The organism is Streptomyces bugieae (assembly GCF_036352915.1).
In the GTDB taxonomy this organism is placed as follows: domain Bacteria; phylum Actinomycetota; class Actinomycetes; order Streptomycetales; family Streptomycetaceae; genus Streptomyces; species Streptomyces endophytica.
Genome location: NZ_JAZBJP010000001.1, coordinates 789154 through 845379 on the forward strand (window position 1 = coordinate 789154; position 56226 = coordinate 845379).

A 56226-nucleotide genomic window follows, 5' to 3' on the forward strand; every position below is an offset into this window, starting at 1 on the left:
TTCCTGACGGCCGGCCACTGCACGCACGCGGTGCCGAGCTGGTCCGTCGCCCAGGAGGGCCCCCCGATCGCGATGTCGGAGGCGGGGAGCTTCCCCGGTGACGATTTCGGGATCGCGCGGTACACCGCAGCGGACATGGCGCACCCGAGCGAGGTGGACCTCTTCGGCGGAGCGCAGCACATCGTCCGGGCCGCCGACCCGATCGTGGGCCAGAAGGTGCGGCGCAGCGGCAGCACGAGCCATGTGCACGACGGGGAGGTCACCGCGCTCAATGTGACGGCCAACTACCAGGAGGGGGTCGTCGAGGGACTGATCCAGACCTCGGTCTGCGCGGAAGCCGGCGACAGCGGCGGTCCGCTCTTCGAGGGGGACAGCGCGCTCGGCCTGACCTCCGGCGGCCGCGGCACCTGCGCCGCGGGTGGGGTGAGCCTCTACCAGCCGGTGACCGAGGCCCTGCAGAAGACCGGGGCGCGGATCGGCTGACGCGGCGTCGTCCCGGCGGCCGGGCGGCCGCCGGGACGAAGGTGCCGGGCCGGATCTCCGGGTGGCGGTTCAGATCCTCGCCGGCGGGCGGTTCCGGTGCCGGTGGGCGGCGGTGGCTTCCGCGAAGGCCCGGGCGAAGGCGTCACCGTTCACGGCGGCGGTCACCACGCCCTGGTCGCTCACCGGTTCCGCACCACCGGAGACGGTGCGCACCTGGTCGGGGAGCAGCTTCTTCAGCACCTCGATGCCGGAGCCGAGGGCGCCGATGGGCTTGCCGTGCCGGTAGGCGTCGAGCACGAAGCGGCGGGCGGCGGCGTCGGCCGCGGTGTCGCCGGCCCCGAGGCCGCCGTCGGGGAGCACCACGGCGTCGTAGAGCACGGAGGCCACGGTGGGCAGCGCCCGGTCCGCCGAGAGGCTGCCGGAGGCGCCGGAGACCTCACCGTCCTGGGGTGCCAGGGCCTCGACGAAGGCGCCCTCCTCCCCCAACGTCTGCTTCAGACCGCTGACTTGCTGTGCGTCCACGCCGTCCTTGACCAGGACCGCGATCTGCCGGCTGCGGATGGAGCCGTCGCCCTTGAGGTTCTCGAAGCTCAGCGCGGGGGACGGGGTGGGGCGCGGGGTGCCGGTGGACTCCGGGGCGGGGACGCCGATGCCCTCGGCGACCTTGACGGCCAGGGAGTGGTCGATGTGCGCCAGCTCGCCGATCGTGCGCTCGCGGACCTGCTTGGCGTTGACCTTGCCCAGTTCGAAGCGGAACGCGTCGATGATGTGCTGCTGTTCCCAGTCGGCCATGCTGTGCCAGAACAGCGCCGCCTGGGTGTAGTGGTCGGTGAAACTCGGGCTCCGCTTACGGATCTTCTGGCCGTCGACCCGCTCCGTCAGGTGCCGGAAGGCGGATTCGTCGGCGCCGGCGAGGGCCGGGCAGCCGCCGCCGAGGGAGTTCGGCGAGTAGCTGGTGCCCTGGTGGATCCGGCTCTGGTGGTAGCCGTCGCGCTGGTTGTTGCGTACCGCGGCGAGGGGCCGGTTGACCGGCAGCTGGGGGAAGTTGGGCCCGCCCAGCCGGATCAGCTGGGTGTCGAGGTACGAGAAGTTCCGGGCCTGGAGCAGCGGGTCGTTGGTGAAGTCGATGCCGGGCACGACGTTCGCGGTGTGGAAGGCGACCTGCTCGGTCTCCGCGAAGAAGTTGTCCGGGTTGCGGTTGAGCACCATCCGGCCGATGGGCCGCACCGGCACCAGCTCTTCGGGGATGATTTTGGTGGCGTCGAGGAGGTCGAAGTCGAAGGAGTGCTCGTCCTCCTCCGGTACGAGCTGGACGCCGAGTTCGTATTCCGGGTATTCCCCGGCCTCGATCATGTCCCAGAGGTCGCGGCGGTTGTAGTCCGGGTCGCGGCCCATCGTTTCCTGCGCCTCGTCCCACACGAGCGAGTGCACCCCGAGCTTGGGCTTCCAGTGGAACTTCACGAACGTGCCCTTGCCGGCCGCGGTCACGAAACGGAAGGTGTGCACGCCGAAGCCCTGCATCATCCGGTAACTGCGCGGAATGGCCCGGTCCGACATCAGCCACATCATCATGTGGAGGGTTTCGGGCTGGAGCGAGACGAAGTCCCAGAGGGTGTCGTGCGCGGAGGCCCCGGTGGGAATCTCGTTGTGCGGCTCCATCTTCACCGCGTGCACGAAATCCGGGAATTTGATGCCGTCCTGGATGAAGAAGACCGGCATGTTGTTGCCGACCAGGTCGTAATTGCCTTCCGAGGTGTAGAACTTGGTGGCGAAACCGCGGACGTCCCGCACGGTGTCCGCCGAACCGCGCGGGCCCTGGACCGTGGAGAACCGCACGAACACCGGTGTCTGCACGCCCGGGTCCTGCAGGAAGGCGGCCCGGGTGAACTCCGCGCAGGACTCGTACGGTTGGAAGTAGCCGTAGGCGCCGGCGCCGCGGGCGTGCACCACCCGCTCCGGGATCCGCTCGTGGTCGAAGCGGGTGAGTTTCTCCCGGAAGTGGAAGTCCTCCATCAGCGTCGGGCCGCGTTCCCCGGCCTGCAGCGAATCGTCGGTGTGGTCGACGGTCACGCCCTGGTCGGTGGTCAGCGGGCCGGCGGCAGGATCGTCCGCGAAATGCGCGCGGCGCTGCTCCTGTTTCTCGTCCGCCACCTCAGGCTGCCCTTCCGGCCTGGGCGAATTCGGTGACGAAGGTGGCACAGAAGGCCTTCAGGTCGGCCGGCTTCCGGCTGGTGATCAGCGTGTTGGGGCCGGCCGTACAGACCTTGACCTTTTCGTCCACCCAGGTGCCGCCGGCATTGCGGATGTCGGTCTGCAGACTGGGCCAGGACGTCAGCGTGCGTCCCCGCACGACATCGGCCTCGACCAGCGTCCAGGGTGCGTGGCAGATGGCCGCCACCGGCCGGCCCCGGTCGAAGAAGCTCTTCACGAAGGCGACCGCGTTCTTGTCCATCCGCAGCACATCGGGATTGGCGACGCCACCGGGCAGGATCAGGCCGCCGTAATCCGCAACGTCGGCCGCGTCCACCGTCCGGTCCACCGGAAAGGTGTCGGCCTTGTCCAGGTGGTTGTACGCCTGGATCCGGCCGGACTTGGTGGACACCAGATGCGGAATGTCACCCGAATCGATGACCGCCTGCCAGGGGCCGGTCAGTTCGACCTGCTCCACACCCTCGGGCGCTACCAGGAAAGCAATCTGCATGAGCCGTGGTTCCTTTCTGCTGCGGTGCTGAGGCCGCTGCCGTACGTGCAGTCGCGCTGGTCGTCGGCGCAAGGCGCGGGGCGGCGGACGCCGGGGTCGCGCGCAGGACGAATTCCCGGTGCGCCGGGCCGCTCATGCCGGATCCGCGGCGATTAAGCCGGATGCGTCCCGCGGTAACCGAACGGCTCGCGGCCACCGCACGGCCACTGTGCCCGGTCCCTGAGCCGGGTGCCCTGGGCGCGGCCGGTGAAACGGGGCGGCGCGGGCCAGCGGCCGCCGCCCGGCGCACATGCGCACCGCAACGCCTCCGGGTAGCGTCGGAGGGGCGACGCGCACGGGCCGCCCCGCGAGGTGGCCGGGTCCCGCCGCGTCCGCACGCACGCCACAGGAAGGGCTCTGCGGCGCCGCGGCGAAAGGCGCCGGGAGCCCGCGTCATCACGGGCAACGGGCTCGACGAAAGGGCTCCTCATGCGGGTGTTGCCGGCCGCTCCCTCGATCGAGGGGCTCACCGCCGTGGTCACCGGCGGCTCGCGCGGACTGGGTCTGCTCATGGCCCGTCAGCTGCTGCGCCGGGACTGCGACGTCGTGCTGCTGGCACGGGACGCGGCCGAGCTGGACCGGGCGGTCGCCAAGCTCGGCCGGCCGGGCGGCGGCGCGGTGCGCGGCGTGGTGTGCGACGTGCGCGACGGGCCCGCGGTCCAGCAGCGGTTGGCGGAGATCGCGCGGGACAACGGCCGGCTGGACATCGTCATCGCCAATGCCGGCATCATCCAGGTCGGCCCGGCCGAAGCCCTCGGCGTGGAAGGGTTCCGGGACGCCCTGGACTCCATCTTCCACGGCGCCCTCAACACCGCGTTCGCCGCCCTGCCGCACCTGCGGCGCAGTCCGGCGGGCGGCCGGCTGGCGCTCGTCGGGTCGGTGGGCGGCCTGCTGGCGGTGCCGCACCTGCTGCCGTACTCGTGCGCCAAGTCGGCGGTCGCCGCGCTGGCCGAGGGGCTGCACGCGGAGGAGGCCGCGTACGGGGTCACCGTCACCGGGGTGCATCCCGGGCTGATGCGGACCGGCTCGCATCTGCACGCGCGGTTCGGCGGCGATCGGCGCCGGGAGTACGCCTGGTTCCAGGCGCTGGCCGGCGCGCCCGTCCTGTCGATGAACGCCGAGCGGGCGGCGGAGCGCATCGTCTCCGCGGTGCAGCGGCGGCGGCCCCGGATCGTGCTCACCCCGGTGGCCAAACTGGGTGTGGTGGCGCACGGCGTGGCACCGGTGCTCACCACCCGGCTGGTGTCGGCGGTGGGCCGGGTGCTGCCCCGCGACGGCGGCCCCGGTACGGCGGAGGGCTACCGGGTCGAGGCGGAGGAGCAGCCGCCCGCCCGCCGGTTCCGCCGGGTGCTGGGTGTGCTCAACGAGCGGGCGGCCGGCCGCTTCAACCAGCGGGGCTGAAGGCCCACCCCGCAGTGGGGAGCCCCCGCTAGGTGTGCGGCTCGCCGTGGCCCTTGCCCTCGTGCGGCTTGAGCTTCTCCATGGCCTGCCTGGCCTTGCGCCGGGCCATCTCGGTGAGCTTCATGGGCCGGCTCCGGCCGGTCGACGACGGGGCCTCGCCGGGCTCGGGGGGCGGTTTCAGGGGGCCGGCCGCGGGCGGCGGGTTGCTCGGCTTGTCCTGGGGTTCCTCGGGGCTTCCGGCATGGTCCATCTCGGGCTCCCTTTCCTCTGCTCCCCCGAGCCGTAGGGGTGCCCCCGAGCAGGCCGCGCCCCTCCTCCTACTTCACCGCGAAGGCCCCCCGCCCGCGACTCGGGGCGGCGCGCCCCGGGCCCGGGGCGGCCGCCCCGGGTCAGCGCGGCGGCAGGTGCCGGGCGAAGAACGTGCGGACCAGGCCGCGCACGGCGGGGATCGACCGCGCCGGATCCAGCGCGCCGACCAGCGCGTTCCGGTCCCGGGCGGTCATCAGGCCGGCGGTCTGCAACTGCGGTGCGAAGGCGGCGTAGTCGGTGAACACGGCGTGCGTGGTGTGCCGGATCTGCCGCCGGAGGGCGTGGCCGTGCGAGCGGGCGAGGAGGGCGGACCAGGACCGGTCCAGCTGCTGCCGGCCGGGGAACCCGTCGGTGCCCACGAGGAGCAGCGGCCGGTCCACGCCGTCGCAGGCCACCGGGAACAGCGGTCCGGCCCGTCCGGGCCGCCGGGAGGGGTGGTCCAGATAGCCCTCCAGGTTGACCGCGGCGCGCAGGCAGCGGTCGTCGTGGAGGGCCTCGGCGGCGGTGGTGCCGCCGGCCGAGTGGCCGTAGATGCCCACCCGCCGGAGGTCCAGCGCGCGGCCGAGGCCGTCGGGCAGCGGGCGGCCGGCCGCGTCGGGGTTCCGGCCGGCGGCCAGCTCCGCCAGCTGCGCGAGGACGAACCGGGTGTCTGCCAGCCTGGTGTCGATCATGGTGCGGAAGAGGTCCGGGTCCGTACGGGGATCGCCCCGCAGCACGGTGGTGCGGATCGGGCTCGGGCGTTGCGGCGTGGTGACCGGGAACTCGACCTCGCTGGCGTCGCCGGGGTGGTCGATGCTCACCACCACCCAGCCGTGGCTCGCCAGTTCTTCGGCGAGCCCGGTACCCAGCGTGCGCGGGTCGCCGCCACCGGGGGTGTGGAGCAGCACCGGACGGCGCACGGGCTGCGCGGGCGCTCCGGTGTACGCATGGGTCCGGGTGGCCGCCCAGTCGACCCCGGACAACGGCAGGCCGGGGTGGAAGTGCGGGTCGAGGCCCGCGAAGACCTTCGCCGCGCCGGGGGTCATCTGCGGCGCGACGGGGTGGCCGTGCCCGGTCCGGGCCGGATAGCGGACCGTGATCATGAGTTCCCTGCGGGTGAGCCGGTGGTCCCACGGGTCGTGCCGGGAGGCGTCGACCAGATAGAGGGTGGTGACCCCGAGCGGGTGCGGGCCGGTCGGCGCCGGCAGCCGCGGTACGAAGGCCGGGCCGCGGTCCGGGTGCCGTCCCGCGGGCCGGGCCCGGGCGGTGCCGCAGCCGGTGAACAGCAGGGCGGCGCCCAGCGCGGCCGACACGGCGACCGTCCGCCGGCCCGGCCCTTGCGGCCGGCCGTCCCCGCCCCCTGCCCCGTTGCGTACGCTCACGATGAACTCCCCTTCCGGGCGCCTGCGCCGCGGCCTCGTGCCGTGGCGCGCCCTCGCATGCTGGCGTGCGGCGGGGAGCACCGGCCATGGTTGAGGGCCTGGCCGAAAGGATGGCGTCACGAGGGGGATGGTGTGATCCGGATTCGTTTCACGGCCGCCGATGTCGCCCGGGTCCGCTTCGCCTCCCGGGCGGCGCCGCTGCTGGAGCTCAACACGGCGCTGATGATGATGGGCCGCCGCGACGACGGGGTGCTGTTCGGCCGGTGGCGGCAGCGGGTCCTGCGGTCGCTGCCGGCCGCCGTGGAGCCCTTGGCGGACGTGGTCCCGGCGGGCCGGGCGCCGGTGTTCCTCGACGTCTTCGACGACTCCCTCCAGGAGGGCCTGGTGACCGTCCGGTCGGCCCGCCCCGAGGTGGTGCGCGCCGAGATGGAGCGGGTGTACGCCACGGTGCCCGGGCCGCCCCCGCCGTGGATCCGCGGGCTGCACCAGGGGGACGCGGAGGCCTGGCGGGTGGTCGGCCGGGCGCAGCACGCGGCCTTCGAGACGCTGCTGCGGCCCGTCTGGTCCCTGGTGCAGGACCTGCACCAGGCGGAGTTCACCCGGCATGCGCTGACCGTGGCCGAACACGGGGTGGGCGCGGCGCTCGACGGGCTCGTCCCCGGGGCCCGGCTGTCCGGGGACGTCTGGGAATGCCCGGCGCCCTTCACGCGGGACGTCGCGCTGAACGGGCGCGGGATGGTGCTGCTGCCCACCTTCCACTGGACCGGCCCGCCGCTGCTGGCCGATCTGCCCGGGCGTCCGCTGTACGTGACCTATCCGGCGGGCCCGGGGGTGCCGCTGGTGCCGCCCGGGGCGGACGACGGGACGGAGGCGCTGGCCGGGGTGCTGGGCCGGACCCGGGCCGCGATGCTGCGGGTGCTGGCCCGCGAGCACACCACCGGTGACCTCGCCCGGCGGCTGGGCATCAGCAACGCCACCGCCTCGGCCCACGCCGCCGCGCTGCGCGGGGCCGGGCTGATCACCACGGTGCGCGCGGGCCGGGCGGTGCTGCACCGGCGCACCGCGCTGGGCGGTCTGCTGGTGCGGCGGCGGGAGCAGTCGCACCGCGGGGGTTTCTCGGTCCAGGGGGCCGAGGGGCAGGGGGACGGCACGACCGGCCCCCGGCCGCCGGCTGGTTGACGGTCCGTCAGGCGATCTCCGTGTCGGCGGCACGGTGCGCGAGCAGCCCGCGGTAGACGGTCTCGGTGGCCGCCGCGACGGTGTCCCAGCCGTAACGGGCGAGGACCCGGCGGCGGCCCGCGGCGCCGCAGGCGGCCCGGTGTTCGGGGTCGGCGAGGAGTTCGCCGACGGCGCGGGCGAGTGCGCCCGGGTCGCCGGGCGGGACCAGCCGTCCCGAGACGGTGTCGACGACGGTGTCCCGCTGGCCGCCGACCGCGGTGGCGACCACCGGGGTGCCGCAGGCCATGGCCTCCAGGGGCACGATCCCGAACGGTTCGTAGTCCGCCGGGCACAGCACCACGTCGGCGGCGCGCAGCAGCGGCGGGACGTCCTCGCACGGCACTCCGCCGGTGAAGCGGATCCGGTCCGCCACCCCGGCCGCCCGGGCGAGCGCGCGCAGCCGCCGGACCTCGGGGTCCCGGTCCAGCTCGGCGGCGGGCGGCCCGCCGGCGATGACGAGGTGGGCGTCGGGCAGCCGGGACAGCGCGGAGACGGACAGCGCGACTCCCTTACGGGGCACCAGTCTGCCGAGTTGCAGCAGCAGATGGCGTACCGGGCCGCGGTCGGCGACCAGCCCGTGCGGGGTGAACACGGCGGCGTCCACCCCGCACGGCACCACGCTGACCTTGCGGGACGGGATGCCCATCCGGGTCAGTTCGGTGACCTCGTCGCGGCAGGTGGCGATCACCTGGTCGCAGCCGTCGCCGACCTCGGTCTCGGCGGGGACGCGGCCGGCCGGGCTGGTGTCCTCGTCCTTCCGGTGACGCCGCTTGACGGTGCCCAGCGCGTGGTACGTGTGGGCCAGCGGCAGGTCCAGCTTCCGGGTGGCCTTCAGGGCGGCGAGCCCGGACATCCAGTAGTGCGAGTGCACGACGTCCGGCGGCCCCGGTGCCCAGTCCTCGGCCAGCAGCCGGCCGAACTCCGGCATGAACGGCAGGAGTTGGTCCTTGGGCACATAACACGGCGGGCCCGCGGCGAGGTGCCGGACGGTCACCCCCGGCCGCAGCACGACCTGGTCGGGCGGGTCGGGCGCGTCCCTGCGGGTGTACACGGTGACCCGGTGGCCGCGGTCGGCGAGCGCGCCGGCCAGCCGCGTCACGTGGACGTTCTGGCCGCCGGCGTCCACACCCCCGAGGACCGCGAGCGGACTGGCGTGCTCGGAGACCAGCGCGATGGACAGGTGGGGGGCGGTGCCGCGGGTGGTCATGCGAGTACCTCCGTGATGAGGCCTTCCCAGTCGTGGAGAAAGCGCTTGAGCCCGTATCGGCCGAGCGCGGCCTGCCGGGCCCGGGCGCCGTCCTCGGCGGCGGCTTCCGGTTCGGCCAGGTAGCCGCGGACGGCGCGGGCGAGGATCTCGGGCCGGTTGGAGAGCGTGCCGGCGCCGGCGGGTACCGCCTCGACGGCCTCGGTCGTCGCCAGCGACACCACCGGCATCCCCAGGTGCATGGCCTCCAGCAGGGCCAGGCCGAGCGAGGTCCAGCGCACGGGGTGCAGGTACACCCGCCGCTCGGCCATCGCGGTGTGCAGCTCGGCCTGCGGGAGGTCGACCGTGCGGCAGGTGTCCGGGGCGAGGCCGAGATGGCCGGCGAGTCCCTCGGTGCGCACGCCGAAGACGTCGAGCGGGGCCGCCGCGGCCAGTGCCGGCAGCAGGTCGGTGCCGACGGTCCGGCCGCGGCGGACCGGCTCGTTGACGACGACGGCGGCGCGCGGGAGCCGGCCGGTGTAGCGGTGGCCGGGGTCGACGATGCCGTGCTCGATCACGGCGGTGCGGGTCCGGCCGCTGTCCCAGAACAGCCGGTTGAAGTGGGTGACGTGCACCAGCAGCAGGTCGTCGCGGTCGGCGTACGGGTGCCGGGTGCGCGGTACGTCGCCGTCGGGGGTGTTGTGCTCCACGTAGACGGCGGGCAGGTCGCGGCCCGGGCGGCGGCCGCCGAGCCAGGACTCGGCGAGTTCCGCCTCGTGCGGCCGCTGCAGGACGACCAGGTCGACGGGGGTCTCCCGGAGCTGTGCGGGCGTCTTCTCCCGCACCGAACCGGGCCAGGGGAAGGTACGGGCCCGGCCCCGCCCGTCGGGTCCGCGGTCGGGGGTGACCGGCACCAGGTAGGTGTGCGGGCCCTGGACGAACGCGGTGGTCCAGGAGCCGTGCACGTGCCACAGCAGGATGTTCATACCGGCGCCCCTCGCTCGTCGTCGGTCGGTGTCCGTGGCGCGACGGCCCCCTGGGCCCGGCCACGGGTGAGCGGGCCGCGAGCCGCCCCGGACTCCGGTGCGGACGCGGCGGGGTACGGTCCGTCGGCGCGGGGCCGGGGACCGCCGGTCCGTGCCGGGGCGTCCACGGTCACACCCGTTCCGGGGCCGGGCGGGGCCGGACGTCGGGCGCGGGACGGGCGCCGCCCCAGGGGTCCACCGGAGCGGTGGCGTGGTGGCGGAGCAGGCCGCACAGCCAGTGGGCGGTGGCGGCGGGCGGGATCAGGACGCTGGTCAGCGCCACGGTCCGGGTCTCCTCCCGGGTACGCGGCCCCGGCGCGATCCTGGCCCAGGCGAACTCGGCGGTCCCGGCGAGCCACAGGGCGGCCAGCACCGAGGCGGCGCGCCGTTCGCCGGCCGCGCCGCACAGCAGCGCGCCGGCGGCCGCCGCGGTCACCGCGAGGTGTCCGGGGAACCGGCCGCGCGGGGTCCGGGCGCGGTGCCACCAGCCCCGGCCGTGCCGACGGGTCATCAGGACGTCGTCGGCGTGGCCGGCCTGGAGGCGTACCGAGACCCAGCGGTCGGCGGGGCGGACCGGGTGGGTGGTGCTGCGGCGGCCCTCGGCCAGCGTCCAGCCGGTGGTCAGCACCCGCAGGGCCAGGTCGGCGTCCTCCCGGGAGGCGCTCCGGAAGCGTTCGTCGAAGCCCCCGACGCAATCCAGGGCGGCCCGGCGGTAGGCCATGTCGGCGGTGCTCCAGCGGGAGGTGGCCAGTGCCGCGGTGTGGCGTTCCCAGTCGGTGGGTTCGCGTCCGGCGGGCAGCGGCACGTCGATCCGGGCCGAGACGCCGGCGGTGCGCGGGGTGGCGGCGGCGAGGTCGGCGGCCAGTTCCCTCGCCCAGGCGGGTCCGGGGAGCACGTCGTCGTCGAGGAAGACGATCCAGGGGGTGCCGCCGCCCGCCCGCCAGCCGGTGTTGCGGGCGGCGGCCGGGCCCCGGGCGTGGCCGGGCACGGTCACGGTGCGCTCGCGCAGCGCCCCGGGGATGTCGGCGGGCAGCGGTGTGCCGTCGCCCAAGGGACGGTCGTCGACGAGGATCACGCGGCGCGGCAGGGGGCCGTCGGCGGCGGCGAGCGCGGCCAGGCAGGCGGTCAGGCCGGGCCGGCCGAGCGTGGGGATCACGACGGTGTAGTCGGTGGACCGGTCGGCCGGGGCGGTCATCGGGCCGCCTCCGCTGCGTACGGGGCGCGCGGCCCGGCGGCGGAGAAGTTCCGGCGGCGGGCCGCGGACCGGGCGAGGAAGCCGGGTGCCTCGCGGGCGTGGCTCAGGATTCCGAGGATGCGCATCACGATTCGCGGGCCTTCCTTCGTCCGGGGGCGGCGGTTCGGTGTTCGGTGCTCCGGCGGGGTCAGGACGCCTGCCGCTCCCGGAACCACGCGATGGTGCGGGCCAGGCCGTCCCGTGGCGGAACCCGCGGCTCCCACTGGAGTTTGCCGCGGGCCAGGGTGATGTCCGGGCAGCCCACCGCCGGGTCGTCGGTCGGCCGGTCGATGAACCGGACGGAGGACCGCGAATCGGTCAACTGGATGATGAGCCGGGCGAGTTCGAGCACGCTGATCTCGGCCGGGCCGCCCAGGTTCACCGGGCCGCACAGGTCGGAGGCGGCGGCCGCGAGGATGCCGCGCACCATGTCGTCGACGTAGCACAGCGAGCGGGTCTGGCAGCCGTCGCCGGTGACGGTGAGCGGATCGCCGGCCAGTGCCTGGCGGATGAAGGTGGGCACCGCGCGTCCGTCGTGGCCGCGCATGCGGGGGCCGTAGGTGGTGAAGAGCCGGACGATGCCGGTGTCGGTGCCGTGCGCCCCGGCCTCGGCGGTGGTGAGCGCCTCGCCGAAGCGCTTGGCCTCGTCGTGGACGCTGCGCGGGCCGACGGGGTTGACGTGCCCCCAGTAGTCCTCGCTCTGCGGGGTGCTGCTGCGGATCGCCGTAGACCTCGGAGGTGGACGCGAGCACGAAGCGGGCGCCGCTCGACCGGGCCAGGGCGAGCATGTTACGGGTGCCCAGGCTGCCGGTCTCCAGGGTGTGCAGCGGGAGTTTGAGGTAATCGGCGGGCGACGCCGGAGAGGCGAAGTGCAGCACCAGATCGGGCTCCGCGTCGAGCCGCAGCGGCTCGGTGACGTTCGCCTCGACGACCGTGAACGCGGGGTGGTCACGCACGGCCGATATGTTCTCCGGCCGTCCGGTGCTGAAATCGTCGACGCAGATGACGGCGGTTCCCCGCGCCACCAATTCCGTGCAGAGATGCGACCCGACGAAACCCGCGCCACCGGTCACCACCGCGCACTGCCAATTCCGCGAAAGCGCCGTGCCCATGGGACTCCTCAGCATCGGTTCCGACGTGGTGGGACTCCTCGATCAGCGTCCTGGGAGCGGTCGGCGGCGGCGAGCCGGGCTCCGCCGGTCGAGTGAATCCCCGGCCGCGTCGACGACCAGGTCACCGCCCCCCGTCGGCCTGACGCACCGTCAGTCCCGGTCCGGCCGGCCGTGCCGGTGCTTGCCGCCCGGGAGCATCTCCTGGACCTTCGCCTTGAGGCCCTGCTTGACGACCGCGACGCGGTCGCTGTCGCCCTTGATCAGGGCCGTGGCCGCGGCCTCGATCTGGTCCAGGCCGGCGTGCGGCGGGATCGGCGGGACGGCCGGGTCGGTGCGGAAGTCGATGACGAACGGCCGGTCGGCGGCGAGCGCCGTGCGCCAGGCGTCCACCACCTCGCCGGGCTTCTCCACCCGGACGCCGTCCAGTCCGATGGAGCGGGCGAAGTCGGCGTACCGCACGTCCGGGAGCGCCTGCGAGGGCAGGAACTGCGGGGCGCCGGACATGGCGCGCATCTCCCAGGTCACCTGGTTGAGGTCCTGGTTGTTGAGCACGGCGACGATCAGTCGCGGGTCCTGCCACTCGGACCAGTACTTGCCGGCGGTGATCAGCTCGGCCATGCCGTTCATCTGCATCGCGCCGTCCCCGACGAGGGCGATCGCCGGCCGGTCGGGGTGGGCGAACTTGGCACCGATGACGTACGGCACGCCGGGGCCCATGGTCGCCAGCGTCCCGGAGAGCGAACCCCGCATCGTGCCGCGGATCCGCAGGTGGCGGGCGTACCAGTTGGCGGACGAGCCGGAGTCCGCGGCGAGGATGACGTCGTCGGGCAGCAGCGCGTCGAGGGCGTGGATCACGTACTCGGGGTTGACCGGGTCGGCCTCGACGGCGGCCCGCCGCTCCATCACCTCCCACCAACGGGCGGTGTCCTTCTCGATCTTCTTCCGCCAGTTGCCGTGCTTCTTGGGCTCTAGCTGCGGCAGCAGTCGCTGCAGGGTCGCCTTGGCGTCCCCGACGAGATTGACCTCGAAGGGGTAGCGCATCCCGACCATGTGCGGGTCGATGTCGATCTGCACCGCCCGGGCCTGGTCCAGCTCCGGCATGAACTGGGTGTAGGGGAAGCTGGATCCCACCACGAGCAGGGTGTCGCAGTCCCGCATCATCTCGTACGAGGGGCGGGTGCCCAGCAGTCCGATGGCGCCGGTCACGTACGGCAGGTCGTCGGGCAGCGCGTCCTTGCCGAGCAGCGCCTTGGCCACCCCGGCACCGAGGACGTCGGCGAGCTGCTCCACCTCGGCGCGGGCCCCGCGGGCGCCCTGCCCGATCAGGACGGCGACCTTCTCCCCGGCGTTGAGGACCTCCGCGGCGCGGGCGAGGTCGTCCTCGGTCGGCACCGGCGCGTAGGAGGCGAGGCCGAGGCTGGAGGGGACCATCTTGAAGTCGTGGGTGGGCGGCGAGTAGTCCAGTTCCTGCACGTCGGCGGGGACGATCACGGCGGTCACGGTCCGCCGGCCGTAGGCGGTGCGGATCGCCCGGTCGATGGCGTTGGGCAGCTGCTCGGGGACGGTCACCATCTCCAGGAAGTCGGAGGCGACGTCCTTGTAGAGGCTCAGCAGATCGACTTCCTGCTGGTAGGAGCCGCCCATGGCGCTGCGGTTGGTCTGCCCGACGATCGCCACCACGGGCACGTGGTCGAGCTTGGCGTCGTAGAGGCCGTTGAGCAGGTGGATGGCGCCGGGCCCGGAGGTGGCCGCGCAGACGCCGACCCGGCCGGAGAACTTGGCGTAGCCGACGGCCTGGAAGGCGGCCATCTCCTCGTGCCGCGCCTGGATGAACCGCGGTGTGTTGTCGGCGCGTTCCCAGGCGGCGAGCAGCCCGTTGATGCCGTCGCCGGCATAGGCGAAGACGTGCTCGACGCCCCAGTCGCGCAGGCGGGCAAGGATGTGGTCGGAGACCTTGGTCGACACGGGCGTTCCTCTCTTCTCGTCGGTTGAGTGCGGCGGTCACCCCGGCGGGGACGTGCGGCCGGTCGGCGATCCGGGTACGGCAGCTGAAGCCTTCGGCGAGCACCGGACGTCCGCGTCCAGCCCGGCCCGGCGCACACACCGTCTGCCGTTTCCGCGCTGCGAAAGGCCCGGACGCCCCTGCGGACGGCCGGGCCGTACGGGCCCGGGGGGATCCGGCGGATCAGTCCGGGCCGCCGCCGCGGCCGGTGAGCAGGTCCCGGGCGCGGTCCACCAGCCCCAGCCCCGGGCCCAGCCATGTGTGCGCCGGCGGGGAGTCGGGGACGCCGGGGTGCGGCCGGGTGGGCGCGCGCTTCTTGGCCGTCCGGACCTTCTCCCCGAGCGCTTCGAGTTCCCCGGGAAGGCACGCCTCACGCAATCGGGCGAACAGTTCGCTCTCTTCTTCCCGGATGTGCGCCCGGACCTCCGTCCGGAGTTTCACGAACAGTTCGTTGAACGCGCGGTCTTCCGCATCGATCCGTTCCAGGTCCTTCAGCAGCCTTTCCACGCGCCGGTGGTCGGCGATTTCCTTGTCGGCCAGTGCGGCGCCGTTCGGCAGCTTCTCGCGGACCGCGGGGTAGAGGTACTGCTCCTCGGCGACGGAATGCCGGACGAGTTCGATCGTCAGCCGGTCCAGCAGTCTTTTGCGTTCCGCGGCCGCGGGGACCGCCGCCTCGATCCGCTCGAATAGCGCGGTCATCTCCTGATGGTCCGCGGCCAGCTCCGTGATGACATCTCCGCCGTGCCCCATGGTCGTACCTCTCGCCCATGTACCCGCGTCCGCCCTTCGGCCACCAGAACGGGTTCCCCCGCGCCGCGTCGGCTAACGCCGCGACCGGCCGGAATTGCACCGGATGCCGCATCCGGTTCCCTGCCGGAGGCAGCCGCGGAAATGCGGCGGAGGAATTCCTCAGGCGTCGCCGTCCGAACCGGGCGGCCCGGGCCGGGCGCGGGCGATGAGCAGGGCGACGTCATCCGCGTCGTCCGGGTCGCGCAGCGCCTCGAGCAGCCGGTCGCAGGTGTACTCCAGGGACGGGTCCGGGCGGTCCAGGAGACTCAGCAGGCGGTCCAGGCGCTCGTCGATGGTGTCCCGGCGGGTCTCGACCAGTCCGTCGGTGTACAGCACCAGGCGGTCGCCGGGGCGCAGCGCGAAGGTGGTCTCCTCGAAGGGGACGCCGCCGACGCCGAGCGGGACGCCGGTGGGCAGGTCGAGCAGTTCGGGCGGCCGGCCGGAGTGGATCAGCACCGGCGGCAGGTGCCCGGCGGCGGCGATCCGGCAGACCGCCTGCTGCGGATCGTGCACGGCGTAGACGCAGGTGGCGTACTGCTCCAGATCGGCCGTGATCCGGTCGACGTGCCGCAGCACCTCGGCCGGCGGCATGTCCAGGTCGGCCAGGGTGCCGGTGGCGGTCCGCAGCCGTCCCATCGTGGTGGCGGCGTTGATGCCGCTGCCCATCACGTCGCCGACCACCAGCGCCGTCTGGTCCCCGGCGAGCGGGATCACGTCGAACCAGTCGCCGCCGACCTCGTTCGTGGTGCCGGCCGGCCGGTAGCGGGTGGCGATCTCCAGCCGGGCGCGCTGCGGCGGGCGGTCCGGGAGCAGGCTGCGCTGGAGGGTGACGGCGGTGTTCCGCAGGCTCTGGTAGAGCCGGGCGTTGTCCATGCTCACGGCGGCCCGGTCGGCCAGTTCGGCGGCCAGGGTCAGGTCGTCCTCGTCGAACGGGACGGGGTTGCGGCTGCGGGTGAGGCCCAGCGCGCCGAGCACCTCGCCGCGGGCGATCAGCGGGGTCGCGAGGTAGCTGTGGATGCCGGCCCGGGCGAGGATCGCGGCGGCCTCCGGGTCGCGGGCGATCCGTGCCAGGGACTGCTCGTCGACATGGCGCACGAGGATGGGCCGGGCGGTCCGTACGCACTGGGTGACCAGCCGGTCGGCGCCGTAGCTGGCGATGTGGCCGGGCGGATCGGCGGCGCGGGCCGCCTCGGTGGGGTAGGCGGTGTGCACCGCGAGCGCCCGGAAGACCTCCGGGTGGGCGCCGGAGGTGGTGGGGCGGCGGTCGTCCAGGAAGGAGTCCAGGATGTCCACGGTGGCCACGTCGGCGAGCTCGGGCACGGTGACCTCGGCCAGCTCGTGGGCGGTCCGTTCGACCTCCAGCGTGGTGCCGATCCGCGCCGAACCGTCCGCGATCATGGCCAGCCGGCGGCGGGCGCGCGCCGCCTCCCCGGCCGCGCGGTGCCGGTCGGTGACGTCCACGACCACCCCGGCCACGCCGAGCACCCGGCCGCCGGGGTCCTCCAGCCGGTAGAAGGAGACCGACCAGGCGTGCTCGTTCTCGGGGTCGGCGAGGGTGCGCCCCACGACGTGCTGGTCGACCAGCGGCCGCCCGGTCTCCAGCACCCGCCGCAGGGCGGCCTCCAGAGCCTCGGTGCGGATGAACGGCAGCACCTCGTGGACCGACCGGCCGAGGTGTTCCCGGGCGGAGATCCCGTCGATCCGCTCCAGCGCGGGATTGACGGCCAGGTACCGCAGGTCGGTGTCGAGGACGCCGAGTCCGATCGGGGACTGCGAGACCAGCCGGGTGGACAGCGCCACATCGCGTTCCACCTTGCTCAGGGTGGCCTCGTCGGTGGCGATGCCCAGGGCGTAGTAGTCCCCCCGGTCGTCCAGCAGCCGGACGTTGCGGAACTCCACCAGCCGGGTGCTGCCGTCCTTGTGCCGGATCGGGAAGGCCCCGGCCCAGCTCTGGCCGGTCGCCATGACCTCGGTGAAGAGGCTGATCACCAGGTCCAGATGGCGCTCGTGGACCAGCAGCCGCCCGGCGAACTCTCCCAGCGCCTCCTCCGCGGAATAGCCGAAGAGCGTCTCGGCCTGCGGGCTCCACAGCACGATCCGGCCGTCGGCGTCCAGGACCACCGCGGCGACGCCGAGCAGGTCCAGCAGTCCGCTGCGTTGCGGCACCTTGCCGACGGGCCAGTCGCCCGCCGCGCCGACGGGGTCGGCTGTGGACATCCGGCCCTCCCTCCGCCTGCGGATGCACCGCCCTTCCCATGGTCCCCCGGACCGCGCGCGGACGCGCAGCCGCACCGACGGGCGGCGGCGGGCATCGGGCCGCGGTCCGCGGCCACACTCGGTCACGGCGGCGGCCCGGTGCGCACTGCCGGCAGTGGTCCGTTCGGGCGTTTGTACGATCGGGGGGCCGGGCCGAGACTGGGCGGAACGGCCGGCTCCGTCGAGCGGTGCGCGCCTGCGGCCTGCGCGGGAGGGGCCGCCCGGGCGCCCGGGACCGGCGTGATCCGGGAGCGCCCGGAAGACCGGCATGATGACCTGTCAGGCGAATCGGTCGTCCCGGAACCAGCCGGTTCCTGGCGACCGGTGGCGGCGAAGGAGGACAGGGTGCGGGCACTGACGTGGCACGGCAAGCGGGACGTGCGGATCGACACGGTCCCCGATCCGAAGATCACCGAACCGACGGACGTCCTGGTCAAGATCACCTCCACCGGCATCTGCGGCTCCGACCTCCACCTCTACGAGGTGCTGGGGCCCTATCTGGAGCCCGGCGACATCCTCGGCCACGAGCCGATGGGCCTGGTCGAGGAGGTGGGGCCGGAGGTGACCGCGCTCGCCCCCGGCGACCGGGTGGTGGTGCCCTTCAACGTCTCCTGCGGCTCCTGCTGGATGTGCGACCGGGGGCTGCACTCGCAGTGCGAGACCACCCAGGTCAGGGAACACGGCATGGGCGCTTCGCTGTTCGGCTACACCAAGCTCTACGGCCAGGTGCCGGGCGGTCAGGCGGAGTTCCTGCGGGTGCCCTTCGGCAACACCCTGCCCGTCAAGGTCCCGCACGGCCCGCCGGACGAACGGTTCGTCTACCTCTCCGACGTCCTGCCCACCGCCTGGCAGGCGGTCGCCTACGCGGACCCGCCGCCGGACGCCCACGTCGTGGTCCTCGGGCTGGGCCCGATCGGCGACATGGCCGCCCGGATCGCCCTGCACCGCGGGGCCCGGCAGGTGATCGGGGTGGACCTGGTGCCCGAGCGGCTGGCCCGCGCCCGGGCCCGCGGCGTGCACACCCTGAACGTCGACGAGCTCGGCGGCGACCTGGGTGACGAGGTCCGCCGGCTCACCGACGGCCGCGGCGCGGACGTGGTCATCGAGGCCGTCGGCATGGAGGCCCACGGGGCACCCGTGGCGAAGGCCGCGCAGCAGTTCGTCGGGCTGCTCCCGGACCGGCTCGCGGAGAAGCTGATGGCGCGCGCCGGGGTGGACCGGATGGCGGCCTTCCACGCCGCCGTGGACGTGGTCCGCCGGGGCGGCACGATCTCCGTGGTCGGCGTCTACGGCGGCGCGATGGACCCGCTGCCGCTGCTCACCTTGTTCGACAAGCAGGTGCAGCTGCGCATGGGGCAGGCCAACGTGCGGCGCTGGGTGGACGACATCCTGCCGCTGCTCGACGACGAGGACGCGCTCGGCGTCGAGGGCTTCGCCACCCACCAGCTGCCGCTGGAGGACGGACCGCAGGCCTACAAGACCTTCCAGGCCAAGGAAGACGGCATGATCAAGACGCTGCTGCAGCCCTGACCGGCCGGCCGCCGGCGCCCCGCACCGGCAGTCCCCGCACGCACTCGGCCGAGCCGTAGAAGGATGCGGACGCAAAGTCCTGGCAGAGTGGACGGTGGCACCCGTTCCAGGAGGAGCATCGCCATGCCGGTCACACCGTCCGCCGTCGCCGTACGCGGCACCCCGTGCTGGGTGAGCCTGACCACCCACGATCTCCGGCGTGCCCAGGACTTCTACGCACAGGTCCTGGGCTGGACCTTCCGGCCGGGCGGGCTGGGCGAGGAGTTCACCGTGGCGCTGACCGACGGCCGGCCGATCGCGGGGGTCGGCGCACTGGCCGCGGACTGGCAGGTGTCGGTGGCCTGGACCCCGTACTTCGCGGTCGCGAGTGCGAACGACGCCGCGGGACGGATCCGTGAACGCGGCGCCACCATCGCGGTGGGCCCGCTGCGGCTCGGCGCCGGCCGGGTGGCGCTCGCCGCGGACCGGGACGGCGCCGTCTTCGGCGTGTGGGAGGGCCACACCCCGGCCTGGGCCATCGGCCGCGGCAGCGCCCCGGTCTCCCTGGAGCTGCGGACCCGCGACGCCTTCGACGCCACGATCTTCTACGCCGAGGTGCTCGACTGGGCCTCGGAGGAGCCCGGCGGGGTCGAGGTCGCGTACGAGCGCGGCGAGGTGCTGGTGCGGGACGGCGACCAGGTGGTGGCCACGGTGCGCGGCGGCGTCATGGAGGCCGCCCCCGACCCCCACATCCGGCCCCGCTGGCACGTCCAGTTCCCCGTCGAGGACGTCGAGAAGGTCGCCGCGGCCGCCCTCGCGGCGGGCGGCCAGGCCACCCATCTGACCCCGCCCGCCGACCCCGGGGTCGGCCAGGTGCTGATCCGCGACCCCGACGGCGGCCTTTTCACGGTCACCACCGGCTGACGCCTCCTTGGATTTCCCGCTCGCGCATACGTCCAGCTTTCGCGGGCACCCGCCTTTTCATCGCCACAGAACGGCCAACCGTCGTTCGACGGAATCACCTTCGGCAGATGACCTCTAGACGCACGACAGGCGGGATCATGGCGACCGAGGAAAGCACCGTGGAAAAGGTGGAAGCGGACGTGGCACATGAGGAAAGCCTCGCGCCGAACGGAACGGAAACGGCGAGCGGCGGACCGGACCGGATCGCCGCTCCCGCGGCAATGCGCCTCGCCGCCGGGCAACTTGCCGAGATGCTCAACTGCGCACCCGGCTCGGTGTCCGCGCTGAAGGCCGCCGGTGACGGCTGGCTGGCGGACGTGGAAGTGCTGGAACTCGAAAGGGTTCCGGACACCGCGAGCGTGATGGCGTCCTACCGCGTCCGCCTCGACGAGCAGGGCCATCTCATGGAATACGCGCGCATGCGCCGCTACGGGCGGGGTCAGATCGACCGCTAGGACGGCTGCGGCGCACCCGCAATTCCCCACACGGCCATGGCCCGCTCCAGTCAACTGGAAGGGACACACAAGACCGTGACTGCCATTCAGCAACAGACGCAGGCGACACCGGCCGGCGGCAGCGGCTCGGGCACTCTCTACGACGTCCTGGAGCTCATTCTCGACCGCGGGCTGGTCATCGATGCCTTCATCCGGGTCTCCCTCGTCGGCATCGAAATACTCAAGATCGACGTACGTGTCGTGGTCGCGAGCGTGGACACCTATCTGCGCTTCGCGGAGGCGTGCAACCGGCTGGATCTCGAATCGGGCCGCAAGGCGCCGGAACAGCTCACCGATCTCGTCGGCGCGGCGACCGAGAGCGGCGCCAAGGGAAAGTCGAAGGGCGCCCTCTCAGGAGCCGTGGAAGCGATCGGCGAATCCCTCCGCAAGGGCCATGACGAATCCGAGGAAACCGAGAAGCGCCCGGCGCGCAAGACGTCGTCGACCGCCGGCCGCCGAACCGCCCGTCGGGAGGAATGACCCATGACGACGTACGTCTACGCCATCACCGATGCCGGGCATCCGCTGCGGCTGTCCGGTGTCGCCGGGGTGGGCGACCCCGCGGCGCCGCTGCGCACCGTGCGGGCCAAGGACCTGTGCGCGGTGGTCAGCGACGCCCCGGCGGAGCTGCGCGCCAAGCGCCGGGACGTGGCCGCCCACCAGGACGTCCAGGAACGCCTGCTGGCCGACGGCAGCTGTCTGCCGATGCGCTTCGGGCTGGTCGGTCCGGATGACGAGCAGGTCGCCGCCGTACTGGAGGAGCAGCACGACACCTACACCCAGCGGCTCGGGGAGCTGGCCGGGTGCCGGGAGTACCACCTGAAGGTGACGCGCGACGAGGAGGACCTGCTGCGGGAGATCGTGCGGGACTGCGCCGAGGTGCGCCGGCTCAACGACCATACCCGGCGGAACTCCGGGGCGTACGAGGACAAACTGGCGCTCGGCGAGCTGATCTCGCAGGAGGTCCGGGCCCGCCAGGACGGCGCCCGCGCGGACATCCTGGCCCGGCTCGCGCCGGCCGCGGTGCGTATCGAGGACGGGGAACCCACCAAGCGCCACTTCCTCACCACCTCGTTCCTCGTCGCGCAGGACCAGGCCGCCACCTTCTCCCAGGCGGTCCACACCGAGGCGGAACGGCGCGGCGACCACTACACCTTCCGGCTCTACGGCCCGCTGCCGCCGTACAGCTTCGTCTGACCGCGTGCCCGGGCCGGGCCCTTGGCGCCGGGACCGGGAAACCGACCGAGCGGGAGATCCGGATGGGGCTGCTCACCCACCTGCTGACCCTGCCGATCGCCCCGCTCCGGGGCACGGTCTGGGTCCTCGACCAGGTACTGCTCACCGCGGAGGACGAGTTCTACGACCCGGAGCCGGTGCGTGACCAACTCGCCGAATTGGAACGGGAGTTGGTGGACGGCCGGATCGGGCCCGAGGAGTTCGACGCCCGCGAGGACGAACTGCTGGACCGGCTGGAGTGGCTCCAGGCCCGCCGGCGTCAACCACGAGGAGGATGACCGTACATGTCCGACCCGCTGACCGGACCGGGGGGAGCCGCCTCGCCCATGAGGACCTCCCCCGCGCCGTCCCCGTACGGCCGGCCGGGGGCCGGGCCCGGCTCCTCCGCCAATCTCGCCGACATCCTGGAACGCGTCCTCGACAAGGGCGTGGTCATCGCCGGCGACATCCAGATCAATCTGCTCGACATCGAGCTGCTGACCATCAAGCTCCGGTTGCTCGTCGCCTCCGTCGACAAGGCCAAGGAGATGGGCATCGACTGGTGGGAGCACGATCCCTCGCTCTCCTCCCGGGCCCGCACGCCCGCGACCCGACCGGTCCCCGCCGGCGAGGACCAGCCGGCGGTCGAAGGAGAAGCCGGACGAGAAGCCGGGTGGGAGCAGCACCGGCGAGAGGAGGAGAACCGGTGAACGGCCCGTGGCACAGCTATGTCTACGCGGTCGGGCGGGACGGCGGCGATCTCGACGCGGTGGCCGCCGCGCTGACCGGGTTCGGCGGTTCGCCCCTGCGGACCGTTGTCGGGGACGGCCTCACCGCCGTGGTGTCCTCCGTCCCGGCCGACGACTTCGGCACGGACGGACTCACCGAGCGGATGGCGGACCTGGCGGAGCTGGAGGCGCTGGCCCGCGTCCACCACGAGGTCGTCGAGGCGGCCCACGCCCGTACGACGGTGTTGCCGATGCGGCTGGCGACGGTGTACCTCGACGACGCCCGGGTGCGCGCGGTGTTGTCCGAACGCGCCCCGGAATTCAGCGAGTTGCTGTCCTGGCTCGACGGCCACGCCGAGCTCGGGGTGAAGGTCTACGCGGACCCGGTGCGCGCCCGGGCCGAAGCCGCCCCCGCCGCGCCGACGGCCGGCTCGGGCCGCGCCTACCTCCGCCAACGCCGGGACCAGCGGCGTCTGCGGGATGACGCGTACCGGGCGGCGGGGGCCGTGGCCGGCGCCGTACGGGACACGGTGGCCCCGCTGACCCGGGGCGTGGTCGCCCACCGGCCCCAGCAGGGCGAACTGGCCTCCGGCCCCGGCGAGAACGTCGCCAACGAGGCGTATCTCGTCCCCCGCACCCGGGTCCGGGAATTCCACCAGGCGCTGGCCGGTCTGACCGGGAGCGACGCCGGCGTACGGGTCGAGATCACCGGCCCGTGGGCGCCGTACTCCTTCGCGACCCGGCCGGCGGAAAGCGGCGCGGCATGACGGGCGACGACACAGGACGGGCGGCGGCACATGACGGGCCGTGACGTCGCGGAGCCGGCCGGCGGCCCGTCCGGGCTCGGCGAACCCGCCGGGGTGGCAGGTCCGCAGATCGCCCTGATCGATCTCCTCGACCGGCTCCTCAACGGCGGCGCGGTCCTCACCGGAGACCTGGTGCTGTCCATCGCCGACGTGGACCTGGTCCGGATCAGCCTCCGCGCCGTCATCCATTCGATCGTGCGGCAGGACGCACCCCCTTGTCAGGACGCACCCCCTTGTCAGGAGGCATCCCTTTGTCAGGAGGCATCTCTTTATGAGGCAGGACTCCACCGGGCTGACGGCGCCCGGGACCCTCGCCCAGCGGCTGGAGAGCGACCCGGAGACGGTCGAACGCGATCTGATCAAGCTCGTGCTGACGATCGTCGAGCTGCTGCGGCAACTCATGGAGCGCACCGCGCTGCACCGGGCGGACCAGGGCGATCTGACGGAGGATCAGGAGGAGCGGGTCGGTATGACGCTGATGATCCTCCACGACCGGATGTCGGAACTGTGTGAGCGCTACGGCTTCACGATGGACGACCTCAACCTCGACCTCGGCCCCCTCGGTTCCCTGCTCCCGCAGAACTCGCCCTGAGCCGCCCTGAGTCGCCCGGATCCACTTTCCCCGGATCCGCTTTGCCCGGATCCGTTACCCCGGATCCACTACCCCGGCTGCTCCCACCAACGTACTCACGAACTCTTCGTTCACCACAGGAGGAACCCCATGGCACCCCTGCTACTCGTCCTGCTGCTCGTCCTGCTGTTGTTCGGCGCCGGCTTCGCGCTCAAGGCGCTGTGGATCGCCGCCGTCGTCGTGCTGGCCTTCTGGCTGCTCGGCTTCCTGATGCGGTCGACCGGCGCCGGCGGCGGCCGCGCCCGCTGGTACCGCTGGTAGCCGCCCGAGCGCGGCCGTCCGGGCCAGGTCGTCCGCCCGCCCGCCGGCCCCGATCACACCGGTGGCCGTGACGTCGCCGCGGGCCGCCATCTCCCCGGCGGGCCACGGCAACCGCAGCCGCAGCTCCCGCAGCACCGCGGCGTCGATCATGTCGGTCTCCGCCCAGCTCAGATAGGCGACACCGACCTCGACGCCGCGGTGCGCCACTTCCGCCCGGACCGTGTGGGCGAACGCCTCGACCCCTGACTTGGAGGCGCAGTACGCCGACATCATGGGCGCCGCGGTGATGCTCGCCAGGGAGCCCATCTGCAGGAAGTAGCCGCGGGTGGCGAGCAGTCCGGGCAGGAAGGCGCGCAGGGTGAGCGAACTGCCCAGGAGATTGACCTCGATGACCCGGCGCCAGACGTCGGGGTCGGACTCCAGGAAGGGGCCGCCGGCCGCCACACCGGCGTTGGCTACCACTACGGAGGGCGGCCCGAGGCTGCGCCGGGCCCCGTCGGCGACGGCGGCCAGCGCGGCCTCGTCGGTGACATCACGACCACGATGCGCCCCGCGAGCGACTGCCGCCGACCGGTCATCTCACGTCACCCACTCCCTCATCGCACTCACTCACTCAGCACACTCCTCAGCACACTCCACGAAAGGGCAGGAACGCCCACGGCAGGAACGTCAGGGCATCAGGGCATACGGGCATGGGGGCATCAGGGCAGGGGTGTCCCGCCGGTGGCATTGACGATCTCGGCGGTGACGTAACTCGCCTGCGGGGAGGCGAGGAAGACATAAGCGGGGGCCATTTCCGCGGGCTGTGCCGGGCGGCCCAGCGGGGCCTGTTTGCCGAATGTCGTGGTGTCCGGGAGTGTCGCCGGAATCAGCGGGGTCCAGACCGGCCCGGGAGCGACCGCATTGACCCGGATGCCGTCGGGCGCGAGCATCTGCGCCAGTCCTTGGGTGAACGTGACGATGGCCCCCTTCGTCATCGCGTAGTCCAGCAGATGCGGACTGGGCCGATAGGCCTGCACCGACGCGGAATTGATGATGACCCCACCCTGGGGAATGTGCGGCAGCGCCATCTTGCACAGCCAGAACATGGCGTACAGATTGGTCCGCACCACCCGGTCGAACTGCTCCGTGGTGATGGCCCGGATCCCGTCCGGCTGCGACATCTGATAGGCCGCGTTGTTCACCAGGATGTCGATCCGGCCGAACTCCCGCACCGCGCGTTGGACGAGCAGCTGGCACTGCTCCTCCTCCCGGACGTCGCAGGCCAGCGGCACGGCCGTACGACCCGCGTCCGTGACGAGCCGGGCGGTCACCTCGGCCTCCTTCTCCTCCTCGGGGAGAAAGGTGAACATCACGTCCGCACCCTCCCGGGCGAAGGCCAGCGCGACGGCCCGGCCGATACCGGAATCCCCGCCCGTCAGCAGCGCCTTGTGTCCTTCGAGGAGTCCACTTCCCCGATACGATTCCTCGCCGTGGTCGGGCGGCGGGTCCATCGGTCCGGTCCACCCGGGAGGCTCCTGGTCCTGCGCCGGGAATTCCGGCCGCGGATATCGGGTGACCGGATTCTCGACGTTCGCGGGGCCCTCGGGACGTTCTCGGCTCTCCGTTCCTTCCTTTCCGTCTGCCATTTCGCGACCTCCTGGTGCGCGCACGGCGAGCGGGCCGCCTACAGCCGGTCAATTGCCGCGTACCGCCGGTCATCTGCCGCGTACCACCGGTCATTTCGCGCAGTGTGCGGCACCGGACCTGATTCGGCCCCCGGACACCGCATACGGGCACCACTGACCCGGGCCGGCAGCGCTGATCCAGGCCGGCACCACTGCCCCGAGCCGGCACCACCGATCCAGGCCCACTTCCCGGCTCCCGGCGTCCCCACGTCCGGCTTCCCGGCTCCCGGCGTCCCCACGTCCGGCTTCCCGACTTCCCGGCTCGCGCTTCCGGACTTTCGCCCTCGCGACTTCCCGGTTTCCCGGCTTTCCAGTGTCAGGGATTCTGCGGGTCGACGCCCGTGTGCGCGTCGGCGTCCCGGCCACCGCTGGGCCGGCCCGCGGGGCCCTTGGGCTCCTTGCGGTGCATCCCCTTCTCGCTGGTCCGGGCGGCCCGGCGCTCACCCGGCTCGGACTCGCTCTTGACCTCGCTCGCCGGGGAGACCTTCTCCTGCCCGGTGTCCTTGGTCTCCTTGCTGCGGTCCCGCTTCGGCGCGTAGCGCTCGGGGTGGAACGAGCGGTGCGCACTCTCGTTGGCGTGCTGCTCGGACTGGTCGACATCCGGCGACCAACCGTGCTGCTCGGTGCCTTTGTGCATGCTGTGGCCCTCGCCCATCTTCGGGTGCGAGGACTTCCGGTGCTTGGCCACTTCCACTCCTCGGATCAGGCGTCCCGGCGAGCCGCGCTCGCCCGCCCCCTGTCTCCAGGCTGAGCGCCATCCGGGCCGTCCGCACCTCAGCCCGCATCCGGGGCCGGTCCGCTCCCCCAGTGGTCGCCTCACCCGATTGCCGCAACGCTGGAACCGAAGCCGCGGGAGCCCTGGCTGGCCGCGGCGCCGTGCAAGGCCGTACCAGACCCGTACAACGCCGTGAAAGGAGGTGCGGAAATGACCCCCGACACCACCGCGCTCGTCCGGCCCCGTCCCCTGATGACCCTGCCCGGTGTGTACGCGCCACAGGACGACACCCGGCTCCTTCTGCACGCCCTGTACCGGGAAGGGATCGGCCCTGGTACCGAACTGCTGGACCTGGGTACGGGGAGCGGTGCCCTCGCCCTGGGTGCCGCCCGCCGCGGGGCCCACGTCACGGCCGTGGACATCGCCTGGCGGGCGGTGCTGACCACCTGGCTCAACGCCCGGCTCGCCGGCCTGCCCCTCACGGTCCGCCGCGGCGATCTGGCCACCGCCGCCCGCGGCCGCACCTTCGACCTGCTCGTGAGCAATCCGCCGTACGTACCCGCGCCCGGCCGCCGCCCACCCCGGGGAGCGGCGCGGGCCTGGGACGCCGGACGCGACGGGCGGCTGCTCATCGACCGGATCTGCGACCTCGCACCGGCGGCGCTGCGCCCCGGCGGGGTGCTGCTGATGGTCCACTCCGGGCTGTGCGGCACCGGGGACACCCTGTCGCGGCTGTCCCGGTCCGGACTGCGGGCCGAGGTCGGTGACCGTGCGCACATCCCGTTCGGCCCGGTCCTGCGCTCCCGTCTTGCGTGGTTGCACCGCAACGGGCTGCTCGACGTGCCGGGGGACAGCTCGCCGCACACAGAGGACCGGCCGCACACAGAGGACTCGCCGTACACAGAGGACTCGCCGTACACAGAGGAATTGGTGATCATCCGTGCCGAACGTCCCATCCACGTCACCCACGCCATCCACGCCGAACGTCCCTGAGCGCCCGCGACGCCGTGTCACCCTCACCCGGGACGGCCCGATGCTGGTGGAAGGCCCGGTGGAGGTGGTCTGCGACGACGGTTCGGTCGCCGTCTCCGACCGCTTCGTCGTCGCCCTCTGCACCTGCCGGCGCAGCCACTGCTACCCCTGGTGCGACACCAGCCACCGCCGCCGCGCCCGCCCCACGCCCGCCCCGGAAGAGGACGCGCCATGAGGTCGGCAGCCCGCCCCACCACGCCATCCGGCACATCACCGTCCGGCGCATCACCCTCCAGCACCTCGTCCGCCACCATGCCGCCCCGCCCGGGCGACCGGCCACGGCTGCCCCGCCCCCAGGGGAAGCTCTCGACCGCAGTCCTCTCCGCACTCTCCTCCCCTTCCACACCCACCCCCCTCTCGCCGTTCCCCCACTCACCGCTCCCCTCCCTCCGGACCCCCGGACCCGACCCGCTGCTCGCCCCCACGGCAACGGAAATCCAGGACGCCGACCCCTACGGAGCCGACCTCCAGCTCGCCCTGTACGTGCTCTACGAGCTCCACTACCAGGGCTTCGACGGCGTGGACGACGACCGCGAATGGGATCCCGCGCTGCTGGCGGTGCGGCGCGCGCTGGAAGAGGTGTTCCTCCGGGCGCTGCGGGCGGACGTCCCGTCCGTCGGCGCGGCGGAGGCGCTGGACGGACTGCTGGTCGAACCGGTCGCCGACGACGGCACCAGCGTGAGCCACCATCTGCTGCGCGCGGGCCGGCTGTGGCAACTGCGGGAGTACGCCGCCCTGCGCTCGCTGTACCACCTCAAGGAGGCCGACCCGCACGCCTGGGTCATCCCCCGGTTGCGCGGCCGCGCGAAGGCCGGGATGGTCGCCGTCGAATTCGACGAGTTCGGCGCCGGACGCGCCGAGGACATCCACGCCCAGCTGTTCGCCGACCTCATGGCGGACCTCGGCCTGGAGACCGCCTACGGGCACTACCTCGACCTGGCGCCCGCCGAGGCGCTGGCCACGGTCACCCTGATGTCCCTGTTCGGTCTGCACCGTTCGCTGCGCGGGGCGCTGGTCGGTCACTTCGCCACCGTCGAGGTGACCTCCTCACCCGCCGCGCGGCGCCTCGCGGACGCCATGCGCCGTACCGGTGCCGGCCCGGCGGCGGAGCGGTTCTACGACGAACACGTCGAGGCCGACGCGGTGCACGAGCAGGTGGTGCGCCGCGAGGTCGTCGACGGCCTGCTGACCGACGAACCGGGCCTCGAACCCGATGTGGCCTTCGGCATCGCCGCCACGGTCCACTTGGAGGACCGACTCGCCGCCCACCTCCTCGACGCCTGGCGCCACGACCGCACCGCACTACGCACCCCACTCGCCGTCACCGGTGAACGCTAGTCAGAACCCTTCAAGAATCAGCCCCTTCAAGGACCCGTTCCTTCAAGAACCCGACCTTCAAGACCCGCTCCTTCGAGACCCGCTCCTTCAAGAGCCCGAAGCCGGCCGTCAGGAGGTGTCCGCACATGGACGAGACCGCCGTCGCCACCCCGTTGGCCACCGCCCGCACCTCCCTGGCAACGGCCGGGGCCCCTCTCCTGCCCGCAGCCGTCACGAGGTCCCCGCTCGACGCCGACGGAGCAGCCTGGGCACACTTCGCCACGCACTGAGAAGAGCTCTCTCCGGACCGTTACCACGACGGCGTCGAACGGTAATTCCTGCCCCTCACCAACGCCTTCGCAGCCGACCCCGTCCTGCGCGCCGTACTGGCACTCCTGGGACCGCACACCCTGCACGGCGTATCCCGATCCGCCCGCTGGCCCCAGCGCGCACCGCCCACCGCGACGTACTGATGACCACGCTCATCACGACCTATCCCGGCTCATTCCGGCTCATTCCGACTCATTCCGCAGATCCGCTCGGCGACCCGCAACGAACGCGACGGAGCCGGGGCCCCTTAACACCCCGGCCCTTCGATTCGATTGCCTCCCGCTCCGATTGCCTCCCCTCACTCCTGGCTCCAGGTCCACCCTCTTCGCTCGGGGGTGCCACGGCCGCGCTCACTCACACCTCGGCAAGCAGTCCCTTCCGCAACTTGGTGCAGGCTCGATTCAGCAGCCGGGATATGTGCATCTGGGAGAGGTTGAGCTCCTTGCCGATCTCGGCCTGGGTCATCTCCGCCCCGAACCGGAGCCGGAGCAGTGTGCGTTCCCGCTCGTCGAGCTGTGCGAGATGCGGCTTGAGTGCCTGGATGTTCTCGGCGAGGTCGAGCGCGGGGTCGGTGCTTCCCATGAGGTCCGCGACGAGCCCGGTCTGCTGCTTTCCCGCGGTCTGGATCGGCCGGTCGATGGAGTCGGTGTCATAGCCGTTGCAGGCGATGAGCCCCTCCCGCACCTCGTCCTCCGGCAGCTTCAGATGTGCGGCGAGCTCTGCCGCCGAAGGATCGTGGTTGTTGGCGGCCTCCAGGTCTTCGAAGGCGCGCGCGAGGTCGATGCGGAGTTCCTGCAGCCGGCGCGGCACATGGACGGCCCAGGTGGCGTCACGGAAGAAACGCCTGATCTCCCCACGGATGTACGGCACGGCCAGCGTGGTGAACTCCACGTCCCGGTAAACGTCGTAGCGGTCTATCGCCTTGATGAGACCTATGGTGCCCACCTGCAGAACGTCCTCGGTGCTCTCCCCCCGGCTGCGGAAGCGCCGGGCGACGTAGCGCACCAGGGACAGATTCATCTCGATCAGTGTGTTGCGCACGTACTGGTACTCGGGGGTGCCCTCTTCAAGGACGGCGAGTCGCTCGAAGAACGCCCTCGACAATTCCCTGGCTTCACTCGGCGCAAGGCGCTGCGGCTCATCGATCGGCGGCAGCGGCACCGACGGGGCCGGGACAGCGTTCCCCTTGGACGTAGTGGTGGCCCGGGTAGACGTAGTGGTGGCCCGGCTCGCTACCGCAGTCCCTGCTGTCATGGTGCCGGTGCTGGTCATGCTCGGGCTCCTAGCTGTTGACTCGGCCCCCGTCTGCAGTCCCCCCTCGAGCCGCCCCTACCCGACGGCTCCCGAGACATGTCCCGAAATCTGTCACCGCCTCGTTGTCGTCAGACTGTTGACGCCCCGCCCGAACGTTGCGGGCGCGGCGGAAGGTACGGATGGTGCGGCGTGCCGAACCGACAACAGCAGTCAACGCGAGGTAGAACAACGCTGTGGTTGAGGCGATTGAGCCGGAGGAAGCGGAACCGCTTCCTCGGCTGTGCGGACTGTGCGGCGCGAGCGTGGTGGACGGGACCGGGGTCCATGCCATCGTTCCGGATTCCTCGGCGATCCATGTCCACGATCCCGCGCTGGACGGAAACCGGTCACTGACGGCCTGTTCCACGGCGCACCTCGGCGAACTGCAGCAGCATTACCACGCACGTCCTTTTGTGAATGCCGAACTGTGGGCCGGGAAAATCGCCCGAGCGCTGCACCGCCACCCGGAGGGCCTTTCCCGGGAGCGGCTGGTCGCGGAGACCGGACTCAACCTGCTGCAAATCGACGCCGCGGCAAACTGGAGCAACCACCGCTCCCGCCACCACCACAGGACAACCCCCAACGACACCCCCGAGGCGCCGTAGCCCCCAGGCCCGCCTGGCCCGGCCCTGCACACCAACTTGACGGCCCGTCAACCACTCCCCGGCACGTCTCCTGCCCTGGCCTGCCACGCCCTGCCCTGCCTTGCCCGCTACGCCATTCCTCGCCGTGCATCCTCGCAATGCAGCCACGGCAGTCTCGCCTTCGCCCTGAGGAACGTCAGTCAGTCCTCACCTTCACCTTCCCGATGCTGAAAAGTGAAGCCGAAGACCCCACCGCTCAGAACCCCCAGGCCGACCAGGAACACCCACAGCCCGTACACCACGCCCAGAGCGGCAACCGCATAGCCGACCGCGATCACCACGGGAAACTTACGACGCCATACCGCGGCAGCGCTGAACGAATACGGCCCCCTTTTCACGGCCCCTCCACCCAGCCGCACACCGGGCAGTGCTCACCGGGTACCCCCATCCCCGGCCCGACCCCTGACCCGCCCGCGAACACCGACATCACCAGACTCATCGCCACCACGGGATAGTAAAAACGGAATGCGGCGCATCACGGCCGACCCGCGGCCGCCATACGGAATTTGCAGCCAGCGGTCGGCAGCCCCTCGCGTTGCCTTCCCGATAGCCAGCCACCAACGGCCGGCCGACCCCAGAATCACCCACCCGCTCACCACGTGATCACACCGCCGCCCCTCGCGCCGCCCCCCTCCTGAGGGCTTCGCAATCCGCCGACGGCAGAAGTTGCCCGTGTGTCAGACCGGGATCACAGTTAAGAGGGAAACATATGCGAGATCGGAGCACATCGTGATCGTTCTCGGAATTATCCTGCTGGTCGTTGGGTTCCTGACCGGCATCGGCATCCTGTGGACCATCGGAATCATCCTCGCCGTCATCGGGGCGATCCTCTGGGTCCTCGGGGCAATGGGTCACGCAGTAGCCGGCCGACGGCACTACTGGTAGCGCCGCACGCCCGCAAACGGAATGCGGCCCGCGGGCCAAGGATCCGCAATTCCTCCGCCACCACACGGTGGCGGAGGAATTGCGGGATGCGCGGAGCACCCATCGCGGCACCCGGAGCGCTGATCACAAGCGCACGAGACGCAAACATAGACCGCGTCCCTCTTCCCCCTTCCCCTCCTCTTTGCTTCCCCCACCCCACCCCCCTCCCCGCCGCTTCCCCCACCCCGACTACCCCGACGGCCCCGACCACCCATCACCCGCCACCCTCACCCACACCGCCCTACCGCCACTCCATCCCCACCGGTGAAATCGGCCTTTTTGGGGCAAACTCCCGGTATGAGCACTCACCACCCTGATCCGGATCCTCGCGAATCCCCGGGCCTCGGTCCCGGAGGCGGCGTGCCGCCGGGCGAAACCCCGCCGGGCGAGGACAGCACGGGCTCGGAGACCGGCCCCCGCGACCTTCCCACCCGCGGATGGGCCAAGGGCCCGGCCATCATCCTCGGCATCGTCGTCGTCCTCTGCGCGGCGTTCTTCATCGCCTACGCGGTGATCATGGCGCGCTGACCCGAGCCACCGCGCCCCCACTCAGACACCTCTGGCCGCGGCGCACCACCTGGCGGCGAGGCCCCTGGGCGCACATCCCGCACACCCCGCACGTACCGCACATCCCACACGTCCCGCACATCCCCACGTCGAGGCGGCGGCAGCAGTCCGCACTCGGTGGCAGGTAGCAGTCGGCCGCGCCCAGTAGCGCGGCCAGCTCCGCGCCGCGCCGGAAACCCGCCACGGGCCCACCACAGCAGCGGCGGTGCCCCGACACCCCAACCCTCCATGCCCCCGGCACCCGCGGCGCACCACCTCTCCGTCTCCCCCACTCCGGCCCCACCCCGCACTCTCCTCCCCCTCTCCGACCCCTCCCCTACCCCCTCCTCCCCTCCCCCGCCCCGCTCCCCTCCCCCTCTCCACCACGGCCATCAATCCCGGCATCCGACGCAATTCCCCGGACTTGGCGTTATCCGCCGGACAGCTCGGGAACCCGTTGCTCTGGGTGCGCCCGGCAACGGGCCGGCAGCGCCCGGGCCACCGGAGGGACAGGACAGATCATGGAGCACGGCGAGGACGTCATCGCGGAGCTGACCGCGGACCACCGGGAGGTCGACGACCTCTTCGAGCAGTTCGACAACGCGGCGCCCGGCAGCAGCGCCCGCAAACGACTCCTGGACGCCCTGACCATCGAGCTGGTGCGCCACTCGGTCGCGGAAGAGGAGCACCTCTACCCGGCCGTACGCGACCACCTGGAGAACGGCGGGATGCTGGCGGACAAGGAGATCGCCGACCACCTCCGCGTCGAGCAGCTGCTGAAGGACCTCGAAGGACGCGAGGCCGACGACACCGATTTCGACCGCCTCGTACGCGAACTGCGCATCGAGGTCACCGCGCACGTGGAGGACGAGGAGAACCAGCTCTTCCCCCAGCTGCGCGACGGCGTCCATCCCTACGTCCTGGAAAGCCTCGGCCGGAAGGTCCGCGAGGCGAAGAAGACCGCCCCCACCCGCGCCCACCCCATGGCCCCGAGCACGCCACCGGCCAACAAGCTGCTTTCGCCCGGCCTGGGGCTGGTCGACCGGGTGCGCGACTACGTCACCGGTCGAGGCCGGTAGCCGGCACGGAAATGCACCTCCTCACATCAAGGTCCCTCCTCCAGGAAGGACAAACAGTCATGCCTGTGGCACGCGACATCATGTCGCCGGCCGCGGAATGCATCGGCGGCGACGACAACATTCTCGAAGCGGCGCGCAAGCTGACCTCCCTCGGCGTCGGAGCGCTGCCGATCTGCGGCACGGACGACAGGCTCAAGGGCGTCCTCACCGATCGGGACGTCGTCGTCAAGGTGCTGGGCAAGAGCTTGGACCCGTAGCAGACCAAGGCTGACGAACTTGCCCAGGGCGAAGCGATCACCATCGGTGCCGACGAGGGAGCCCACGAGATCTTCGCGACGATGGCCCGTCACAAGGTCCGCCGCCTGCCGGCCATCGACGGTCATCGCCTCGTCGGCGTGGTGGCCCTGGCCGATGTGGCCCGCGCCCTCCCCGACCCCCAGGTCGGCGAGCTCCTCGACGCGCTCTCCTCCGGCTGACCCGACCACTCCGACACGCACCGGCCCGACACCTCTTCTCCCACGCCGCACTCGCCATCGCCCGGCCGATGCCTCGCGCGGTGCCAGGGTCCCGTGGGCAGCACGCGAGCTCGCCACCAGCGGTTCTCGCCGCAGGAGACGCACCCGCCCGATCGGCCGTTCTGCCTCGCGCGCTGCCGCCGAACGGGGTGAACTGAAGGAGTGGCCGTCGACCGCCCCGACACGAGGCCGGCAGACGAACGACACATCGACCGGTCAAGGAGCCGTCATGCCCGCAGGTTCGAGCAAGAAGCGTGAGCGTCAGTACGAGCACATCAAGGAGAGTGCCGAGCAGCGAGGCGAGTCGACGAAGCGCGCGAAGGAGATTGCCGCGCGGACCGTGAACAAGGAACGCGCCCGGTCCGGCGAGTCGGAGACCGCCAGCAAGGTTTCCCTCCGGGACAAGAAGTCCGCGCCGCAGCGCGGCGGCGAGCGCTCCCACCGCGGCGCCCAGGGCCCCACCAAGGACCAGCTCTACGAGGAAGCCAAGAAGCGCAATATCGACGGCCGCTCCTCGATGAACAAGGACGAGCTCCGCAAGGCCCTCGGCCGCTGACCGGCGTCACGGCTGCCCGCCTGCACTGCGCCCGCGGCCCCATGGTCAGGTAACTGCGCCCGCATTCAAGGGTGTTGCCCATGTCCCTCTCCCTCTCATCAATTGATTGCATCCGCCGTAAAGCCTGCACCGAAAAAGCCCGCGTGCGCAAGCAATCTGCCGCGATCGAGGCAGGAAACACCCGTTCGAGTGACAGCGGAGTGAGTGACCGACGGCCAAGCAGACTGTTCAGGGTCCCGGAATGAGGAGGCGCAATGAGTACGGAAGCGGGCATGGACCTCACGGTGGCCATCGAGCCGGCCGGGGGCACGGGACAGCATGCCGGACCCCACCAGACCTTCTCGAACCCGCTGAAGGCGCGACTCGTCGACCGCAGGAGCGGCCTCCCGGTGGCCGACGCGACAGTGACGTTCGCCTGGTTGGCCACGACCCAGCAGGTCCTCTTCGAAGGCGGAGCACCCACTGTCACGGTGGACACCGACTCCCAGGGGTACGCACAGACCCCGCCGTTGGTGGCGGGTGATGCGACGGGCACCGCGTCCTTCACCGTGACCGCGGAGGGGGCCGCTCCGAAGCACTTCGAGGTGACGGTCGACCACTGACCGGCCTCCCGGCCCACCCGTCCAGGCCCCCTGCAGCACTGCGGAATAATGCGGGCATGCGGATTTCAGCCAGAGCGGATTACGCGGTGCGCGCCGCGCTGCAACTCGCTCACGCCCGGGACGCAGGACCGCTCAAGGCGGAGGCCATCGCGGACGCCCAGGACATTCCGCACAAGTTCCTTGAAAGCATTCTGAACGACATGCGCCGCGGCGGACTCGTCCTCAGCCAGCGCGGCGGGAACGGCGGCTACCGCCTGGCCAAGGCACCGGAGTCCATCAGCATCGCCGACGTCATCCGCGTCGTCGACGGTCCCCTGGTCTCCGTACGCGGCGTCCGTCCGCCGGAGTTGTCCTACACCGGCCCGGCAGAGTCCCTGCTGCCACTCTGGGTCGCTCTCCGCGCCAACGTCCGGCAGATCCTCGACGGCGTTTCGCTCGCCGATGTCGCCTCGGCGGAACTGCCCACCCGGGTATCCGCACTGGCCGAAGACCCCGCCTCCTGGACCAACCCCTGAGGCCGTAGCCCTCGGCGCCACTGCACGCCGGGAACGGGTCGTAGGGGAGCTTCGACTCCGTCCGGATAGCAAGATTCGGCTGTCCACGCCTCGAACGGCCCTTGCCGCCAAGGGAGTACGGGCGCATCATTCCCTACTAATCCAGTGGGAAAACTAGGGAAACCGACCCGCAGACCACCCGACAGGACGGTGACCGGCGCCATGCCGAAGAAGGCCACAGCATGCACCGCCGCCCCACAGGTCAACGCCACCACGGGCGATGCCATCTGGCCTCGCGTCACCCGTGAGGTCGCGGAGGATCTCGCCGTCGACGCGATCGCCCGCGACCGCGCCGGCAAGCCTCCGTTCGACGAGCTCTCCCGGCTGCGCGAAGCCGGCCTGCCGACCCTGCTCATGCCGCCGGGGCCGTCCCACTGGGGTACCGACTGGCGTACGGCGTGTGCGGTCATCCGGGAGATCGCGGCGGCCGACAGCTCCATCGGCGAGCTCCTCGGACGGCACTACGCCCTCTCATGGAGCGCCCGTTTCTTCGGCTCCCCCGAGCAGGCCGACCGGATCGAGCGCCAAGCGGGAACCGGGCACTGGCTCTGGGGCGGGAGCATCGATCTGCCGGGGACGGAACCGGAGCAGGAGACGGAGACCGGACCCGAACTCACCCTCACGCCAACCGGGAGCGGATACCTTCTCCACGGTCGCCAGGTCTTCCCGGCAGGCGTCACGGTGGCCGACCAACTGGTGGTGGGCGCGGTCTGCACGGGCACCGGGGAGACACTGATCGCACGGGTGGACCCGGCCGATCCCCGCGTCTCGGCGGTCCCGGCGCACGACCGCCTCGGCCAGCGGCTCACCGGAGCCGGCAGTGTCGATTTCGACGGCGTACCGGTGCAGCCGGACCAGATCCTCGGAACCGTGCCGCACGACGAACACGACGTCTCCCCGTTCGCCACGCTCGCCCCGCTGGCGCTCCGGCTCGCCCTGATCCACGTCTGTCTGGGCATCGCCGAAGGAACGCTGGCCGAGGCCCGGGACTTCAGCCGTACCGCGCCGCGCAACTGGCCGCCCTCCGACCCGGACGGCGGCGCCTTCGAGCGGCGCCCCGGTAGCGACCCGTATCTCCTGCTCGCCTACGGGGAGCTGGTGGCTGCCGCGCACACTGCCGCGGCGGTCGTCGAGCCCGCCACCGAAGCGCTGGCGAGGGGGCTCCTCACGGGGCGGGAGCTCGATGTCGACCAGCGCGCGGACATCGCCGTGCTCGTCGCCGCGGCCGAGGCGGTCACGAGCAAGTCCACGCTGGAGATCACCACCCGCATCCTGGAACTCACCGACGGCGCCGACTCGCCCGCGGACGGCCCGGGATTCGACCGCTTCTGGCGCAATGCCCGTGTGCTGACCGCCCAGGGCTCGCCCACCCACAGGCTGCGCGACATCGGCGACCACTATCTGAACGGGACCCATCCGCCGCTGACATTGCACATTTGAAGCCCGCGCGCCTCTGCACGGCCGGCGTCACAGCGGTCGGAGGGTGAGCGTGTGGCCGTCCTCCTCCGTGGTGGTGCAGGGGCGGAAGCCCGTGCTGATGCGGTCGAGCAGCCGTTGCAGCCAGTGGCAGTCGCGGGCGGACGGGCGCCGTAGGCGCATCCTGTGGGCCTGGAGGGGGACGATGCGCACGTCGTGGAGAGTGCCGGTCGGCTGCTCCAGCGAGACGAGGAGGAGCAGGCGCAGGTCGTCCCGGTACTGCTCGTAGCCGGTGATCCCCTCGTAGTCGTCGATGAAGTCGCCGCACCCGTGGATCACCAGCTTTCCGTGGTAGGCCTCCAGGCTGCGCGGATGGTGCGAGGAGTGTCCGTGCACGACGTCGATGCCGCCGTCGAGGAGCAGCCGCGCGAAGGCGGCCTCGCTGCGGGAGACGCCGTAGCCCCAGTTGGGGCCCCAGTGGACCGAGGCGATGGCGATGTCGCCGGGCCGCTTGAGCTGCCGCACCCGTGCGGCCAGGCCGGTTGCCGCGGTCTCCGACGGTTCGGACAGGAAAGCCACTCCGCTCCGGTCCTCAGTCGCGGCCCAGGAAAAGGGGATGCCGCTGGTCGGCAGGCCGAACGAGAAGACCAGGAGGCGATGGTCGTCGTCGAGGGGGACGATCGCCGGACGCCGCGCCGCGTCGGCGTCCGCTCCGGCGCCCGCCGTGCGCAGCCCGGCGCCGGCCAGGACGTCGAGCGTCTCCGCCAGGCCGTTGCGGCCGAAGTCCAGGACGTGATTGTTGGCCAGAACGCAGACATCGGGGCGTGCGAGGGTCAAGCACGGGAGATTGTCGGGGTTCATCCGGTAGTGGACTTCCTTGCCGGACGCGAAGACGTCGCTGCGCGTGACGCTGGTTTCCAGATTGATCACCCGGGCCGCGGGGGCGGCCTCGTCGAGGACGGGTAGCGCCTCTCCCCACGGCCAGTCGAAGCCGACCGGACGGGCGATCGGGCCGTTCGCCGCCTCAGCGAGTTCGACGTAGGCGCGGGCGTCGTGGAGGTAGCTTTCGCGCAGCACGGGATCGCCCGGGTACGGGAGGATCTGGTCGACGCCGCGACCGAGCATCACATCCCCGCACAGGAACACCGTGACCAGGCCACCGTCCACCCTTCCAGGCTAGGACCGGGACGGCGCCGGGGCGGAGCGGCGGTCGCCTCGGCCGGGATCGGGTCGGCCGGGCCTCGGCGGCCGGGCGTCAACATGACGCCGCCGGACGCACACCTTCCGGGCATTCACAGCCTCACGGCGATCACGGATAGTAATCAAGCGAAGGGTCACGGCTACGCAGAGTTTCCTGCGCGATGTCGCGTCGGTGCTCGCAGCCGTCAGACCCCGTATCGATCCATCGTCGTAGGGAGGCCACCATGGCCACGTATCAGATCAGCGCCGGCACCGAGAGCGGTACCGAAGTAGTTCCCGGGGACGCACGCTACGAGGCCTTGAGAAGGGGATTCAACCAGCGCTTCATCGCGACACCTGACTATGTGTCCGTGATCGGCTCGACCGGCGAGGCCGTCGCCGCGCTCAACAAGTACCTGGCGGATCACCGCTCGGACGAGAGCCTCAGCCGCCGCATCACGGTCCGTTCGGGAGGCCACTGCTACGAGAACTTCGTCTGCGGGGAGGACGTGGGCGTCATCCTCGACCTCGGGCAGATGGACCGGGCCTATCTGGACCAGGAGATGGGCGCGTACTGCGTCGAATCCGGCGCCACCAACTGGCATGTCGCCACGCACCTCTACGCACCGTTCGGCGTGGCTCTGCCCGGTGGGTCGTGCTACTCCGTCGGCGCCGGCGGCCATGTGTCGGGAGGCGGGTACGGGCTGCTGTCCCGGCAGCACGGGCTGACGGTGGACTATCTCTACGCGGTCGAGGTCGTCGTGGTCCGCGACGGTCAGCACGCCGAGGTGGTGGTCGCGCGCCGCGACTCCCCCGAGCGTGAGCTGCGGGATCTGTGGTGGGCCCACACCGGCGGGGGCGGCGGCAACTTCGGTGTGGTCACGCGGTACTGGTTCAAGGGACTGCCCAAGCCCCCGTCACAGGTTCTTCTGCATGCCATCGCCTGGCCGTGGGACAAGCTCAAGGGCCAGCCGGAGCGCTTCAAGTCCCTGGTGCGCAACTACGGGCTGTTCTTCGAGTACGAGAACACCCCGCGGCTCCCGGAATCGCTCCGCGCCGACTACACCGACATGTTCACCCTGCTGAAGTTGAACCACCGCGCCAACGGCAAGATCGGCCTGATCACCCAACTCGACGCCACCCGCCCCGACAGCGTGCAGCGGCTCAACGCCTTCCTGGACTGGATCACCCAGGACCTCGGCGTCGACCCGACGCCGCTGGACCGGCGGATGGGCGAACACGCGCCCATGGGCGGACTGCACGTGCCGACCCGGCTGCCCTGGCTGACGGCCACCCAGACGCTCAACGGCTCCGGTGACAACCAGTGCGGCAAATACAAGTCGGCGTACATGACGCGGGGATTCACCGAGAAGCAGCTCGACGCCCTCTTCAGCCACCTGACCCGCGCGGACTACGACAATCCGCAGGCACTGCTCCAGGTCGACTCCTACGGCGGTGCCATCAACCTCCCCGACAGCGCCGACACGGCGGTCTACCAGCGCAGTTCGGTGCTGAAGCTGCAGTACCAGACGTACTGGAGCTGGAAGCGGGACGTAAACAAGGACGGTGTCGCCGACCAGCACGATGCCGATGTCGACCCCTCGATCGCGGCACCGCATCTCCGTTGGATCCGCGAGTTCTACCGCGATGTCTACGCGGACACCGGCGGCGTTCCGGTGCTGGCGCCCGAGTGCGCCGCGGTGGAGGACCGGCCGGCACCGGTGACCGACGGCTGCTACATCAACTACCCGGACACCGATCTCGACGACCCCGAGTGGAACACCTCCGGCGAACCCTCACACCGTCTGTACTACGGCGACAACTACACACGTCTGCAGGAGGTCAAGGAGTACTGGGACCCACGCAACGTCTTCCGCCATGCCCAGTCCATCCAGCCGTTCACACGCTGAGGGTCAGCCGACATGGACACGGGGGCGATGGGAACGGTCGGGTTCGGCCTCGCGGAGGACCTCGCGGGTGACGGGGGCGACTTCACCCTGGCCGAAGAGGAAGAAACGGAGGAACTGGGCGAAGGGATTGCCTTCGGTCCACTCGAAGTAGATGTGCGGGCGCTTGCCCGTCTCGTCGCGTACGTGCAGCAGCAGCGCGGCCAGTGCGTTGGAGATGGTGGAGCTTTCGAGGACGAGCACGCGATAGCGGTTATGGAGGACCTCGCCGTGTACCCGCAGCTCGCTCTCGAACTCGGACGGGTCGAGGACGGTGACCTCGACGAAGATGAAGTCGTCGTCGGCCGGGAGGTCGTTGTCGGTGCGGATCTGCTGGAGCTTGTCGCGGTACTCGGCAAGATCGCGCTGGTCGGGCTCGTTCGCGATGAACCGGATCTCGCGGTGGGCGACGTCGCGGATGAACCGTTCGGACATGTCGTCGAGCGCGACGCTGGTCACCCGCAGCTCAAAGGCCCGGGCGAGCCGGGAGAGGAGCGACAGCAGGATGATCCCGGCGATGAAACAGGCGCCGATCTTCACCCCGTCCGGCCGCTCGATCACATTCGCCACGGTCGTGTAGAGGAACACCGCCGCGATCACGGCGAAGCCGATGGTCCAGCCGCGCTCCCCGCTCCGCCGGGCGGCGATGGTCACCGCGATCGCGGCGGAGCTGATGAGCACCAGCACGCCCGTGGCGTACGCGCCGCCCTGGGCGTCCACGTTTGCATCGAAGATCCAGGTCACCAGGAAGGCGACGGCGATGAAGACCAGCACCATCGGGCGCACGGCCCGTGCCCAGTGGGGCGCCATGCCGTAGCGCGGCAGGTATTGGGGCATGAGGTTCAGCAGGCCTGCCAGGGCCGAGGCGCCGGCGAACCAGAGGATGGCGATGGTGGAGATGTCATAGACGGAGCCGAAGGCGGAGCCCAGGTACTCATGGGCAAGGTAGGCCAGGGCGCGCCCGTTGGCCGAGCCGCCGGGCTTGAAGGCCGACTCGGGGATCAGCAAGGTCGTGACGAAGCTGGTGATGATCAGGAAGACGCTCATGATCACGGCGGCGGTGGTGAGCAGTTTCCTGGCACCGCGGATCCGCCCGGTGGGGCGCTCCTCGGTGTCGCCGGCATCACCCTCGATATGCGGCATCACCGCCACGCCGGTCTCGAAACCAGACAGGCCCAGGGCCAGCTTCGGGAAGACCAGCAGGGCCACGCCAACCATCGCCAGGCCGTTGCCGTGCTCGGTGGTCAGCGCCTGGGTCCAGTCGGTCACGACGTGCGGCGCGGTGAGGACGTGCCCCAGACCGACCACCACGACCACCGCGTTGAGCCCGAGGTAGATCCCGACCAGGACGACCGCCACGCCGATCGCCTCCAGGAAGCCCTTGAGGAAGACCGCGCCGAGGAGCGCCACCAGGATCAGGGTGATGAGCATCTGCTGGCCGTGCAGAGCGCTGGTGAGGTGCGGGTTCTCGACCAGGTGGGTGGCGGCGTCGGCCGCGGAGAGGGTGATGGTGATCAGGAAGTCGGTGGCGGCGAAGCCGAGCAGGGTGAGGACGAACAGCTTGCCCTTCCAGAAGGAGAGCAGCCGCTCCAGCATCGCGATCGATCCCTGGCCGTGCGGGCTTTCCTTCGCCACCCGGCGGTACACCGGCAGTGCCCCGGCAAGCGTCACCAGGACCAGGACGAGCGTGGCCACGGGCGACAGCAGTCCGGCCGCGAGGGCGGCGATGCCCGGCTGGTAGCCGAGAGTGGAGAAGTAGTCGACGCCCGTCAGGCACATCACCCGCCACCACCGCTGGCCCTGGTGGGCACTCTGCGGGCCGGCGTGCGGACCGGGATGGCGCTTGGCCATGTCGGTCAGCCCCTCCAGAAGCCATGCCCGCAGGCGGTGCCGCGGTCCGGACGGGGTGGAAGAGCCCGCGGGGGCGGAGGGGGGCATCGTGCGCTCCTGTCGTGCCGCGAAAGCGTCCAGCCATCGGCGAGACGGCCAGGTCAGCGTACGGAAACAGGTGGCCCGCAGCGTGGCGGCGCCCGGCGTGCCGCCGGGGGATTCCGGCAGGTGGGCCCACCGGGCGACGCCGGGCAGCGGAGCCGGGTGACCACTCGGAGCCATTGGGCATATGCCCGGTATGTCACAGTTAAGGGAGGACGCGACGGCGCGGTCGGCGAACACACGAGAGGGCAGCCTGCCATGTCCACGGATCGCCTCGGATCGGTCACCGAACGGATCAGGCCCTTGCACAGGCGGAATACGGAGTACGAGGATCTCTTCGACCAGGCTCCGGTGATCTTCGCTGCGCTGAGCGGCCCGCGGCACCGGCTCGAGGCGGCGAATCCGGCATTCCTGGAGGTGGTCGGCGGCGGCCGGGGGCAGATCGGGGTACCGATCGGTGAGCTGCTGCCGGAGCTCGGCCCGCAGGGCGTACTGAACCGGCTCGATGAGGTGTACCGGACCGGCACCGCCTACCGGGCCCGGGGTGCCCGGCTGGTGCTCGGCGCGCCGGGAGCGGAGCGGGAGGGATATTTCGACTTCACCTACGAGCCCCGGCGGGACGCGGACGGCGTGGTCGACGGGGTGGCCGTGATCGCGGTGGACACCACCGCGTATCACCACACCCAGGTCCTCGCCACCGAGCAGCGGGTGCTGCTGGAGCAGATCGCGCGCGACGCACCGCTCAGCGAGATCCTGACCGGGATGGCCCGGGCGATCGAGGAGTTCTCCCCGGACCTGATCGTCTCGGTGCTGCTCGCCGATCCCGACGGGGCGCATCTGCGGCACGGGACCGGGCCCAGCCTGCCCGCCTTCTACAACGAGGCGATCGACGGGGTCGCCATCGGCCCGGACGTGGGCTCCTGCGGCACCGCCGCGTATCTGCGCGCCCCGGTGATCGTCACGGACATCGCCACGGACCCCCGATGGGAGGGCTATCAGGAGCTGGCGCGGCGGGCCGGGGTGGCGGCCTGCTGGTCCACCCCGATCATGGGCTCGGACGGTGAGCTGCTGGGCACCTTCGCGATGTACCACCGGACCCCGAAGGCCCCGGACGACAAGGACGTGGCGCTGAGCGGGGCCTTCGCCCGGATCGCGGCCCTGGCGATCGAGCGCCGCCGTGCGCTGGAGGCCGGCCAGGCCGCCCAGGAGAGGGAGAAGGAGGCCCGGGAGGACCTGGCGTTCGTGCTGGATGCCAGCACCGCCATCACCCGTGAGCCGCACTACTTCGACTGCCTGCAGTGCCTGGCCCGTTTGACCGTGCCCTCGCTGGCGCCGCTGTGCACCGTGCACGTCGTCGAGGACGGCCACACCCACCGGATCGCGGTGGCCTCGGACGGCCTGGCCGGCGAGAGCCTGCTGTCCGCCCCCGGGCTGAGCGACGAGATCGACGGCGCGGTCGCCCGGGTGCTGGCCTCCGGCGCCACCGAAACGGGCCGTATCCGCGCCGCCGGCCCCGAGAGCCGCGCCACCGGCCCCGAGGGCAGTCACGGCCACGACGACCGTTCCGGTCCCGACGGTCGCACCGGCCCCAGCGACCGCACCAGCCTTGACGGTGCCGACAACCGCCGCAACCCCGACGGCACTGCCGGCCGCGCTCACCCCGACGGCAGCTCCCGGCCCGACGGCAGCTCCCACTCCCACGAGAGCACCGGCGTCGGCACACCTCCCGGGCGGTCCATCGTCACCGGCTATGTGTGTGTGCCGTTGGCGACCCGTGGCCGTACGTTCGGGGTGCTGACCCTGCTGGCCACGGACCGGGAGCTGGACGGGCATGTGATCGCGCTGGCCGAGGAGCTGGCGCGGCGGGCCGCGTCGAGTGCGGACAACGCCCACCAGTTCACCGACCGGGTCCGGCTCGCCCGTGAACTGCAGGCCGGTCTGCTTCCGCCCGAACTGCCGGCCGTGCCGGGCGCCGAGCTGACGGCGTCGTACCACCCCGCGGGCGAAGGGCTCGATGTCGGCGGTGACTTCTACGACGTCTTCCCGCTGCCCGACGACCGCTGGGGGCTGATGATCGGCGATGTCTGCGGGCGCGGTGCGACGGCGGCCACCACGACCGGCATGGTCCGCCACACGGCGCGTGCCGCCGCGCGCCTTCTGCACGACCCGGCGGCCGTCGTCGCGGCCATCAACGATGCGCTCATCGAAGGCACCAGCGAGGACACCTTCGTGTCGCTGATATACGGCGAACTGCGGCGCGAGGACGGGCGGATCGTCCTGGACATCATGCGTGCCGGTCATGTGCCGCCCCTCATACGCCGGGCCGACGGCACGGTGGAGCAACTCGCGCAGCCGGGGCAGTTGCTGGGTATCGCGCCCGATGTCGGCGGGTCTCCGTGCCAAGTGGCACTGTCCCCGGGCGACAGCCTGGTGCTGGTCACCGACGGCATCACCGAGGCCCGTGACGCCGGCGGCGAGTTCTTCGAGGACCAGCGCCTGGCCGATGCGCTGGTCGCGGTACGCGGTCCGGCTCCCTCTGCCGCCGCGCTGCTGGAGTCCGTCACCGCGGCGGTCACGGCCTTCGCCGGCGATTCCACCGACGACGACCAGGCCGCGTTGGTGCTCACCGCCACCTGACCGCGCCGACGCCCCTATCGTTGCCTCATGGAGCCCAAGCCGCCCGACGTCTCCGCCGACGCGAACCCGCTGCGTGCGCTCTCCCTCGACACGCTGCGGCAGCGGACGAGCATGAAGTGGCGTACGTATCCGGCCGATGTGCTGCCGTTGTGGGTGGCCGAGATGGACGTACCGCTGGCCGCACCGGTGGCCCGGGCGATCGCGGACGCGGTTGCGCTCGGCGACACCGGCTATCCGGCCGGGACGGCGTACGCCCGGGCGCTGGCCGATTTCGCCCGTGAGCGGTGGGGCTGGCACGGCCTCGCCGTGGAGCGCACCGCGATCGTGCCCGATGTGATGCTGGGCATCGTCGAGGTGCTCAAGCTGGTCACCCGGCCGGGCGACCCGGTGGTCGTCAACTGCCCGGTGTATCCGCCGTTCTACCAGTTCCTCACGCATATGGACCGGCGGGTCGTGGAGGCCCCGCTGGGTGCCGGTCTGCGGATCGACTTCGATGTGCTCGAAGCGGCGTTCCGGGATGCCGCTGCGGGCGGTGGCCGGGGCGCGTACCTGCTGTGCAGCCCGCACAATCCGACCGGCACGGTGCACAGCGCGGAGGAGCTGGCGGCGGTGGCGGCGCTGGCTGCGGAGTACGGCGTGCGGGTCGTGGCGGATGAGATCCACGCACCGGTGGTGGCGCTGGACGCCACCTTCGTCCCGTACCTGAGCGTGCCGGGCGCGGAGCGCGGCTTCTCGCTGATGTCGGCGTCCAAGGCGTGGAACCTCGCGGGACTGAAGGCTGCGCTGGCCGTCGCCGGTCCGGAGGCCGCCGGGGATCTGGCGCGAATGCCGGAGGAGGTGAGCCACGGCCCGAGCCACGTCGGCGTCCTCGCGCACACGGCCGCGTTGCGGGACGGCGGCGACTGGCTCGACGCGGTGCGCGCCGGGCTCGACGAGAACCGCCGACTGCTCGCCCGGTTGCTGGCCGAGCGGCTGCCCGCGGTCCGCTACCGCCCGGCCTCGGGCACCTTCCTCGCCTGGCTCGACTGCCGTCCGATCGGCCTCGGCGACAATCCGGCCGCGTTCTTCCTGGAGCGCGGCAGAGTCGCCCTCAGCCCCGGCCCGGACTTCGGCACGGGCGGCGCCGGCCATGTGCGGCTCAATCTGGCGACCTCCCCCGAGGTACTCACGGAGGCGGTGGGGCGGATGGCCGACGCGCTGGACTGAAACGGGCGCGGGTGAGAGGCGGCTTGGGCGGCGGGCCGCACCGACGATGAGCCGTCGGAGGCGAGACCGCACGGACGGCGCCCCCTCCGTGACAGGGCGAGACGCACGACGAGCCGTTGACACGAGGTGGCACAGACGGGGAGCCGTCGGCACGCGGCACACAGACGGCAGGCCGCCGGCGGCGATGTGGCAGGGCGATCGGCACGGCAATCGGCACACCGCGAGCGCCAGCGAGCTGGACCGAGTTGGGCGCTGGCCGGGAGACGGCAGGCCGTGGCGCGAGGGCATGGGCGGCGGGCCATCGGCGTGAGGCCACAGACGGCCGGTCGTCAGCGTGAGGCAACGCAGACGGCGAGCCATCGGCCGCGTGGCCATGCGGAGTCCGCACCGTCCGCAACGAAGCGGCACGAACGCCACGCCGCCGGCGGCCGACCGGCACGGACCCCGCACCGTCCGCGGCCCAGCAGCACAGACACCAACACCAACACCGACACCGACACCGACACCGACACCGACACCGGACCATCCACCCATCCGACCATCCGCCCAACCACGACCGAGCGGCACCAACCCCAGATCCCGCACGAGTCACAACGTCGGCAGCAGGCGGGCAGCACTCCCGCAGTCCGCAACCGGCCCCGGGCGGGCCCTGAGTGGGTCCCGCGCGGGGCGCGGGCGCGCGTGGCCGGTCGGTCACGGTGGTTCAACTGCCCCTGCAGCCGCGTCCCGCGGTCGTTTTGGTGTGCGGCGGGTTTCTCCATACGATCCAGCGATGATCACAAGAAAACGGCTGGCGGCCGGGGTGTGCGGGCTGTTGGCCGCGATGGCCGTCGCCCTCCTTCCCACACCCGCCAGCGCCGGGGAACCGGATGCGAAGACCGCTCCCAAGGTGGAGCTGACCCTCGACGTCAGCGGCTCGATGCGGGCCCGCGACATCGACGGTCAGAGCCGGATGTCCGCCGCGAAGCAGGCGTTCAACGAGGTGCTGGACGCGGTGCCGGACGGTGTCCAGCTCGGCATACGGACGCTCGGCGCCGACTACCGCGGCGAGGACCGGAAGACCGGCTGCAAGGACACCCGTCAGCTCTACCCCGTGGGGCCACTCGACCGTACCGAGGCGAAGACCGCGGTGGCGACGCTCACGCCCACCGGCTGGACGCCCATCGGCCCCGCCCTGCAGGGCGCGGCGCACGACCTCAAGGGCGGGGACGGTTCCCGGCGGATCGTGCTGATCACCGACGGCGAGGACACCTGCGCCCCGCTCGACCCGTGCCAGGTGGCCCGGGACATCGCCGCGCAGGGCATCCACCTCACCGTCGACACGCTCGGTCTGCTGCCGGACGCCAAGACCCGTAAGCAGCTGAGCTGTATCGCCGAGGCGACCGGCGGGACGTACACCTCGGTGCAGCACACCAAGCAACTCCGCGACCGCGTACACCAGTTGGTGGAGCGGACGGCTGATCCGGTCGTGACACCGGTGGCGACGCAGGGGGCGCAGAGCTGCGCCGACGCGCCGAAGTTGAAGCCGGGGCTCTACAGCGACCGGGAGAAGTTCGCCGAGCACCGCTGGTACCGGGTCGACGTCCGGCCCGGTCAGGAGCTGCGGGCCTCGGTGAGCGTCGCCGCGGACCGTGCCGTCAACAACGATTACGGCGTGCTGTTGCGGGCCTCGACGGAGCACGGGCGGGAGCTGGTGCGCGGCGCGGAGGCGGGTGACGGGCGGACGGATGTGATCTCGTCCGGTCTGCGTTATCCCGAGCCGCCGGCCGATGCCCCGGACGGGGCGGACGAGCCGCCGTTGAAGACGGTCTGTCTCCAGGTCAGCAACTCCTTCTCGGCGCCGCCCTCGGTCAAAACCGAGCCCGGTATGCCGGTCGAGCTGGCGGTCGACGTGGTGGACGGTCCGAGCGACGCCTCCGACGCGGCGTTCCTCGGGCTCGGCCACGGCTGGTGGCTGCTGATCACGCTGGCCCTCACCGGGCTGGTGGCCGGTCTGGTCTGGGGTTGGATCTCCCGTTGGCGCGTCTCCGTCTGGAGGACCAACTGATGTGCACCGTACGCAGGATGCTGATGACCGCCGCGCTGGCCGGGGCGGGTCTCCTCGGTGTGGCGGGGCCCGCGGTCGCCGACACCGCGACGCCGAGTCCGAGTGCGAGCACGGAGGCGGCGCCGACCGAGGCCGGTACCTCGTTCCGTACGGCGACCGCCATCAAGTCGGGTCAGCCCGCGACGGCCGATGCGTCCACCGGTGACTACCTGTACTGGGTGCTGCCGGTCGACGCGGGACAGCGCGCCACGGTCAAGGCGACGGTGACGCTGCCGACCGCCGCCCGGCACGGTGCGGCCACCTGGCAGCTGGACGTCTACGACGGGCTGCGCCGGCGGCAGCCGTGCAAATACGGCGCTCCGACCAAGGCCGCGGCCCAGGACGCCGGTTCCGTCGAGCTGACCTGCACGCTGCGCACGGTGCGCGCCTGGGCGGAGCCGTGGGCCAACGATCCACTGCCCGGCAGCTATTACGTCCGCCTGACGGTCGTCGATCTTCCGCAAGAGGACCTGGGGCTGCCGGTCCATGCGAAGGTCGAGGCGGGCACGGCCGACCAGGGCGGCTCCCAGGCGGTGGACGGCACGCTCGCCGCTCCCCTGGTGCCGGGTGCCGGTACGGCCACGCCGCAGTCCGACGGGGCGACGCCGTCGCCGCGGCCGGCGGCCATGGCGGAACCGGACGGTGGCTGGTCCTCCGGCTGGTGGTCGGACCGCTGGCTGTGGACCGCGGCCGGCGGACTGCTCGCGGCGCTCGGGGGCATCGCCGGCTATTCCGTCACCCGCGGCTCCGGCCGCCCGTCACGGGTGCCGCCGGGCGCCTGAGTCAGACCGCACGGCGGGGCGGCCACGGCACGGTGCCGTGGCCGCCCCGTTCGTCACGGAGCCCCGTCGGCCGGCCTCGTTGGTCAACCTCGTCGGTCAGCCGCGGCGGTCAGCCACGGCGGTCGGCCCGCGTCGTTCGGGCCAGCCAAGTCCTCCCTGTGACGCGAGACTTCGCCGGCCGTCACACCCGCCGCCGTTACATCCTCCGCAGTCCCATCCGCTGCCGTCACACCCGCCGCAGTCCCATCAGCCGCAGTCGCAGCAGCTGCAGCAGTCACAGCAGTCGCATCCGCTGCAGGGGTCACAGCCGTCGCAGCAATCGCAGTCCTGGCAGCATCCCTCGCGCTTCTTGCGCGACCAGGCGCCTTCGTACTCCTCCGCGCAGCACACCTTGCAGGTGCAGCACAGCCCGATGGCCACCGCACAGCCCGCGAAGAAACCCCGGGGCTTCTTCGGCTGGTGCGGGAAGTGCGGAAAGCCGCCGCCGTCCCCGCCGTTGCCGCCGCCACCGTGCCCGCCACCGTAGCCACCGCCGTGACCACCGGGCGGCACCGATCCCCCCGCGTAGGGGTTCTGCGGGGCGTTCAGGTACGGCCCTTGGGCGTACGGCCCGCCGGCAGGGGCCTGCCCGTACTGCGGAGGCTGACCGTACTGGGGAGGCTGACCGTACGGACCCTGCTGGCCGCCCCCGCCCTGGTACGGGTGGGAAGCATGTCCCTCGTGGGAGGCATGCCCCTGGTGGGAACACGCCGAGGTGCCGAAGGCGCGGTCCACCGACCGCCGCAGCTCGTGCACCAGCAACACGTGCACCAGGGCGGAGTCGGTGAACTCCACGTCGCGCAGGGCGAGGCGGATGCCGTGCAGCGCGTCGTCGCAGAGCCGGCGGGCGTCGGCGGTGCTCGCGCCGGTCGCGGTGAGCGGGTTCCAGGCGCCCTCGGCGGCGTCCGCGGCCCGGTCCTCCACGGCGTCGAGGAGGTGGGCCAACCGCCCGAAGAGCCGGCCGGCCTCGGCCAGTGGCGCGGCGTTCCCGGGGCGGCCGGCGAGTACGGCGGTGTGGGCGAAGGCAGCGGCGGTCGCGGTCTCGGTCGGTTCGGTGATGACCGTCAACGGCGTTCCGGGTCCGGCCAGTTGCTCGATGGCGGGCTGACGGTCGACCGCGTCGACGAGTACGGCGGTGTCGAAGCCGAGGGTGGCGCCGGTGCGGGCTCCGGCCCGGTCCCAGCCGGCGGCGACCCGGCGCGCGGCGGCGGCCACCGGGCGGCGGCGCAGCAGTCCGTTCCGGTCGGCGACGTGGTCGCGTATCTTCGCCGAGGCGAGCACGAGGGACACCGAGGCGGCGAGCCGTGCGCCCTCGCCCTGCGCCACGGAGGCGGTGCGCATGCCACGGAGCGGGCAGGGTCCCGCGGTGCGCCGGCCGGCCTCCGTGCGTCCGGTCTGGGCGTCCTTCAGGACGGAGACGATCAGCCCGTCGTAGTTGGTGACGACCCGGGCGAACTGTCCGTGGTCGCCGCGCAGCGCGAGGCACAGACCGCAGAGGTGGGCCATCCATTCGGCCTTGAGCCCTTGGGTCAGGCGATGGCTGCAGGGCCTGACGATTCCGAACATGTGCGATCCCCCGTGAGACGTCGAACGTGCCGCCGCGGTGCGCGGTGGCAACGGCTGAAGATCGTACCGATCCGGCCGCTGACCTGGGATACCCCCCGGGGGAGGGCCGCGTCGGTCAGGTGGTGTGCCGGGCGGGTACGGCGTCGAGCGGGGCCGCCCGGTGCGCGAGGTCGTCGGCGGCGAGGGGGTGGGCCAGGTCCGGCGCGCGGTCGGCGCCGCACCCCGGCCGCCGGCGGCCGGACCGTCGGCGATCCGCTCGCCCAGGCCGCCCGCGCCGATGATCAATACGGTGGCCGTCAGGCGACCGTAGGCCCGTCGCCGTCACCCGGGACGGGGTGCTCGCTCACCAACGGGCCATTCCTCGCGCTCCGTTCAGGGCGGACCGGGCCAGGTGTTCACCGCTTGTCCTTGGCGGGGACCAGCACCATCCAGTCGTCCTTGCCCGCTTCCTCGTGCAGGTAGCCGATCATGGTGGGGTGCGGCCCCGGATAGGCCGGGCCCTCGTTGCGCACCCCGGAGGCACTGCCGGTGCCCGTGCGCCCGAGAAGAACCGCCAGGGCCAGGAAGGGCAGTACGGCGGCCGAGAGCGCTATCCCCGTACCCCTGCTCATGGTCTTCGGTCTCACAACGTCCCCCGTGTCCGCGTGGTGTGCCTCTTGGTCATCTTCCTCCACGCCTCGTTGCGGTACGTCCCCGGGGTCCCGGTCGGGCCCGAGGCCGAGGATGAAACCTGACGCTTCGTCAGAGCCTGACAGGGTCCTGCCGGGCCGGGGGTTCCGGGTGGCGGCGGATCCGGGCGGCGAGGACGGCGACGTCGTCCTCGGCGTGCAGGCCGTCGAGGTGGTCGAGGACTTCGTCGAGGACCTGCTCGACGTCGGTTCCGGCGGGGAGGCGGAGGCGGGAGAGCCGGGAGAGCGAGGTGTCGATGTCCTCGCCACGGCGTTCGACCAGGCCGTCGGTGAACATCAGCAGGGTGTCGTCGGGGGTGAGGCCGCGGGTGATCTGTTCGTAGCCGCCGGCACCGGTGCCCAGGGGCGGGCCGACGGGGACCCGTAGGAGGTCGGCGGTGCCGTCGCCGCCGAAGACCACCGGGGAGAGGTGGCCGGCGCTGGCGAAGCCGGCGATACCGCGGGCCGGGTCCACCCGGGCGAGCAGGCAGGTTGCCGGGCGGCGGGACTCGTCCTCGGCCACCGCGGTGTCGAGCTGGCGCAGGACGCGGTGGGGCGGCAGGTCGGTCGAGGCGACGTAGCGGAGGCTGGAGCGGTAGGCGTTCATGTCGACCGCGGCGTCGAGCCCGTGGCCCATGACGTCGCCCATGACGAGCAGGGTGCGCCCGTAGTGCAGCCGGACGGTTTCGAACCAGTCGCCGCCGACCAGCGCGCTGCTGCCGGAGGGGAGGTAGCGGGTGGCGAGTTCGAGGTTGGGGTGCGGGCGGCCCGGTTCGGCCAGCAGCGCCCGTTGGAGGTCCATCGCGGTGCGCTGCACCGAGGAGTGCCGGCGGGCGTGGGCGAGATGGGCGGCCGCCAGGCGGGCGGCGTGCAGCACGGTGGCGGTCTCGTCCTCGCTGAAGCTGCCGCCGGCGCGGAGGACGAGCAGGACGCCGTGGCGGCGGCCGTGGGTGGACAGCGGCACCGCGAGGGCCTGGGCGGACATCCCGCCGGAGAGGACGGCCCGGGCGGTGACGGGGCGGTCCTCGGCCAGGGCGGGCAGGAGGGGGGAGCCGGCGTCGGGGCCTTCCGGGCCGTCGCCGCTCTCCGGGACGTCGCCGGGGAAGCGGGCTTCGAGCACCTTGACCAGGCCGGCCGAGGCCACCCGGCGGAGCGCCGGGGCCTCGGCGGGGCGGCGGGCCGCGGTGGCGTCCTCGGGGAGGAGTTCCACCGCGGCGGCGTCGCCGATGTGCTGGCACAGGAAACGGGACAGCTCGGTGCAGGTCGTCTGGGCGTCGAGGGTGGTGCCGATGCGCTCGACGGCCTCGTCCATGGTGCGCAGCCGGGCCCGTAGGCGGGCGTCCTCGGCGTCCCGGCCCGCGTCGTTGGAGCCGTCCCGGTTCATTACGGCCTCCTCCAGGGCGCTGCGCCCGCTATGGACGGGGTTGCTGGTGTTGCACCCATATCACCAGCGGGACCGGATCCCGGTCCGGCGCGGCGGCCGCGGCGGGGTCAGTTGAGGACGCCCATGCCCAGCAGGCCGAAGAGGAGGGCGCCGATGAGGATGCGGTAGACCACGAAGGAGTTGAAGGAGTGCTTGGCGACGAACTTCAGCAGCCAGGCGATCGAGGCGTAGGCGACGGCGAAGGAGACGACGGTGCCGACGGCGAGCGGGGCGATCGCGGCGCCGGAGCCGATGGCGTCCTTGAGCTCGTAGATCCCCGCGCCGGTGAGGGCCGGGATGCCGAGGAAGAAGGACAGCCGGGTGGCGGCGACCCGCTCCAGGTCGAGGATGAGCGCGGTGGACATGGTCGCGCCGGAGCGGGAGAAGCCGGGGAAGAGCAGCGCGAGGATCTGCGAGCAGCCGACCCACATGGCGTCCTTGAGGGAGGTGTCGTCCTCACCGCGCTTGTGGCGGCCCATCTGGTCGGCGGCCCACATGACACCGCTGCCGATGATGAGCGAGCCGGCCACCACCCACAGCGAGGCGAGCGGCCCCTCGATCAGGGGCTTGGCGGCCAGGCCGACGACGACGATCGGAAGGGTGGCGAAGATCACCCACCAGGCGAACTTGTAGTCGTGGTGGTAGCGCTCCTCCTTGTTGGTCAGCCCGCGGAACCACGCGCCCACGATGCGCACGATGTCCTTGAAGAAGTAGACGAGCGCGGCGGCGATCGCGCCGACCTGGATGACCGCGGAGAAGCCGACGACGGCCTTGTCGTCGACGGGGATGCCCATCAGCCCCTCGGTGATCTTGAGGTGGCCGGTGGAGGAGACGGGGAGGAATTCCGTCACCCCCTCCACGGCTCCGAGGATGACGGCTTGGCCGATGCTGATCGCGCTCATGGGATCCATTTCTCGGGACGGGTGGACGGTGGGCGCAGGCACGCCTCGGCGCGTGGGGCGGGTCTGTGGATCGCCCGGGCCGACCCGGACGACACGCCTTGGCGCGATGAGTGACTTTACTGGGGTTTCGCCGTCGGGCCGACGGGAAGGCCCCCGCGGGCCGGCTGAGCGGACCGGGATGCGCGGCGCACGCCCGGGCCCCTACAGTGCGCGATGGTCTACAACACTGTAGACGACCGAGGGGAGGAACGATTCCATGACCGCGGCCCCGCTCCGCCGCCGCTCCACCACCGCCTCCGCGCGCGCCCCCGCCCCGGCCCCGGAGGAGTTCGCGGGGCCCACCGGCGGCACCCGGCGCGACGCCTACTTCGACAATGCCAAATACCTGGCCATCGTATGGGTGGCGATCGGCCACGCCTGGGAGCCGTTCTACGCCACGAGCCGGACCTCGGCCGCGCTCTACCTCGTCGTGTACGCCTTCCACATGCCGGCGTTCATCGTCATCTCCGGTTACTTTTCCCGGAGTTTCACTTTCCGCCCCGACCAGCTGCAGCGACTGGTCACCGGCATCGCCGTCCCTTATATCCTCTTCCGGACGGCCTACGCCCTGTTCCGGTACGCGGCCGGCGATCAGCCGGACCTCTCGGTCGGCCTGCTGGATCCGTGGTTCCTCACCTGGTTCCTGCCGGCGCTGTTCATCTGGCGGCTCACCGCCCCGCTGTGGCGGATCATCCGCCTGCCGGTGCCGCTCGCCCTGACGATCGCCGCACTCGCCTCGGCCTCCCCGGAGATCGGCAGCGATCTCGATCTCCAACGGGTACTGCAGTTCCTGCCGTTCTTCGTGCTGGGCCTGCGCCTGTCCCCCGAGCACTTCCGCCTGCTGCGCCGCCGGGCGGTGCGGATCGCGGCCGTGCCCGTGGTGCTGGGTGCGACCGCGTTCGCCTACTGGGCCGTGCCGCGGATGAACGACGCGTGGTTCTACCACACCGACAGCGCCAGGACACTGGGAGCGCCGTGGTGGGGCGGCGGGCTGATGCAGCTGGCCATGTTCGGCTGCTCACTGGTGCTGACCGCCTGCTTCCTCGCCTGGGTGCCGGGCCGCCGGATGTGGTGCACCGCCCTGGGCGCCGGCACCCTCTACGGCTATCTGCTGCACGGCTTCCTGGCCAAGGGCTCGCGCTGGTGGCACTGGTACGACGCGGCCTGGATCGGTACGCCGTGGGGCCACGTCGTGGTGACGCTGATCGCCGCCGTGGTGGTGACGCTGCTGTGCACCCCGCCGGTACGGAAGGTCTTCCGGTTCGCGGTGGAGCCGCGGATGCACTGGGCCTTCCGCCGGGCGCCCCGCGGCCGCGGTTGTCCCGACGGGGAGCAGCAGTACTGTTGGCGTGGCTCATACGTGCCGTAGCAGGCCCGACTTTGGCCGACCGGCTGCTTGGCGGTCGGGACCGTATGCGCCATGAGCGGGCCTGCGCCGTCCGGCCCGGGCCGAACCGACCCAGCAGAGGCGCCGATCATGGACACAGCCGCGGCGGCAACACCGCCCCGTACCGGCATCAGCCTGCGCCAGCTGCTGATGTCGCTGGGCGAGCCGCTGGTCGAGCTGCAGGCGGCGCCCGCCGGGCTGGACGTCGAGATCCGCAGCGTCGCCCTGCTCGACCCCGAGGATCCGCCGATGGCCCGCCCCGGCGAGCTGATCCTCGCCATAGGCGCCCGCGGCCGCGCCGCGTTCCCGGCGCTGCGGGCCGGCGGGCGCGACGGGGCGGCCGCGGTCGCGGTCAAGCTCGACGCCCCCGGCCAGGCCGCGGCGCTCAGTGAGACCGCCGTCGAGGCCGGGATCGCGCTGCTGTCCGTCCGCAGTGAGGCGCGCTGGGAGCAGGTGGACGCGCTGGCCCGGGCGGCCCTGGAGGACTCACCGCCGGGGCTGCCCGGCGCGGGCGACGAGGAGGGCGATCTGTTCTCGCTCGCCCAGACCACCGCCGTCCTCACCGGCGGCATCGTCAGCATCGAGGACACCGCGAACCGGGTGCTGGCGTACTCCCGCTCCACCGACTCCGACGAGGTGGACGATCTGCGGCGGCTGTCCATCCTGGGCTGGCACGGCCCCGAGGCGTATCTGGCCCGGCTCCGGAAATGGGGGGTCTTCCAGCGGCTGCGCGCCTCCGACGAGGTGATCCGCATCGAAAGCCATCCGGAGCTGGGCATCCGCGCCCGGCTCGCGGTGGCGATCCGGTCCGGGGAGCGGCAGCTGGGCACCATCTGGGTGCAGGAGGGCTCGACGCCGCTGACCGACCACTGCGACCAGGCCCTGCTGGGCGCGGCCCGGGTCGCCGCGCAGCATCTCGTGCGCCGCCGCCGGGAGCTCTCGGCGGACCTCACACTGACCCGGACGCTGGCGGCCGGGCTGCTGGAGGGCACCACCGGGCCGCAGCCGCTCGCCTCCCACATGGGCCTCGACGCCGCCCGCCCGGCGGCCGTCCTGGGCTTCTCGTACGGGACCGAGGCCCCGCCGCCGGAGCTGGCCCGGGCCGAGGTCGGCAACCTGGTCTCGGTGCACACCGCCGCCCGGCACCGCAGCGCCCTGGTCACCCAGGCCGACTCCCGGATCTACGTGCTGCTGCCGCAGCTGCCGCGCAGCATCGACCTCGGCACCCTGCGCCTCTGGGGGCAGGAGATCACCGACGCCGTCCGCCGCCACCTGGGGCTGTCGCTGCGCGGCTCGGTGGGCTGCATCGTGCCGGCGCTCGGCGAGGTCCCCGAGTCCCGGCGGGAGGCGGACCGGATCCTGGACGCCATGGTGAGCGTGGGCGTCGCCACCACGGTCGCGGCACTGCCGGACATCCAGGCGGAGGTGCTGGTCAGCGAGGTGCTCACGCTGCTCTCCGCCCATCCGGAGATGCGCGACCCGCGGCTGACCGCGCTGGTCGCGCACGACAGCCGGAACCAGGGG

General features: G+C 72.1%; 53 protein-coding genes and 4 pseudogenes (2 of these 57 cut by a window edge). 34 read left to right on the plus strand and 23 right to left on the minus strand.

Annotated features, from left to right (window positions below; all coding sequences use genetic code 11):
• Window positions 1-483, plus strand: partial view of a S1 family peptidase gene (locus V2J85_RS03710; RefSeq protein WP_419836732.1) — the end only. 594 nt of this gene lie to the left of the window's left edge; only the last 483 of its 1077 coding nucleotides appear in the window; its start codon lies off the left edge, out of view; the stop codon is at window positions 481-483.
• A gap of 69 nt (window positions 484-552) precedes the next feature.
• Here V2J85_RS03710 and V2J85_RS03715 read toward each other — a convergent pair whose 3' ends face one another.
• Window positions 553-2634 carry a catalase gene (locus tag V2J85_RS03715; RefSeq protein WP_261953112.1) on the minus strand — a complete coding sequence of 694 codons (2082 nt, stop codon included), beginning with the start codon at window positions 2632-2634 and terminating at the stop codon, window positions 553-555.
• A gap of 1 nt (window position 2635) precedes the next feature.
• Complete coding sequence (locus V2J85_RS03720; protein ID WP_330820607.1) at window positions 2636-3184, minus strand: type 1 glutamine amidotransferase domain-containing protein; 549 nt, start codon at window positions 3182-3184, stop codon at window positions 2636-2638.
• A gap of 468 nt (window positions 3185-3652) precedes the next feature.
• On the opposite strand from V2J85_RS03720, the gene V2J85_RS03725 reads away from it, so the two are divergent.
• Window positions 3653-4624 (plus strand): SDR family NAD(P)-dependent oxidoreductase, encoded by a 972-nt coding sequence (locus V2J85_RS03725; protein ID WP_261953110.1) that lies wholly within the window; start codon window positions 3653-3655, stop codon window positions 4622-4624.
• 28 nt (window positions 4625-4652) lie between these two features.
• Here V2J85_RS03725 and V2J85_RS03730 read toward each other — a convergent pair whose 3' ends face one another.
• Window positions 4653-4874: a hypothetical protein gene (locus tag V2J85_RS03730; protein ID WP_261953109.1), complete on the minus strand. Its 222-nt coding sequence runs from the start codon at window positions 4872-4874 to the stop codon at window positions 4653-4655.
• Between the two features lie 139 nt (window positions 4875-5013).
• Window positions 5014-6294 (minus strand): alpha/beta hydrolase, encoded by a 1281-nt coding sequence (locus V2J85_RS03735; RefSeq protein WP_261953108.1) that lies wholly within the window; start codon window positions 6292-6294, stop codon window positions 5014-5016.
• Between the two features lie 132 nt (window positions 6295-6426).
• Here V2J85_RS03735 and V2J85_RS03740 point away from each other — a divergent pair, with 132 nt between their 5' ends.
• A complete protein-coding gene (locus V2J85_RS03740; protein ID WP_330820608.1) occupies window positions 6427-7473 on the plus strand; it encodes a winged helix-turn-helix domain-containing protein in 1047 nt (348 codons plus the stop codon).
• A gap of 7 nt (window positions 7474-7480) precedes the next feature.
• Here V2J85_RS03740 and V2J85_RS03745 read toward each other — a convergent pair whose 3' ends face one another.
• From V2J85_RS03745 to V2J85_RS03780, 8 genes and pseudogenes are all read right to left on the minus strand, one after another.
• Window positions 7481-8719: a glycosyltransferase gene (locus tag V2J85_RS03745; protein ID WP_261953106.1), complete on the minus strand. Its 1239-nt coding sequence runs from the start codon at window positions 8717-8719 to the stop codon at window positions 7481-7483.
• Window positions 8716-9681, minus strand: coding sequence for a glycosyltransferase (locus V2J85_RS03750; protein WP_330820609.1), 966 nt, complete (start codon window positions 9679-9681; stop codon window positions 8716-8718). The genes V2J85_RS03745 and V2J85_RS03750 overlap by 4 nt, the downstream gene beginning before the upstream one ends.
• Before the next feature lie 169 nt (window positions 9682-9850).
• Window positions 9851-10915: a glycosyltransferase family 2 protein gene (locus V2J85_RS03755; protein ID WP_330820610.1), complete on the minus strand. Its 1065-nt coding sequence runs from the start codon at window positions 10913-10915 to the stop codon at window positions 9851-9853.
• Window positions 10912-11043, minus strand: a complete 132-nt coding sequence (locus tag V2J85_RS03760; RefSeq protein ID WP_330820611.1) for a hypothetical protein — start codon at window positions 11041-11043, stop codon at window positions 10912-10914. Before V2J85_RS03760 ends, V2J85_RS03755 begins: the two co-directional genes overlap by 4 nt.
• A gap of 59 nt (window positions 11044-11102) precedes the next feature.
• Window positions 11103-12066: pseudogene (locus tag V2J85_RS03765) on the minus strand (NAD-dependent epimerase/dehydratase family protein).
• A 150-nt stretch (window positions 12067-12216) separates the two neighbouring features.
• Window positions 12217-14031: a thiamine pyrophosphate-requiring protein gene (locus tag V2J85_RS03770; protein ID WP_330820612.1), complete on the minus strand. Its 1815-nt coding sequence runs from the start codon at window positions 14029-14031 to the stop codon at window positions 12217-12219.
• Window positions 14032-14251: 220 nt separating this feature from the next.
• Entirely contained in the window at window positions 14252-14818 is a 567-nt protein-coding gene (locus V2J85_RS03775) for a hemerythrin domain-containing protein (protein WP_261953100.1), read from the minus strand.
• Between the two features lie 159 nt (window positions 14819-14977).
• Window positions 14978-17074 carry a SpoIIE family protein phosphatase gene (locus V2J85_RS03780; protein ID WP_261953099.1) on the minus strand — a complete coding sequence of 699 codons (2097 nt, stop codon included), beginning with the start codon at window positions 17072-17074 and terminating at the stop codon, window positions 14978-14980.
• 384 nt (window positions 17075-17458) lie between these two features.
• On the opposite strand from V2J85_RS03780, the gene V2J85_RS03785 reads away from it, so the two are divergent.
• The 11 genes and pseudogenes from V2J85_RS03785 (at window position 17459) to V2J85_RS03835 (ending at window position 23720) form a co-directional block, all read left to right on the plus strand.
• Window positions 17459-18643: a zinc-dependent alcohol dehydrogenase gene (locus V2J85_RS03785; protein WP_261953098.1), complete on the plus strand. Its 1185-nt coding sequence runs from the start codon at window positions 17459-17461 to the stop codon at window positions 18641-18643.
• 123 nt (window positions 18644-18766) lie between these two features.
• Window positions 18767-19546 carry a VOC family protein gene (locus V2J85_RS03790; RefSeq protein WP_261953097.1) on the plus strand — a complete coding sequence of 260 codons (780 nt, stop codon included), beginning with the start codon at window positions 18767-18769 and terminating at the stop codon, window positions 19544-19546.
• A 137-nt stretch (window positions 19547-19683) separates the two neighbouring features.
• Entirely contained in the window at window positions 19684-20040 is a 357-nt protein-coding gene (locus V2J85_RS03795; RefSeq protein WP_330820613.1) for a gas vesicle protein GvpO, read from the plus strand.
• A gap of 75 nt (window positions 20041-20115) precedes the next feature.
• Window positions 20116-20559 carry a gas vesicle structural protein GvpA gene (locus V2J85_RS03800; protein ID WP_419836733.1) on the plus strand — a complete coding sequence of 148 codons (444 nt, stop codon included), beginning with the start codon at window positions 20116-20118 and terminating at the stop codon, window positions 20557-20559.
• A gap of 3 nt (window positions 20560-20562) precedes the next feature.
• Entirely contained in the window at window positions 20563-21276 is a 714-nt protein-coding gene (locus tag V2J85_RS03805; RefSeq protein WP_261953094.1) for a GvpL/GvpF family gas vesicle protein, read from the plus strand.
• Window positions 21277-21338: 62 nt separating this feature from the next.
• Complete coding sequence (locus V2J85_RS03810; RefSeq protein ID WP_261953093.1) at window positions 21339-21593, plus strand: gas vesicle protein GvpG; 255 nt, start codon at window positions 21339-21341, stop codon at window positions 21591-21593.
• Between the two features lie 48 nt (window positions 21594-21641).
• A complete protein-coding gene (locus tag V2J85_RS03815; protein ID WP_261953092.1) occupies window positions 21642-22004 on the plus strand; it encodes a gas vesicle protein in 363 nt (120 codons plus the stop codon).
• Window positions 22001-22789: a GvpL/GvpF family gas vesicle protein gene (locus V2J85_RS03820; RefSeq protein ID WP_330820614.1), complete on the plus strand. Its 789-nt coding sequence runs from the start codon at window positions 22001-22003 to the stop codon at window positions 22787-22789. The genes V2J85_RS03815 and V2J85_RS03820 overlap by 4 nt, the downstream gene beginning before the upstream one ends.
• A gap of 30 nt (window positions 22790-22819) precedes the next feature.
• Window positions 22820-23002: pseudogene (locus V2J85_RS03825) on the plus strand (gas vesicle protein); the annotation flags it as partial.
• Between the two features lie 97 nt (window positions 23003-23099).
• Complete coding sequence (locus V2J85_RS03830; RefSeq protein ID WP_330820615.1) at window positions 23100-23420, plus strand: gas vesicle protein K; 321 nt, start codon at window positions 23100-23102, stop codon at window positions 23418-23420.
• Between the two features lie 129 nt (window positions 23421-23549).
• A complete protein-coding gene (locus tag V2J85_RS03835) occupies window positions 23550-23720 on the plus strand; it encodes a hydrophobic protein (protein ID WP_261953089.1) in 171 nt (56 codons plus the stop codon).
• A gap of 33 nt (window positions 23721-23753) precedes the next feature.
• On the opposite strand, the pseudogene V2J85_RS03840 reads toward V2J85_RS03835, so the two are convergent.
• From V2J85_RS03840 to V2J85_RS03850, 3 genes and pseudogenes are all read right to left on the minus strand, one after another.
• Window positions 23754-24266: pseudogene (locus tag V2J85_RS03840) on the minus strand (SDR family NAD(P)-dependent oxidoreductase); the annotation flags it as partial.
• A gap of 155 nt (window positions 24267-24421) precedes the next feature.
• Window positions 24422-25348: an SDR family oxidoreductase gene (locus tag V2J85_RS03845; protein WP_330820616.1), complete on the minus strand. Its 927-nt coding sequence runs from the start codon at window positions 25346-25348 to the stop codon at window positions 24422-24424.
• 355 nt (window positions 25349-25703) lie between these two features.
• On the minus strand, window positions 25704-26075 hold the full coding sequence (locus V2J85_RS03850; protein WP_261953087.1) for a hypothetical protein: 372 nt from the start codon (window positions 26073-26075) through the stop codon (window positions 25704-25706).
• A 237-nt stretch (window positions 26076-26312) separates the two neighbouring features.
• On the opposite strand from V2J85_RS03850, the gene V2J85_RS03855 reads away from it, so the two are divergent.
• From V2J85_RS03855 to V2J85_RS03870, 4 genes are all read left to right on the plus strand, one after another.
• The gene (locus V2J85_RS03855) at window positions 26313-27095 is read left to right on the plus strand and encodes a HemK2/MTQ2 family protein methyltransferase (RefSeq protein ID WP_330820617.1); all 783 of its coding nucleotides are present in this window, start codon (window positions 26313-26315) and stop codon (window positions 27093-27095) included.
• Window positions 27096-27135: 40 nt separating this feature from the next.
• On the plus strand, window positions 27136-27309 hold the full coding sequence (locus V2J85_RS03860) for a CDGSH iron-sulfur domain-containing protein (RefSeq protein ID WP_261953085.1): 174 nt from the start codon (window positions 27136-27138) through the stop codon (window positions 27307-27309).
• 77 nt (window positions 27310-27386) lie between these two features.
• Window positions 27387-28472, plus strand: coding sequence for an iron-containing redox enzyme family protein (locus V2J85_RS03865; RefSeq protein ID WP_330820755.1), 1086 nt, complete (start codon window positions 27387-27389; stop codon window positions 28470-28472).
• Between the two features lie 125 nt (window positions 28473-28597).
• On the plus strand, window positions 28598-28741 hold the full coding sequence (locus V2J85_RS03870) for a hypothetical protein (protein WP_330820618.1): 144 nt from the start codon (window positions 28598-28600) through the stop codon (window positions 28739-28741).
• 394 nt (window positions 28742-29135) lie between these two features.
• Here V2J85_RS03870 and V2J85_RS03875 read toward each other — a convergent pair whose 3' ends face one another.
• Window positions 29136-30053, minus strand: a complete 918-nt coding sequence (locus V2J85_RS03875; protein WP_261953082.1) for a SigB/SigF/SigG family RNA polymerase sigma factor — start codon at window positions 30051-30053, stop codon at window positions 29136-29138.
• A gap of 284 nt (window positions 30054-30337) precedes the next feature.
• On the opposite strand from V2J85_RS03875, the gene V2J85_RS03880 reads away from it, so the two are divergent.
• Complete coding sequence (locus tag V2J85_RS03880; RefSeq protein ID WP_330820619.1) at window positions 30338-30679, plus strand: hypothetical protein; 342 nt, start codon at window positions 30338-30340, stop codon at window positions 30677-30679.
• 179 nt (window positions 30680-30858) lie between these two features.
• On the opposite strand, the gene V2J85_RS03885 is transcribed toward V2J85_RS03880, so the two are convergent.
• Complete coding sequence (locus V2J85_RS03885; protein ID WP_330820620.1) at window positions 30859-30996, minus strand: hypothetical protein; 138 nt, start codon at window positions 30994-30996, stop codon at window positions 30859-30861.
• 451 nt (window positions 30997-31447) lie between these two features.
• Between V2J85_RS03885 and V2J85_RS03890 the strand changes: the two genes are divergently transcribed.
• The 8 genes and pseudogenes from V2J85_RS03890 (at window position 31448) to V2J85_RS03925 (ending at window position 36934) form a co-directional block, all read left to right on the plus strand.
• Entirely contained in the window at window positions 31448-31603 is a 156-nt protein-coding gene (locus V2J85_RS03890) for a DUF6131 family protein (protein ID WP_261953079.1), read from the plus strand.
• A 336-nt stretch (window positions 31604-31939) separates the two neighbouring features.
• Window positions 31940-32170, plus strand: coding sequence for a DUF6480 family protein (locus V2J85_RS03895; protein WP_261953078.1), 231 nt, complete (start codon window positions 31940-31942; stop codon window positions 32168-32170).
• A gap of 539 nt (window positions 32171-32709) precedes the next feature.
• Window positions 32710-33267 carry a hemerythrin domain-containing protein gene (locus V2J85_RS03900; RefSeq protein ID WP_261953077.1) on the plus strand — a complete coding sequence of 186 codons (558 nt, stop codon included), beginning with the start codon at window positions 32710-32712 and terminating at the stop codon, window positions 33265-33267.
• Window positions 33268-33326: 59 nt separating this feature from the next.
• A pseudogene (locus V2J85_RS03905) lies at window positions 33327-33743 on the plus strand (CBS domain-containing protein).
• Window positions 33744-34011: 268 nt separating this feature from the next.
• On the plus strand, window positions 34012-34338 hold the full coding sequence (locus V2J85_RS03910; RefSeq protein ID WP_261953076.1) for a plasmid stabilization protein: 327 nt from the start codon (window positions 34012-34014) through the stop codon (window positions 34336-34338).
• Between the two features lie 254 nt (window positions 34339-34592).
• Complete coding sequence (locus V2J85_RS03915; RefSeq protein ID WP_261953075.1) at window positions 34593-34940, plus strand: Ig domain-containing protein; 348 nt, start codon at window positions 34593-34595, stop codon at window positions 34938-34940.
• Between the two features lie 56 nt (window positions 34941-34996).
• Window positions 34997-35455, plus strand: a complete 459-nt coding sequence (locus V2J85_RS03920) for an RrF2 family transcriptional regulator (protein WP_330820621.1) — start codon at window positions 34997-34999, stop codon at window positions 35453-35455.
• Window positions 35456-35656: 201 nt separating this feature from the next.
• On the plus strand, window positions 35657-36934 hold the full coding sequence (locus V2J85_RS03925) for an acyl-CoA dehydrogenase family protein (RefSeq protein WP_330820622.1): 1278 nt from the start codon (window positions 35657-35659) through the stop codon (window positions 36932-36934).
• A gap of 27 nt (window positions 36935-36961) precedes the next feature.
• Here the strand turns inward: V2J85_RS03925 and V2J85_RS03930 are convergent, their stop codons facing one another.
• Entirely contained in the window at window positions 36962-38077 is a 1116-nt protein-coding gene (locus V2J85_RS03930; protein ID WP_330820623.1) for a CapA family protein, read from the minus strand.
• 257 nt (window positions 38078-38334) lie between these two features.
• Here V2J85_RS03930 and V2J85_RS03935 point away from each other — a divergent pair, with 257 nt between their 5' ends.
• A complete protein-coding gene (locus tag V2J85_RS03935; protein WP_330820624.1) occupies window positions 38335-39999 on the plus strand; it encodes an FAD-binding oxidoreductase in 1665 nt (554 codons plus the stop codon).
• 3 nt (window positions 40000-40002) lie between these two features.
• On the opposite strand, the gene V2J85_RS03940 is transcribed toward V2J85_RS03935, so the two are convergent.
• Entirely contained in the window at window positions 40003-41973 is a 1971-nt protein-coding gene (locus V2J85_RS03940) for an APC family permease (protein ID WP_330820625.1), read from the minus strand.
• 297 nt (window positions 41974-42270) lie between these two features.
• On the opposite strand from V2J85_RS03940, the gene V2J85_RS03945 reads away from it, so the two are divergent.
• The 4 genes from V2J85_RS03945 to V2J85_RS03960 all read left to right on the plus strand — a co-directional run bounded on the left by V2J85_RS03945 (window position 42271) and on the right by V2J85_RS03960 (window position 48678).
• Complete coding sequence (locus tag V2J85_RS03945; protein ID WP_330820626.1) at window positions 42271-44604, plus strand: GAF domain-containing SpoIIE family protein phosphatase; 2334 nt, start codon at window positions 42271-42273, stop codon at window positions 44602-44604.
• Window positions 44605-44631: 27 nt separating this feature from the next.
• Entirely contained in the window at window positions 44632-45810 is a 1179-nt protein-coding gene (locus tag V2J85_RS03950; protein ID WP_330820627.1) for a MalY/PatB family protein, read from the plus strand.
• Window positions 45811-46582: 772 nt separating this feature from the next.
• Window positions 46583-47857, plus strand: a complete 1275-nt coding sequence (locus tag V2J85_RS03955; protein WP_261953068.1) for a VWA domain-containing protein — start codon at window positions 46583-46585, stop codon at window positions 47855-47857.
• Complete coding sequence (locus tag V2J85_RS03960; protein WP_330820628.1) at window positions 47857-48678, plus strand: hypothetical protein; 822 nt, start codon at window positions 47857-47859, stop codon at window positions 48676-48678. The genes V2J85_RS03955 and V2J85_RS03960 overlap by 1 nt, the downstream gene beginning before the upstream one ends.
• 246 nt (window positions 48679-48924) lie before the next feature.
• Here the strand turns inward: V2J85_RS03960 and V2J85_RS03965 are convergent, their stop codons facing one another.
• The 4 genes from V2J85_RS03965 to V2J85_RS03980 form a co-directional block, all read right to left on the minus strand.
• Window positions 48925-50283, minus strand: a complete 1359-nt coding sequence (locus V2J85_RS03965) for a DUF5685 family protein (RefSeq protein WP_330820629.1) — start codon at window positions 50281-50283, stop codon at window positions 48925-48927.
• A 395-nt stretch (window positions 50284-50678) separates the two neighbouring features.
• Window positions 50679-50894: a hypothetical protein gene (locus V2J85_RS03970; RefSeq protein WP_261953065.1), complete on the minus strand. Its 216-nt coding sequence runs from the start codon at window positions 50892-50894 to the stop codon at window positions 50679-50681.
• Between the two features lie 130 nt (window positions 50895-51024).
• The gene (locus tag V2J85_RS03975) at window positions 51025-52335 is read right to left on the minus strand and encodes a PP2C family protein-serine/threonine phosphatase (RefSeq protein ID WP_261953064.1); all 1311 of its coding nucleotides are present in this window, start codon (window positions 52333-52335) and stop codon (window positions 51025-51027) included.
• A 107-nt stretch (window positions 52336-52442) separates the two neighbouring features.
• Window positions 52443-53276, minus strand: a complete 834-nt coding sequence (locus V2J85_RS03980; protein ID WP_261953063.1) for an undecaprenyl-diphosphate phosphatase — start codon at window positions 53274-53276, stop codon at window positions 52443-52445.
• Between the two features lie 256 nt (window positions 53277-53532).
• On the opposite strand from V2J85_RS03980, the gene V2J85_RS03985 reads away from it, so the two are divergent.
• Entirely contained in the window at window positions 53533-54684 is a 1152-nt protein-coding gene (locus tag V2J85_RS03985) for an acyltransferase family protein (RefSeq protein WP_330820630.1), read from the plus strand.
• A 108-nt stretch (window positions 54685-54792) separates the two neighbouring features.
• A protein-coding gene (locus tag V2J85_RS03990) for a helix-turn-helix domain-containing protein (RefSeq protein ID WP_330820631.1) crosses the window boundary here: on the plus strand, window positions 54793-56226 show its 5' portion. 195 nt of this gene lie beyond the right edge of the window; 1434 of the gene's 1629 nt are visible here — the first part of the coding sequence; its start codon is at window positions 54793-54795; its stop codon lies off the right edge, out of view.

Coding starts and splice junctions, on each gene's coding strand:
- V2J85_RS03925 (WP_330820622.1), top strand. CDS start 35,657: ATGCCGAAGAAGGCCACAGCATGCACCGCCGCCCCACAGGTCAACGCC.
- V2J85_RS03830 (WP_330820615.1), top strand. CDS start 23,100: ATGAGGCAGGACTCCACCGGGCTGACGGCGCCCGGGACCCTCGCCCAG.
- V2J85_RS03940 (WP_330820625.1), bottom strand. CDS start 41,973: ATGCCCCCCTCCGCCCCCGCGGGCTCTTCCACCCCGTCCGGACCGCGG.
- V2J85_RS03855 (WP_330820617.1), top strand. CDS start 26,313: ATGACCCCCGACACCACCGCGCTCGTCCGGCCCCGTCCCCTGATGACC.
- V2J85_RS03865 (WP_330820755.1), top strand. CDS start 27,387: ATGCCGCCCCGCCCGGGCGACCGGCCACGGCTGCCCCGCCCCCAGGGG.
- V2J85_RS03755 (WP_330820610.1), bottom strand. CDS start 10,915: ATGACCGCCCCGGCCGACCGGTCCACCGACTACACCGTCGTGATCCCC.
- V2J85_RS03815 (WP_261953092.1), top strand. CDS start 21,642: ATGAGGACCTCCCCCGCGCCGTCCCCGTACGGCCGGCCGGGGGCCGGG.
- V2J85_RS03745 (WP_261953106.1), bottom strand. CDS start 8,719: ATGACCACCCGCGGCACCGCCCCCCACCTGTCCATCGCGCTGGTCTCC.
- V2J85_RS03915 (WP_261953075.1), top strand. CDS start 34,593: ATGAGTACGGAAGCGGGCATGGACCTCACGGTGGCCATCGAGCCGGCC.
- V2J85_RS03870 (WP_330820618.1), top strand. CDS start 28,598: ATGGACGAGACCGCCGTCGCCACCCCGTTGGCCACCGCCCGCACCTCC.
- V2J85_RS03980 (WP_261953063.1), bottom strand. CDS start 53,276: ATGAGCGCGATCAGCATCGGCCAAGCCGTCATCCTCGGAGCCGTGGAG.
- V2J85_RS03725 (WP_261953110.1), top strand. CDS start 3,653: ATGCGGGTGTTGCCGGCCGCTCCCTCGATCGAGGGGCTCACCGCCGTG.
- V2J85_RS03970 (WP_261953065.1), bottom strand. CDS start 50,894: ATGAGCAGGGGTACGGGGATAGCGCTCTCGGCCGCCGTACTGCCCTTC.
- V2J85_RS03860 (WP_261953085.1), top strand. CDS start 27,136: ATGCTGGTGGAAGGCCCGGTGGAGGTGGTCTGCGACGACGGTTCGGTC.
- V2J85_RS03960 (WP_330820628.1), top strand. CDS start 47,857: ATGTGCACCGTACGCAGGATGCTGATGACCGCCGCGCTGGCCGGGGCG.
- V2J85_RS03810 (WP_261953093.1), top strand. CDS start 21,339: ATGGGGCTGCTCACCCACCTGCTGACCCTGCCGATCGCCCCGCTCCGG.
- V2J85_RS03720 (WP_330820607.1), bottom strand. CDS start 3,184: ATGCAGATTGCTTTCCTGGTAGCGCCCGAGGGTGTGGAGCAGGTCGAA.
- V2J85_RS03950 (WP_330820627.1), top strand. CDS start 44,632: ATGGAGCCCAAGCCGCCCGACGTCTCCGCCGACGCGAACCCGCTGCGT.
- V2J85_RS03730 (WP_261953109.1), bottom strand. CDS start 4,874: ATGGACCATGCCGGAAGCCCCGAGGAACCCCAGGACAAGCCGAGCAAC.
- V2J85_RS03955 (WP_261953068.1), top strand. CDS start 46,583: ATGATCACAAGAAAACGGCTGGCGGCCGGGGTGTGCGGGCTGTTGGCC.
- V2J85_RS03750 (WP_330820609.1), bottom strand. CDS start 9,681: ATGAACATCCTGCTGTGGCACGTGCACGGCTCCTGGACCACCGCGTTC.
- V2J85_RS03795 (WP_330820613.1), top strand. CDS start 19,684: ATGGCGACCGAGGAAAGCACCGTGGAAAAGGTGGAAGCGGACGTGGCA.
- V2J85_RS03845 (WP_330820616.1), bottom strand. CDS start 25,348: ATGGCAGACGGAAAGGAAGGAACGGAGAGCCGAGAACGTCCCGAGGGC.
- V2J85_RS03965 (WP_330820629.1), bottom strand. CDS start 50,283: ATGTTCGGAATCGTCAGGCCCTGCAGCCATCGCCTGACCCAAGGGCTC.
- V2J85_RS03895 (WP_261953078.1), top strand. CDS start 31,940: ATGAGCACTCACCACCCTGATCCGGATCCTCGCGAATCCCCGGGCCTC.
- V2J85_RS03935 (WP_330820624.1), top strand. CDS start 38,335: ATGGCCACGTATCAGATCAGCGCCGGCACCGAGAGCGGTACCGAAGTA.
- V2J85_RS03790 (WP_261953097.1), top strand. CDS start 18,767: ATGCCGGTCACACCGTCCGCCGTCGCCGTACGCGGCACCCCGTGCTGG.
- V2J85_RS03910 (WP_261953076.1), top strand. CDS start 34,012: ATGCCCGCAGGTTCGAGCAAGAAGCGTGAGCGTCAGTACGAGCACATC.
- V2J85_RS03875 (WP_261953082.1), bottom strand. CDS start 30,053: ATGACCAGCACCGGCACCATGACAGCAGGGACTGCGGTAGCGAGCCGG.
- V2J85_RS03985 (WP_330820630.1), top strand. CDS start 53,533: ATGACCGCGGCCCCGCTCCGCCGCCGCTCCACCACCGCCTCCGCGCGC.
- V2J85_RS03920 (WP_330820621.1), top strand. CDS start 34,997: ATGCGGATTTCAGCCAGAGCGGATTACGCGGTGCGCGCCGCGCTGCAA.
- V2J85_RS03805 (WP_261953094.1), top strand. CDS start 20,563: ATGACGACGTACGTCTACGCCATCACCGATGCCGGGCATCCGCTGCGG.
- V2J85_RS03775 (WP_261953100.1), bottom strand. CDS start 14,818: ATGGGGCACGGCGGAGATGTCATCACGGAGCTGGCCGCGGACCATCAG.
- V2J85_RS03900 (WP_261953077.1), top strand. CDS start 32,710: ATGGAGCACGGCGAGGACGTCATCGCGGAGCTGACCGCGGACCACCGG.
- V2J85_RS03780 (WP_261953099.1), bottom strand. CDS start 17,074: ATGTCCACAGCCGACCCCGTCGGCGCGGCGGGCGACTGGCCCGTCGGC.
- V2J85_RS03975 (WP_261953064.1), bottom strand. CDS start 52,335: ATGAACCGGGACGGCTCCAACGACGCGGGCCGGGACGCCGAGGACGCC.
- V2J85_RS03835 (WP_261953089.1), top strand. CDS start 23,550: ATGGCACCCCTGCTACTCGTCCTGCTGCTCGTCCTGCTGTTGTTCGGC.